The following is a 57,671-nucleotide window of genomic DNA, read 5'->3' on the forward strand; positions in this document are numbered from 1 at the left end:
CGGCGCGAACAGGCTGAGGATCACGGCCACCGCTTCCGCGGCTTCCCGGACTGCCGGGTCCGCGGCACCCGCACCGGAGTCAATCGCCTTGCGGGTGGCGTTGACCAGCTCCATGAGCTTGGCCACCACCACGTTAAACTTGTTGGCGTCCAGCAGTTCGGCGGCATCGGCAATGGTGCGGTGGGTGACCGACCGCAGCGCGCGGTCGCCGCCGGCCGTGTCCGCACCGGGGGCACTGTCCACGTCCTTCGCCAGGCGCCAGGCCCGGGCCAGGAACTTGGCTGAGCCCGACGGCGACACGTCGGCCCAGTCCACGTCGTCCTCGGGCGGGGAGGCGAACACCATGGTCAGGCGGACAGCGTCCACGCCGAACTTGTCCAGCTGTTCACCGAGGTCAACGCCGTTGCCCAGGGATTTGCTCATGGCCTTGCCTCCGTTGAGGACCTGGCCCTGGTTCAGCAGTGCACTGAAGGGTTCGTCGGCATCGATCATGCCGAGGTCGTGGATGACCTTGGTGAAGAAACGGGCGTACAGCAGGTGGAGGATGGCGTGCTCCACGCCGCCCACGTACTGGCCCACCGGCATCCAGTCATTGATCTTCTGCGGATCGAAGGGACCATCGGTGTAGTGCGGCGAAACGAAGCGCAGGAAGTACCACGACGAGTCAACGAACGTGTCCATGGTGTCGGTGTCCCGCTTGGCCGGCCCGTTGCAGGTGGGGCATTCCACGTTGACCCAGGACTCCGCTGCTGCCAGCGGGGAGGTGCCCTTGGGTGCCAGGTCCTCACCGCGGAGGTCCGCGGGCAGGGTAACCGGCAGCTGCTCATCCGGGACGGGAACTTCGCCGCAGGACGGGCAGTGGATGATGGGGATGGGTGTGCCCCAGAACCGCTGGCGGCTCAGCAGCCAGTCCCGGAGCCGGAAGTTCACGAACTTCTCGCCGGTCCCCTGCTGCTCGAGCATGGCAATGGCGGCGGGGATGGCCTCACCCTTGGGCAGGCCGTCCAACTCGCCGGAATTGATCAGCGTCCCCTCCCCCGCCGTGGCGGTGCCGGTTACGGCCGGGTCCTCCTCGCCGGTGTCCAGGACCGCGCGGACCGGCAGGTCGAAGGCCTTGGCAAAGTCCAGGTCGCGCTGGTCGTGGGCCGGCACGGCCATGATGGCGCCGGTTCCGTAATCCGCCAGGACATAGTCGGCTGCCCACACGGGCAGCTTCTCCCCGTTCAGCGGGTTGATGGCGTAGCGGCCGGTGAAGACACCGGTCTTCTCGCGCTCCGTGGACTGGCGCTCGATTTCCGAGAGCGCCTTGACCCGTTCGCGGTATTCGTCCAGGGCCGCGGCGTGTTCGTCCGTGACAAGTTCGACGGCGAGCGGCGCGTCCGCGGCGACCACAAAGAAAGTTGCCCCGTACAGGGTGTCCGGGCGGGTGGTGAAGACCGTGACGTCCTTGGCGGGCCTGCCGCCGTCGGCCTCGATCACGAAGTTCACGTGCGCACCCTCGGACCGGCCGATCCAGTTCTTCTGCATGGCCAGGACGCGTTCGGGCCAGTGGCCGCGGAGCTCGTCCATGTCATCCAGCAGGCGGTCCGCGTAGTCGGTGATCTTGAAGTACCACTGGTTCAGGGACTTCTTGGTGACGGTGGTGCCGCAGCGCTCGCAGGCGCCGTTGACCACCTGCTCGTTGGCCAGGACGGTCTGGTCCTTGGGGCACCAGTTGACCGGGGAGTTCTTCCGGTATGCCAGGCCACGCTCGTAGAAGCGCTTGAACAGCCACTGCGTCCAGCGGTAGTACTCGGGATCGGAAGTGTGCAGGCGGCGCGACCAGTCGGCGGAGATGGCGTAGCGCTTGAAGGACGCGGCCTGGGTGTCGATGTTGGTGTACGTCCACTCGCTGGGGTGGGCGTTGCGCTTGATGGCGGCGTTCTCCGCAGGCAGGCCAAAGGAGTCCCAGCCGATGGGATGCAGGACGTCGAAGCCCTTCTGCCGCAGGTAGCGGGCTACCACGTCACCCATGGCAAACGCCTCGGCGTGGCCCATGTGCAGGTCGCCGGACGGGTACGGGAACATGTCAAGCACGTAGCGGCGCTCCCGCGACCCGTCGTCCACCGGGGTGAAGACCTTGAGGTCTTCCCACACCTGGGGCCATTTGGCCTCCATGGCGGCGAAACTGTAGGTGCCCTCTTCAGGCTCCGCCGATACTGTTGTTGCTGTTCCGGTCTCTGTCTCCGGCTGAACGCCCACTGCTGCCCTCTTCTGTTCTGTTACGGCATCTGTGCTGCCATAACGGCCTGATCCTCCTGCTGCCGGCCCGGCGCCATGCCCCGGACACACAAAAGCCCCTCTCCATGGAGGGGCTGCCGCTCAGCTGTCCGATAATCGGAGCCGGCGGCTAACTAAGCAGAAGGATCGCACGCATGGATCTACTTTAGCGCACCGGCACGTCCCCCGCCTCAGCCAGGCCGAACGGCCCGTTGCTTTGGCCGGGGCAAGCGCGCATGATCATCCCACAACGTTGGGAGGCGGCACACCATGTCAGAGGCAACCACTGCCGGCCCTGCTGAAGGACAGCCCCTCTCCCTGTGGCTGGCAACCGCCGGCGCCACCGATTTCCCGCAACTTCACGGCACCGTCGAAGTGGACGTCGCAGTCATCGGCGGAGGCATCGCCGGGCTCACCGCAGCGCTGGCCCTGAAACGCTCGGGGCGCTCGGTGGCTGTCCTCGAAGCCGGCCGGATCGGAACCGGCGTCACTGGCCACACCACCGGCAAGGTGACATCCCTGCACCGCCTCGCCTACTCGGAATTGCAGCGCATCCATGGCACGTCCGCTGCCCGGGTTTACGGGCAGGCGAACCAGGCCGCCCTGGAACATATCGGCGGCGTAGTGGCGGCAGAAGACCTATCCTGCGGATTCCGGCGGGTTGCCAACTACACCTTCGCGTCAGGTCCTGATGCGCTGCCGGAAGTGCGGGCGGAAGCCGGACTTGCGGCCGCGCTCGGCCTTCCGTCGACCTTTACTGCCGACGTGCCCCTGCCGTTTCCGGTGGCCGGCGCCGTCCGGTTTGACGGCCAGGCCCAGATCCACGCGGTCCAGTATCTACAGGGGCTGGCAGGAAAGGTGGACGGCGGTGGCAGCTTTGTCTTCGAACGGACACGCGCGGTGGACCTTCGCGAGGGCACGCCCGTCACCGTTGCCGCCGGGACGGGAACGGTGCTGGCCCGGGACGCAATCGTGGCCACGAACGTTCCCTTCGGAGACCATGGCCGGTTTGAGGCCCTGTGCCGGCCGCACCGTTCGTACATCATCGCCGCGCCGGTTGATGCCCCTCCCCTGGACGCGACCTTCATCAGCGCCGATGAACCTATGCATTCGCTGCTGACCGTGCAGCTGGACGGAACAACGTACCTCTTGGTTGGCGGCGGTGGCCATCCCGCCGCTGAGCAGGTTGATCCGGCACCGCGCCACGCCGGGCTGGCCCGCTACGCGCGCAGCCATTTCGGGGACGGCAGCGTGTCCTACCGCTGGTCCACCCAGGATGCTTTGCCCCAGGACGGGCTGCCTTATGCCGGGCCGCTGAACCCTGACAGCCGGCACGCGTTCGTGATCACCGGCCTGCGCAAGTGGGGCCTGACCAACGGTACGGCCGCAGCACTGGCGCTTGCGGATCTCCTCAATGGCACTCCCAACGAGTGGGCCGCCCTGTTCGACAGCAACCGCGCGCCCCGGGGGCCCACGGCGCAGGCAGCCCCAGGGAGCGGCGACAGCCAATCCCGCACGCGCCCCGCAGCGCAGGCGGCGGACCTCGCGCCGGGCGATGGAACGGTGCTTGAGGCAGAAGGATCCAGCACGGCCTGCTACCGGGACGAGGCCGGCCACGTCCACGCAGTGTCGGCAGTCTGTACCCACCTGGGCTGCACGGTGGGCTTCAACCGGGCAGACCGGACGTGGGACTGCCCCTGCCATGGCTCCCGGTTCGATGTGGACGGCAAAGTCATCCAGGGTCCGGCCACTGAAGATCTGCCCCCGCGGCCCGTTCCCTGACGTCCCAGTGCGTCCGCCGGAAAAATTCCCGGACACGGCAAGGGGCCGTCCCGCCGGAAAGGCAGGACGACCCCTGGGTTGGAGAACCTACCTGACGTCCTCGTCCACCCACTCCATGGACTTGGTTACCGCCTTCTTCCAGAGCCGCATCTGGCGTTCCTGTTCGGCCTTGTCCATCTGCGGTTCCCAGCGCTTGTCCTCGGACCAGTTGGCCGAGCACTCGCCCAGGTCCTTCCAGAAACCAACGGCGAGGCCTGCCGCGTAGGCAGCACCCAGCGCCGTGGTCTCGATGACCTTCGGGCGGATCACCGGGACGCCCAGGATGTCCGCCTGGAACTGCATCAGGGCGTCATTGGCCACCATGCCGCCGTCGACCTTCAGCTCGCTCAGCGGCACGCCGGAGTCCGCGTTGACGGCGTCCAGCACCTCGCGGGTCTGGAATGCGGTGGCTTCCAGCGCCGCCCGGGCGATGTGGTTCTTGTTGACGAACCGGGTCAGGCCGACGATCGCGCCGCGGGCATCCGAACGCCAGTACGGGGCGAACAGGCCGGAGAATGCCGGAACGATGTAAACACCGCCGTTGTCCTTGACTGATGCGGCGAGGGTTTCCACCTCGGGCGCGCTGCTGATCATGCCCAGGTTGTCCCGCAGCCACTGGACCAGCGAACCGGTCACCGCGATGGATCCTTCCAGCGCGTAGTGGGGTTTGGCGTCGCCCAGCTTGTAGCCGACGGTGGTCAGCAAGCCGTTCTTCGAGTGGACGATTTCCTCGCCCGTGTTGAAGATCAGGAAACAGCCGGTGCCGTAGGTGTTCTTGGCTTCGCCGGTTTCAAAGGCTGCCTGGCCGAAGGTTGCTGCCTGCTGGTCGCCCAGGATGCCTGCAACCGGTGTTTCGCGGAGCAGCTGCGAGCTGTGGACGGTGCCGTATACCTCGGAGGAGGACTTGATCTCCGGCATCATGCTGCGCGGAACGCCAAAAATGCCCAGGATTTCGTCGTCCCACTGCAGCGTCTCCAGGTCCATGAACAGGGTGCGGGAGGCGTTGGTGACGTCGGTGACGTGGACGCCGCCGTCGACGCCGCCCGTCAGGTTCCACAGGACCCAGGCGTCCGTGTTGCCGAACACCAGGTCACCGGCCTCTGCCTTTTCCCTCGCGCCGTCAACGTTGTCCAGGATCCACTTGATCTTGGTACCGGAGAAGTAGGTGGCCAGCGGCAGGCCCACCTTCTGTTTGAAGCGGTCCGCTCCGCCGTCCTTGGCCAGCTGGTCCACGATGTCCTGCGTGCGGGTGTCCTGCCACACAATCGCGTTGTAAACCGGCTTGCCAGTGGTCTTGTCCCACACCACCGCGGTTTCGCGCTGGTTGGTGATGCCGACGGCGGCAATATCGTGCCGCGTCAGGTTCGCCTTCGAGAGGGCCGAGCCGATCACCTCGCGGGTGTTGTTCCAGATCTCCGAGGCGTCATGCTCCACCCAGCCTGCCTGCGGGAAGATCTGCTCGTGTTCCATCTGGCCCGAGGACACAATGGCGCCGCTGTGGTCAAAGATGATGGCGCGGGTGCTGGTGGTGCCCTGGTCGATGGCGATTACGTACTGGTTCATAATGACGTCCTTGTCTGGTTGTTCGAACTGTTTGCCGGAGGTTTAGGAGGCGGCGGTGATGATGATCGGAACGATCCTTGCAACGGTGCCGGCGAGGGCGCCGCCCACGAGCGGGCCAACCACCGGGATCCAGGCATAGCTCCAGTCACTGGAGCCCTTGCCCTTGATGGGAAGCACTGCGTGGGCAATGCGGGGTCCGAGGTCACGTGCCGGGTTGATGGCGTATCCGGTGGGGCCGCCGAGCGAAACACCGATGCCGACCACGAGCAGCGCCACGGCAAGCGGGCCAAGGCCCGAGGGGGTGCCGCCGAGGGTCAGGATCACGAAGACCAGGACGAACGTGCCGATGATCTCGGTGATCAGGTTCCATGTGGTGGAACGGATGGCCGGGCCGGTTGAAAACGTGCCCAGCTTGCCTGCGGGCTCGGGCTCGTCATCAAAATGCTGCTTGTAGGCCAGCCAGCAAACAACGGCACCGAGGAAGGCGCCCACCATCTCGCCGCCGAGGTAGGTAAGGGTTGTCCCGAAATCAACAGCGACTCCCGGGGCGTACTCGGCCTTGCCGTTGAGCAGCAGGCCCAAGGTCACGGCCGGATTCAGGTGGGCACCGGACTTGGCGGCGACGAAGACGCCACAGAAGACGGCGATACCCCATCCCCATGTGACCATCAGGAATCCGCCGTTGTTGCCCTTCGTCCCCCGCAAAGCCACGTTGGCAACGACGCCGCAACCCAACAGGGTCAGCATGCCCGTGCCAAAGACTTCGGAGAGGAAGACTATTCCTAGAGACATCTTTGACTCCTTCTTTGTTTAGTTGTCGGTCCTCCGCTGGTGAAGGACCGTTGGGCCGGGACGCTGGCGCGCCCCGGCCGGCCGCCCGGCCTCAGGAGACCAGGCTGTGCGTTTCCACGCGGTGGAATCGCTGCAGCACGTCCTGTGCGTGCTTGATCTCAGCGGCGCTGGCTGCAGCGTCCCACTTGAGCGGCACTGACAAAACCTCCGCCACTTCGTTGAGGAGTTCCCCGGTGACCAGCCCCCGGAAGGCCAGGGAAGTACGACGGATGAGGACATCCACCAGGTGCCCCACCTGCTCGTTGGCCGCCATGAACTCCAGCTCCCGGACGCTGAGCTCCCGGGTGGACCGCAGCGGCTGGTCAGGGGCAGCGTCGAGGTACTCGATCACGGCGTCCGCCCGGGTACCGTACCGGGTCAGCAGCCCTGCAGTGCGGTCCGCGTCGCGGCCGGCACCCATGTGCGCCTTGATCCATTTCTGCACGCCTGCCTCGTCGGCCGGGAAGCCGGCGCCACCGCCGATGGGGAGCTGCGCCGTCGACACCTTGCGCTGGACCCCGAGCTCGGTGAGGACGTCATTGGTCAGATGCTCGGCGAGGGCCCGGAAGGTGGTCCACTTGCCGCCCACCAGGCTCAGCACGACGGCGCCGGTTCCGTTTGTGCCCGACGCGCGCCGTTCAATGCGGTAGTCGCGGGACACGAAGCCGGGCTGGGTCGCGTCGTGGCTCGGCAGGGGGCGCACCCCCGAGAACGTGTAGACGATGTCGTCGGGGGTCACGTCGACGGACGGGAAGACGTGGCCGATCAGGTCGAAGAAGTACTGGATTTCCTCGTCGTTGCAGACGGCGTCTTCCGCCATGTCCGCATCGACGTCCGTGGTGCCCACCAGCACCCGATCGCCCATGGGGTAGATGAGGACAATCCGGCCGTCGGTGTGTTCGAAGAAGATTTCCCGGCCGCGGCAGGCGGCGAGCAGGCCCGGGTGGTCCAGCACGATGTGCGAACCCTTGGTGCCGCCCATGAAGGCGGAGGCTGCACCCATGGCCTCATTGGTCAGGTCCACCCACGCGCCGGTGGTGTTCACGATAATGTCCGCGGTGAAGTCGAATTCCTCCCCGCTGAGTTCGTCGCGCAGCCGGACGGTGCTGCCCCGGCCGGTCCCCGGGTTGGGCTCCGGGGACATGGATTGCAGCGAGAGGTAGTTGCTGGCCCGGGCGGTGTCACCCTGCGCGCCGGCGCCGTGGGAACGGCCGGCCTTTTCGCCGTCCTGGAGGACGTCAAGGGTCAGCCGCTCCGGGTTGTGCACCGAGGCGTCGAAGTAGGTGGCGGTGTATTTGACGTCCGACCGGAGCGCGGGCAGCTCCTGCAGGGCTGCCTTGTGGGTCCGGAACTGGTGCCGGGGCACAGTGCCGCCATCGCGGGAGAATGAATCATAAAGGCTAAGGCCCACCTTGATGAGGAATGCGCCGCGCTCCTTGGGCTTGCCCTGCTGTTTATGGGTAAGGAAGCGCAGGGGTGCAGAGAGGATCCCGGAGAAGGTGCTGAAGATGGGGATGGTGGTCTGCAGCGGCTTAACGTAGTGCGGGGCGATTTTCAGCAGGCGGTTCCGCTCCACCACTGATTCGCGGACCAGGCGGAACTCACCGTTTTCCAGGTACCGGATGCCGCCGTGGATCATGTGCGAGGATGCACCGCTTGCGCCCTGGCAGTAATCACCGCGTTCGACCAGCGCCACATCGACGCCCTGCAGGGCCAGGTCACGGAACGTTCCCACTCCGTTGATGCCGCCGCCAACCACCAGCACCTTCGCGTGCGGACGGCGCCGCAGGCTGTGGACGGATGCGCGTTCGCCTCCTGGCCGGGGCGTATCAACAGATGGTTGGACAGTTGAATCCTTGGGTCCCAAAACGACTCCCTTGGGGCTTTGTGTGGTGCGGTCGCCACTGTGCGGCACCGCCGTTCTGCTCTATTGTTTGGAGAAATGGAAAATGGAGTCAAGCACTATGCACAAACGTGCAGAACGGAAGTGAGATGGCACTTTCCCGCGACCAGGATGCCCTCCGAGCTGCACAAATGTATTACCTGCAGGACCTCACCATGGACGCGATCGCACGCGAGCTGCGAACGTCCCGGTCTACCGTTTCCCGGCTCTTGTCATCGGCGCGGGAGTCCGGCCTGGTGCAGATCCAGATCCGCAACCCCCTGGATACCGGACCGGAACTGGAGGGCATGATCCGGCGCCGGTACAACCTGGACGTCCATGTGGTTCCCATCCTCGGGACGCTCAATGAAGCCGAGACCCTGGACCGCGTGGCCATGCAGGCCGCCCGCACCATCGGGCCCCTGGTGGACTCGAACGCGATCATCGGCGTGGCCTGGGGATCCACGCTCAGCGCGGTCAGCAGGCACCTGACCAGGAAGATTACCCACGACAGCGTGATCGTCCAGCTCAACGGCGCCGGTAACATGCACACCACCGGCATCACCTACGCAAGTGACATCATGCGCCGGTTCGGCAGCGCCTACGGAGCACGGGTGGAACAGTTCCCCGTCCCGGCCTTCTTCGACCACGCCGCCACGAAGACGGCCATGTGGAACGAGCGCAGCGTGCAGCGCGTCCTGGAACTGCAGGCGAAGATGAGCATCGCCATCTTCGGTGTCGGTTCGGTCCACGCCGACTACCCAAGCCACGTCTACGCCGGCGGCTACCTCGACGAAGAGGACCTCAACGCCCTGGCCAACTCCGACGTCGTCGGAGACGTTGCCACCGTGTTCTTCCGGGACGACGGGTCCTCTGACGGGATCGTCCTCAACGAACGCTCCACAGGCCCGTCACTGGCACAGCTCCGGCAGGTTCGGCGCAGGATCTGCGTGGTATCCGGGGTCTCCAAGATCAATGGCCTGCGCGGGGCCCTGGCCGCCAGGCTCGCCACCGACCTGATCCTGGACGAAGCCACCGCACGCCGCCTCGTCGATTACGAGGGCCTGACCAGCTGAAGTAGGTAGAGTCGTTGCCATGAGAACCTCACCCCGGCTCAGCCTGAACAACGGCGTGCTGATAGACCAGCTCGGCTTTGGGCTGTACAAGGTGCCGGCAGCCGACGCCGAAGGCCTGGTCGCCACGGCGCTCGCCGCCGGGTACCGCCACTTCGACACCGCTGCCATGTACGGGAACGAGACCGGCGTGGCGCGCGGCATCAGTTCCCAGCTGGACGCGGGATCGGGCAGTGGCGGCTCGGGCGAACTGTTCCCGCCCCTGGCCCGTGAAGACGTGTTCGTCACCACGAAGGTGTGGAACGACCACCATGGCTTCGACGCCACGCTGCGCGCCTTTGACGATTCCATGGTCAACCTGGGCCTGGACTATGTGGACATGTACCTTATCCACTGGCCATGCCCCCGCCGCGGGCTCTTCACCGAGACCTACCGCGCCCTGGAAACCCTGTACCGGGAGGGCAGGGTGCGTGCCATCGGCGTCAGCAATTTCCAACCGGCCCACCTTGACCGCCTGCTCGCCGGCGCCGAGGTGGTCCCCGCAGTCAACCAGATCGAGCTCCACCCCTGGCTGCAACAGGAGGAACTGCGCAGCAAGCACGCCGACCTGGGCATCCGCACCGAAGCCTGGAGCCCGCTGGGCCGCGGCCAGGTGCTGGCCGACCCCGTCATCCAGGCCTGCGCTGCCGAGCACGGCCGGACGCCCGCCCAAGTGATCCTCCGCTGGCATATGCAACTGGGCAACATCGCCATTCCCAAGGCGAGTTCGGAGGCGCGCATCCGGGAGAACCTCGATGTCTTCAACTTCGAACTCTCAGCACGCGACATGGCGGCGATCAACGCGCTGGACCGCGGGCAGCGGACCGGGTCCCACCCGGACAACGTCAACTAGGGCAGGCCATGGATACCGTGAACCCAGGGCCCTCCCCTGCGCCCGCATACATCAGCGCCGGCCTTTCCGGACGCACCCGGGCCTCCGTCGTCACCCTCGACGGCGGCACCGTGGCTTACTGGACCTATGAGCCGCTGGAGGCCACCCCGGATACCCGAACCATCCTGGTGGTCCATGGATTCCGCGGCGACCACCACGGACTCCTGCGCGTGGCGGACCAGCTCCCGGACATGCGCATGATCATGCCGGACCTCCCCGGCTTCGGCAGCTCGGACGCCTTTACCCACGGCCCGCACTCAGTGGAACGCTATGGGCAGTTCATCACCGATTTCATGGCGGCACTGGGCCTGGGCCAAGACACAGTACTGCTGGGACACTCGTTCGGATCCATTGTGGCGGCCCACTTCGTGGCCAACAACCCGGACGCAGTGCGTCCCCTCATCCTCATCAACCCCATTGCAGCGCCGGCGCTGGAGGGACCCAAGGGAGTCATGACCCGGCTGGCGGTGCTGTACTACAAGCTTGCTGCGCGGCTTCCCCGCAGGCCCGGCCTGGCACTGCTGCGGAACCCCCTGATTGTCAGGGTGATGAGCGAGACCATGGCGAAAACCCGCGATCCCGGGCTGAGGGCCTACATCCACGGCCAGCACCATGCCTACTTCAGTTCCTTCGCCGACAGGGACAGCCTCCTGGAGTCCTTTACCGCCTCCGTCAGCCACCACGTGGCCGAGGTCGCCCGCCGGCTGCGGCTGCCCGTGCTGCTGGTCGCCGGCGAGAAGGATGAAATCGCCACCCTCCCCAGCCAGCACCGCCTCCTGGACATGCTCCCGGACGGTGAACTCAAGGTGATTCCCGGCGTCGGCCACCTGATCCACTACGAAACACCTGAACCGGCCGCCCGTTACATCCGCAGCTTCCTAAAGGACCATCCCGCGTGAAGATCGTCATCGATGCACGTTTCACCCGTACCGACCACCACGACGGCATCAGCCGCTACGGGGCCAGCCTGATCGCCGCAACGGCCAAGATCGCGGACGTGTCCATGCTGGTTTCCGACGAGCGGCAGTTGGCGCTGCTGCCTGACGTGCCCTACACGCTCATCAACAGCCCGCTCTCGCCCCTGGAACTGTTCGTTGCCCGGAAGGTCAACGCGCTTGGAGCGGATGTGGTGGTCTGCCCCATGCAGACCATGGGCACCTGGGGCCGGAAGTACGGACTGATCCTGACCCTGCACGACCTGATCTACTACGAACACCCCACTCCCCCGGGTTTCCTGCCGGCCCCCGTCCGCCTCCTGTGGCGGCTGTACCATAAGGCGTTCTGGCCGCAGCGCCTGCTCCTGGACCGGGCCGACATTGTTGCCACCATCAGCCGGACCACCGAGGCACTGATGGCCAAGTACCGGCTGACGCGCCGGCCCGTACGCATCATCGCCAACGCCCCGCAGCCGGCCCAGGAACCGCGGGATCCCGCCGCCGGGGCGGACAAGACGATCATCTACATGGGCTCCTTCATGCCGTACAAGAACGTGGAAACCATGGTGGCCGGCATGGCCGGGCTGCCCGGCTACACCCTGCACCTGCTCAGCCGGATCACGCCGCAGCGGCGGGCAGAGCTGGAGCGCATCGTCCCCCGGGGCGCCTCCGTCGTGTTCCATAACGGAGTGACGGATGCCGAGTACGACGGACTCCTGCGCCGCGCCACGGCCCTGGTGAGCCTGTCCCGCGCCGAAGGGTACGGGCTGCCCCTGGTGGAGGCGATGGCGGTGGGTACCCCGGTGATCGCCAGTGACATTCCGATCTTCCGGGAGGTGGGGTCGGATGCCGCAATCTATGTGGATCCCCAGTCACCCGGACAGTTCGCTGACGCGGTGGGTCAGCTGCGGGACGACGAACATTGGCAGGACCTGTCCCGCCGCTCCATGGCCCGCGCGGCCGAGTTCAGCTGGGACGAATCGGCGCGCCAGCTGGTGGACGCGGCCCATGAGGTAGTGGCGAAGAGGCGGCGGGCCTGACGCAGGTTCGGCTGCAGGACGAACCTAGAGCACGTCGACGCCGTCCAGCCGCAGCTGCACGGGGTCCATGGTCCGTTTGGCGGCCACGGCGGCGCGGGTGACCCGGAGCACGCGGACGACGGGGGCGGCCTGGCCGTATGGGAAGAACAGCAGGGTCCGGACGTCCTCGGCCGAGCGCCTGCCGGTGGGCGGAGCGGTGAGCAGGAGCGGCGCCGGGCCCGCCGTTCGCAGGACGATGCCCGCGCCGGCCAGGTCCGCTTCCACGGCACCCGTGTAGTGTTCGACGGCGGCGCGCGGCCCCGTCACGGAGGCGATGCGCACCGCCGGTGGAAGCTGGAGTTCCATCCGCAGCGACAGCTCGCGCCGGGCATAGCCGGCCGGGTCCCACCGCAGCAGCGCACCGGTGGCGGCGGTATCCGTGGCAGTGACCACCACCAGGCCTTCCGCCGCCGCGGGGCGGACCAGGGCGGCTGCGTTGAACCAGCGGCGCAGGGTGTCCTCGCCTGCGCGGAGGCTTTCCCGGCGCAGCAGCGAATCTCCGTCCAGCAGCAAGGCGGCGGCATAACCGCCCTCCGCGACGGGCTCGGCGCCTACCGTTGCCACCACCAGTGCCTTGCCCGCCCCCACTGTGGCCTTCACCTGGTCGCCGGAGGACGTGATGACGGTGGTGCCGGGAAAAGCGCGGCCCAGCTCTTCAGCGGTGCGCAGGACTCCCGTGGCCCCTTTCCGGAGCCGCCGCCCGCCGCAGTGGGAGCACTTCCAGTCCGGAGCCGGGGTGGAACACCAGCGGCATTGGGGCAAGACGGCTGTTCCGGCCAGGGCCAGGGGTCCCTGGCAGTGGCCGCACCGGGCGGGTTCGCGGCAGGTTTCGCACACGAGGGAGGGCGCGTAGCCGGCCCTGGCCACCTGGACCAGGACGGGGCCACGATCCAGCCCCTGCTTGGCTGCCTGCCAGGCGGCATGGGGCAGCCGCGCGATGGTGGCCAGGGGATCACGTTCCTGCTCGAAGCTGTCAGCCGTGTTGACCACGCGCGGGACGGTCCTGCGGACCGTGGAACGCTCGGCTTCAACGGGGACGGCCCAGCCGGCCTCCACCAGCCGCTGGACTTCGGTGCTGCGGGCGTGCCCCGCCAGGAGGCAGGCTGTGCCCTCCTGTTCTGCCCGCAGGAGGAGGACCTCCCGGGCGTGGGCGTAGGGTGCGCGCTGCTCGATGTGGAGGTCGTCGCCGTCGTCCCAGCAGGCAACCAGGCCCAGGTCCTGCACCGGCGCGAAGGCGGCGGACCTGGTGCCGATGGCGATCCTGGCCCGGCCCGCGAGGAGGCGCAGGAAGTTCCGGTACCGCGGCGTGGGGCCGTCGTCCGCTGTGAGCCTGGCCATGGCCTCCTCCGGCAGCAGCTCCATCAGCGCCTGCTCCAGCCGGTCCAGGTCGCGGTAGTCGGGCACCACCAGCAGCGCGCCCCTGCCTGAGGCGTAAGCAGCGGCAGCGGCCTGGGCAAGGAGCGCCGGCCACCCGGCGGCCCCGTAGCCCTGGAGAGGATTGATGACCGCACGCGGGGATCCGCCGGCTGCCAGGTGCCGCAGGAAGGCAGCTCCGGTGCGGTAGGCGGTCCACGCAGAAACGCCTGGAACAGCCGGAACGCCCTGCGTGTCTTCGGCTTCCGCAGTACGTGGTCCTGCTGTGCCATCCGGACCTGCGGGGTCACCCTGGTCTGCAGGGTCCAGGGATGCCGGGTAATCCTTTTCGAGCCGGGCGACACGGGGCGGTACGGCAAGGCGGAGGACGTCGCTGAGCGTGCCGGCGTAGCGTGCAGCGATGGCCCCGGCTAGGTCCCTGGCGGCGGGGGTTAGGACGGGAACCGGTGACACTACTTTCGACAGCGGCACCAGGGTGTGTCCGGCGTCGGACTCCGCCCGGCGCTCCAAAAGGAAACCGCTGAGATCCTGGCCATTGAACTTGACCTTGACCCTCACTCCGGGCTGGGCGTCCTGGTCCAGCGCAACCGGGACCGCGTAATCGAAGGGCCGGTCCAGGTGCGGCAGGGACGATTCCACGAGGATCCGAGCCACGGGAAGCTGCTTGGCCAGGTCCACGCCGACTGGCAGTGCGCGGGCTGGAAACCCCTGCAGCAGGGACGGCTGGACGGAACTGTCAGCGACCACTGGGGCTCCCTCCGTTCAGCTGCCAGGTTGGACATGAACAGCCAAGCATAGGCCACTGACAGTGCGCTTCCCGTCCCGGCCCGAAGATTCCGGGTCCGGGCAGGAAGTTACCTAAGCGTTGAAGAACGCCTTCAAATCATCTACCCGGTCCAGGCGTTCCCACGTGAAGTCGGGCTCGTCGCGGCCAAAGTGGCCGTGGGCAGCAGTCTTGGCGTAAATGGGGCGCTTCAAGTCGAGGGCATCGATGATGGCCCGGGGGCGGAGGTCGAAGATTTCCGCAATGGCGTCGCTGATCCGGGCGGGATCCACGGTTTCGGTGCCGAACGTCTCGACATACGTTCCTACGGGGCGGGCCTGGCCGATGGCGTACGCGATCTGGATCTCTGCACGCTTGGCAAGTCCTGCGGCCACCACGTTCTTGGCAACCCAGCGCATGGCGTAGGCGGCAGAACGGTCCACCTTGGATGGATCCTTGCCGGAGAAAGCACCGCCGCCGTGGCGCGCCATGCCGCCGTAGGTATCGACAATGATCTTGCGGCCGGTGAGGCCGGCGTCACCCACGGGGCCGCCAATGACGAATTCCCCGGCCGGATTGAGGATGTTCGCGGTCCGGGAAATGTCCAGGTTGGCCGCGGCTAGGACGGGTTCAATGACGACCGCGGCGAGGTCCGCGCGCAACTGCTCCAGGCTTGCACCCTCTGCGTGCTGGCTCGAAATCACCACGGTTTCAATCGATACGGGAACGTCCTTGTCGTACCCCACCGTGACCTGGGTCTTGCCGTCCGGGCGGAGGTAGGCCAGCTGGCCTGTCTTGCGGACGTCGGTGAGGCGTTCGGAGAGCCGGTGGGCCAGCCAGATGGGCGTGGGCATGTAGGAAGGAGTCTCGTCGCTGGCGTAGCCGAACATCAGGCCCTGGTCGCCAGCACCCTGGAGGTCGTAGTCGTCCTCCTGGCGGCCCTCGCGGGCTTCCAGCGAGTTGAACACACCACCGGCGATGTCGTTGGACTGCTGGCCAATGGAAACGGACACGCCGCAGCGGGCGCCGTCAAAACCGTTCGCTGAGGAGTCATAGCCGATGCCAAGGATGGTCTCGCGGACGATTTGCGGGATCTCGACGTAGGCGTCGGTGGTGACTTCGCCCGCCACGTGCACGAGCCCGGTGGTCGCCATCGTCTCCACGGCCACGCGGGACTCGGGGTCCGCGGACAGCAGCGCATCCAGGATGGCGTCGCTGATCTGGTCGCAGATCTTGTCCGGATGGCCTTCGGTGACCGACTCGGACGTGAAGAGCCGGAGCGCGGAGGGCGTGGCCCCATGGGTCTGGGGAAGGTGCAGCGGTAACGTCACTCAACTACCTTACTGGTTGGAAGGCGCCGGCCCCGCGGGAGATGTCCTCCCGAGAAGCAAACGTGGTGCGGAACACTCAGGTCCGGGGCGAAACCCGGTTAAGTTCAAAGCCGATGCGGGCAATGATGGCTTCCGAAACCTCAGTCTTGGTTCCGGCCGCTTCCTGTGGTTCGGAGCCGGCGCGCGAGAGGATGACCACCGAATTGGAGTCCTGCCCGAAGACTTTGTCCGTGCCCACATGGTTGACCACCAGCAGGTCGCAGCCTTTTCGCTGCAACTTCGCTTCGGCGTAGGCGAGGACGTCGCCCTGGCTGTCACCGGTTTCCGCCGCGAAGCCGACGATGAGCTGGCCGGCCCCGGAAGGTCCCTCGCTGCGTTGCTCCACGAGTTCCTGCAGGATGTCCGGGTTGCGGACCAGGGTGATGACGGGGTCTGCGGTGTCGTCGCGTTTCTTGATCTTGGTGTCGGAGACATCGGCCGGGCGGAAGTCGGCCACGGCGGCCGACATAATGATGACGTCGGACCCGGCAGCGGCATCCAGCGCGGCGGTCCGGAGCTCCAACGCAGTCTCCACGCGAACCACTTCCACCCCTGCAGGCGGCTGGACGTCCATGTGCGCCGCCAGCAGCCGGACGGTGGCACCGGCATTCCGGGCGGCGACGGCCAGCGCCACGCCCTGCTTGCCGGAGGACCGGTTGCCGAGGAAACGGACGGGGTCCAGCGGCTCACGGGTGCCGCCTGCGCTGATGGTTACGGTACGGCCGGCAAGGGGCAACTGGAAGTCGGACTGTCCCTGGACCAGCGCCATGGCGGCGTCAAAAATCGCCTGCGGTTCCGGGAGCCTTCCCGGTCCGGAGTCAGCGCCCGTCAACCTGCCGGAGGCGGGTTCGAGGACAGCGGCGCCCCGGCCGCGGAGCGTTTCAACGTTGGCGCGGGTGGCGGCGTGCTGCCACATTTCGGTGTGCATAGCGGGCGCGAACAGCACTGGGCCGTGCGCCATCAGGAGCGTGTTGGTCAGCAGGTCGCCGGCCTGGCCGGTGGCGGCTTTGGCCAGGAGGTCAGCGGTCGCGGGTGCAACAACAACGAGGTCGGCCTCGTGGCCAAGCCTTACGTGGTTCACCAGGTGGACGTCGTCAAAGACGCTGTTGCTGACGGGGTTTCCGGACAACGCCTCCCAGGTGGCGGTGCCGATGAAGCGGGTGGACGCCTCCGTGGGGATCACCGTGACGTCATGGCCGGCTTCAGTAAAAAGCCGGAGGAGCGATGCCACCTTATAGGCGGCAATCCCTCCCCCGACTCCGAGGACTATGCGCACGTGATCTCCGTCAGCATGTCAGTTGGCGGCAGGTTACTCTGCGGCTTCGATCGGCGTGGAGACCAGCTTGCCTTCGTTGATCTCGCGCAGGGCGATGGACAGCGACTTCTCGTTCAGCTTGGTGTCAACCAGGGGTCCGACGTATTCGAACAGACCCTCGTGCAGCTGGGCGTAGTAAGCATTGATCTGACGAGCGCGCTTGGCACCGAAGATCACCAATCCGTACTTGGAATCAGCTACCTTCAGCAGGTCGTCGATCGGCGGGTTGATGATGCCTTCAAGGTTCGTGGACACGAATTCTCCAAATTCCTAGCGGGCTGACGGTTCCGGAAGGTGTGGATGCGGTGTCAGCCCCATGAGTGAAACAAGCTCGTCCGCTGCCCGGCGGACGTCGTCGTTGATGACGGTGTGGTCGAACTCCGGTTCAGCAGCAAGTTCCAGTTTAGCGGTTTCCAGGCGCCGCTGCTGTTCCTCGGGCGTTTCGGTGCCGCGGCCCACCAGGCGCCGGACCATTTCGTCCCAGGTGGGCGGGGCCAGGAAGACGAACTGGGCGTCCGGAACGGCTGCCTTGACCTGGCGTGCACCCTGCAGATCGATCTCCAGCAGCACGGACCGGCCTTCCGCGATGGCCGCATTCACGGTGCTCTTCAGCGTGCCGTAAGTGTTCTGGCCGTGCACAACAGCCCACTCCAGGAGTTCACCCTCGGCGATGAGCTGATCGAACTCCTCCTTGCTCTTGAAGAAGTAGTGGACACCGTCCACCTCGCCCGGCCGGGGCGCCCGGGTGGTGGCTGAGACGGAAAGCCAAACCTCCGGGTAATTGTCCCGGATATAGGTGGACACGGTGCCTTTGCCAACAGCCGTCGGACCTGCGAGGACTGTCAGTCCAGGTTTCTTGCTCACGTATTCCTTTTGCCACGGTTGGGGAAGGGCAGGCGCCGCCTGCCTCAGTGCTCGTCTATAAAATCTACCAGCGCCCGGCGCTGGTGGACGCCCAGGCCCCGGACCCTGCGGGACGCTGCGATCCCCAGCTGCTGCATGATGGCTGCGGCACGCACCTTTCCGATGCCGGGCAGCGCTTCGAGCAGTTCAGAAACCCGCATGCGGGCCAGGGCGTCGTCCTCCAGCGCGGAGCTGATGATGTCCGCCGCCGACCTGTCGCCATTCCGGAGGCTTTCCTTGGCGGCGGCACGGGTTGCCCTGGCTGCTGCCGCCTTGCCCAGGGCGTCGGCCCGTTCAGACGCAGATAGAGGTCGCAGGACCATCACGGACACCCCCGGAGTCGGCGGAATTCATCCAAGGGCGGCCGCCCTTGGACCTGTCCTGAAACTACCCTCTGGTGCAGCCTGAATCAATGCATCCGGACAATTGCAGGCCTATTCGCCCCGCAGTCCGTCCAGCGTCCGCAGCGCGGCCTCGCGCAGGCCCCGGGTTTCCGGTCCCGCCGCCAGGATGTCGCGGCTGGACGTTCCCAGGACCAGCGGGTAGGCAGCGCCGAAGGTGGCCCGCAGGTCAGCCGGTGTTGCCCCCTGGGCCCCGAGGCCAGGCGCCAGGATGGGGCCGCGGACCGCAGCAAGGTCCAGTCCCAGGTCTTCCAGGGCGCCGCCGACCGTAGCGCCGACCACCAGGCCAACGGAACCGAAGCTTCCGGGATACCGGGAGTTCTCCGCGGCCGCGGACTCCGTGATCCTGCGCGCCACGGAATCCTTTCCGCCCACGTGCTGGACGGAAGCGCCCTCGGGGTTGGACGTCAGTGCCAGCACGAATACGCCCCGCCCGGTTTCCGCCGCGAGGTCCAGCGCGGGGCGAAGGGACTCGAAGCCGAGGTAGGGGCTCAGCGTGACGGAGTCCGCCGCGAGCGGTGAGCCGTCGCGCAGCCACGCGTCCGCATAGGCGGCCATGGTGGATCCGATGTCGCCGCGCTTGGCGTCGGCGATGGTGAGTACCGACTGGTTGCGGGCTTCAGCCAGGACCTCTTCCAGGACGGCAAGGCCGGCGGATCCGTGGCGTTCGTAGAGGGCCACCTGCGGCTTGACCGCGGCAGCGAGCGAAGCCACCGCCTCCAAAGCCGTCAGCGAGAACCGACGCAGTCCGGCGGCGTCGTCGTCCAGCCCCCAGGCCTTCAGCAGGGAGGGGTGTGGGTCGATGCCGACGCAGAGCGGGCCGCGGGCGGCCATGGCCGCGCCGAGCCGGGAGCCGAAGGACTCCCGGCCGGCGCCTGGCACCGGGTTGGTGCCCGATACCTGCTCAGGCATGCTGCAGGGCCGCCTTCTGCGATTCCGCGAGGGCTGCCGCGTGCTCCTGCAGGCTGGTAACGGACCACTGGTAGGTGCGCATGGCTTCGATGGCCTGTACCGCGGCGTTGAATTCGGCCACGGTGGTGATGCACGGGATGCCAATGGAGGTTGCCGCGGCACGGATCTCGTAGCCGTCGCTGCGCGCTTCGCCACCGGAGGGGGTGTTGAAGACCATGTCGATCTCCCCCGCCACGATCAGGTCGGCGATGGTCCCCTCCCCTTCGGCGCTGCTGCCCTCGGCGACCTTGCGGACCGGAGTGGCCTGGATGCCGTTGCGGCGGAGCACGTCGGCGGTGCCGCCGGTGGAGACGATCTCGAAGCCAAGGTCCGAGAGCCGCTTGACCGCCATGATCACCGAGCGCTTGTCCCGGTTGGCCACGGAGACAAAGACCTTGCCCTCGGTGGGCAGGGCGTTGTTGGCCCCCGCCTGGCTCTTGGCGAAGGCGGTGTCGAAGTGCTTGTCGATGCCCATGACCTCGCCGGTGGAGCGCATTTCGGGTCCGAGCAGGGAGTCCACCACCTTGCCTTCGAGGGTGCGGAACCGGCTGAACGGGAGCACCGCTTCCTTGACGGCCACGGGCGCGTCCAGGGGCAGGGTTGAACCGTCGCCGGACTCCGGCAGCATCTTGTAGGCGCTGCGGAGCTGGTTGATGGTGACGCCTGTGCCGATCAGGGCCGCGGCCTTGGCCATCTGGACGCCCGTGGCCTTGGACACGAACGGCACGGTGCGCGAGGCGCGGGGGTTGGCTTCCAGGACGTACAGCACGTCGGAGGCCAGCGCGAACTGGATGTTGATCAGGCCCCGGACGCCCACGCCTTCGGCGATGGCGCGGGTGGCTACGCGGACGCGCTCGATGACGTTGCCCCCCAAAGTGATCGGAGGCAGGACACAGGCGGAGTCGCCGGAGTGGATGCCGGCTTCCTCGATGTGCTCCATGATGCCGCCCAGGTACATGTCGGTGCCGTCGAAGAGGGCGTCGACGTCAATCTCGACGGCGTCTTCCAGGAACCGGTCGATCAGCACCGGGTGGTCCGGGGTGATCTCGGTGGCGTTGGCGATGTAACGGGAAAGGTTGGGCTCGTCGTAGACGATTTCCATGCCGCGGCCGCCCAGCACGTAGGACGGGCGGACCAGGACCGGGTAGCCGATCTCGTCCGCGATGGTCTTGGCGTCCTCGAAGGAGACGGCGGTGCCGTTCTTGGGCGACACCAGGCCGGCCTTGTCCAGCACGCGGGAGAAGGCGCCACGGTGCTCCGCGAGGTCGATGGCCTCCGGTGAAGTGCCCAGGATCGGCACGCCGGCGTCGGCCAGCTGCTGCGCCAGCTTCAGCGGGGTCTGGCCGCCGAGCTGGACGAAGACGCCCATGACGCCGCCGGTGCGTTCCTCTGCCGCGATGACCTCCAGCACGTCCTCGAGCGTGAGCGGCTCGAAGTACAGGCGGGTGGAGACGTCGTAGTCGGTTGAGACGGTTTCCGGGTTGCAGTTGACCATGACGGTCTCGTAGCCGGCCTTGCGCAGCGCCATGGAGGCGTGGACGCAGGAGTAGTCGAACTCGATGCCCTGGCCGATGCGGTTGGGGCCGGAACCGAGGATCAGGATGGACGGCTTGGAGTGCAGCGCAACCTCGTCCTCCTCGTCGTAGGCCGAATAGTGGTACGGGGTGTAGGCGGCGAACTCTGCGGCGCAGGTGTCAACGGTCTTGTAAACGGGGCGGATGCCCAGGGCCTGCCGGACGCCGCGGACCACTGCCTCGGAGTTGTGCGTCAGGGCACCGATCTGCTCATCGGAGAAGCCGTGGCGCTTGGCGCGCTGCAGCATCTCCTTGGTGAGGGCTCCGGCCTGGCGGATCTCGTGCGAGATCTCGTTGAGCAGCTGCAGCTGGTCCAGGAACCAGGGGTCGATCTTGGTGGCTTCGAAAAGCTGTTCGACGGTGGCGCCGCCCAGGAGGGCGCGCTGGACCTGGTGCAGGCGTTCGGTGGTGGGACGCTTGGCCTTCTCGATGAGCTCTGCCACTTCGTATTCGGGGACGGAGCTGAAGTCCAGCTGCGAGCCCTTCTGCTCGAGGGAGCGGAGGGCCTTCTGCAGGGCCTCGGTGAAGTTGCGGCCCATGGCCATGGCTTCGCCCACGGACTTCATGGTGGTGGTCAGTGTGTTGTCCGCGGCCGGGAACTTCTCGAAGGCGAACCGCGGAACCTTGACCACCACGTAGTCAAGGGTGGGTTCGAACGACGCGGGGGTCTTCTGGGTGATGTCGTTGGGGATCTCATCCAGGGTGTAGCCAAGGGAGAGCTTGGTGGCGATCTTGGCGATGGCGAAGCCGGTGGCCTTTGACGCCAGTGCCGACGAGCGGGAGACGCGGGGGTTCATTTCGATGACCACCACGCGGCCGGTGGCGGGGTCGATGGCGAACTGGATGTTGCAGCCGCCGGTGTCAACGCCCACTTCGCGGATGACGGCGATGGCTACGTCGCGCAGCTTCTGGTACTCACGGTCGGTGAGGGTCAGCGCAGGAGCCACGGTGATGGAGTCGCCGGTGTGCACGCCGACGGGATCGAAGTTCTCGATGGAGCAGACGACAACTACGTTGTCGTTCTTGTCCCGCATCATTTCGAGCTCGTATTCCTTCCAGCCCAGGATGCTCTCTTCGAGCAGGACCTCGCTGGTGGGGCTGTACTGCAGGCCCTGGCCGACGATGCGGCGCAGGTCATCCTCGTTGTAGGCCAGGCCGGAGCCCAGGCCGCCCATGGTGAAGGACGGGCGGACCACCATCGGGTAGCCCAGGTCCTGTGCTGCCGCGAACGCCTCATCCATGGTGTGGATGATGTGGCTGCGGGCGGATTCGGCGCCGCAGCGCTCAACGACGCCCTTGAACTTCTCGCGGTCCTCGCCGAGCTCGATCGCGGCGATGTTGGCACCGATCAGCTCCACGTTGTACTTCTCCAGCACACCGTTCTTGTCCAGGGCGATGGCGGTGTTCAGCGCGGTCTGTCCACCCAGCGTGGGCAGCACGGCGTCGGGACGTTCCTTGGCGATGATCTTCTCCACCACCTCGGGGGTGATGGGCTCAACGTAGGTGGCGTCGGCGAACTCGGGGTCGGTCATGATGGTGGCCGGGTTGGAGTTCACGAGGATGACGCGGAGGCCTTCCTCCTTGAGGACCCGCAGTGCCTGGGTGCCGGAGTAGTCGAACTCGGCGGCCTGGCCGATGACGATCGGGCCGGAACCAATGACGAGGACGCTTTTGAGATCTGTACGTTTCGGCATTACTTCTTGTCCTCAGTCTTGTTGTCGGTGGCGGTCTTGGTGTCAGCGTTTTTGGCGTCGCCCATGAGGTCGATGAACCGGTCGAAAAGATACGCGGCGTCGTGCGGGCCGGCAGCAGCCTCGGGGTGGTACTGGACGGAGAAAGCCGGGATGTCCAGGCAGGCGAGGCCTTCCACGACGTCGTCGTTCAGGCTGATGTGGCTGACTTCCACCCGGCCGTAGCGTGCCTCCGGAGCCTGGGTGGCTCCGTCGAGCGGTGCGTCCACGGCGAAACCGTGGTTCTGGGAGGTGATTTCCACCTTGCCGGTGCGGCGGTCCATCACGGGCTGGTTGATGCCGCGGTGGCCGTAGCGGAGCTTGTAGGTACCGAAGCCCAGGGCCCGGCCCAGGATCTGGTTGCCGAAGCAGATGCCAAAGTAGGGCAGCTTCTCATCCAGGACGGAGCGCAGGAGCTTGACCTGGGCGTCGGCGGTGGCGGGGTCGCCCGGGCCGTTGGACATGAAGAAGCCGTCCGGGTTGACGGCCTTGACGTCCTCGAGGGTGGCGGTGGCAGGCAGTACGTGGACGCGGACGCCGCGCTCGGCGAACCGGACCGGCGTCATGGCCTTGATGCCGAGGTCGATCGCCGCAATGCTGAAGCGGGGTTCGCCCTCCCACCCGTGGTCCTTGGGTTCCACCACGTAGGCTTCGTCGACGCTGACTTCCTCGGCCAGGCGCGAACCCTCCATGGGGGCGCTGGCCAGGACGGCGTCAAGCAGTTCCTTGTCGGTGCCCTGCGCCGACTCGCCGGAGAAGATGCCGGCCCGCATGGTCTTATGCTCACGCAGGTGCCGGGTGATGGCGCGGGTGTCCACACCCTGGATGCCGACGATGCCCTGGGCCACCAGCTCCTCATCCAGCGACCGCTCGGAACGCCAGTTGGAGGGGCGGCGCGCGGCATCGCGGACGATGTAGCCGGCCACCCAGATGCGCCGGGATTCGGCGTCGTCATCATTCACGCCGGTGTTGCCGATGTGCGGGGCCGTCTGCACCACCAGCTGGCGGGCGTACGACGGATCGGTGATGGTTTCCTGGTAACCGGTCATGCCGGTGGCGAAGACGGCCTCGCCCAGGGCAGTGCCGGTGGCACCGTAGCTGGTGCCGCGGAAAATGCGTCCGTCTTCGAGGACCAGGGCTGCCGGAGCGGAGGTGGTTGCTGTCAATGTATTCGCTTTCACTGTCTTACTTTCCACTGGTGGCACCAGCCGCTGGGGCTGACGAAATCAAATCCTGAAGGGCCTGGTACAGCGCGTCCTTGTCCGCGGCGCGGCGGGTTCGGAAGCCGGTATCCAGTTCATGCGTGCCGTGCGTCCATCCGAGCACCAGGAGGCCGTCCTTCTCCACGAACTTCCCTGCCATGCCGCTGTCCTGGCGGACTTCAGTGAGGGAGGCTGCGGGGATGTACAGCGCGGGTGCTCCGGACCGCCCGTACAGGACGCCGTGCGGGTACACCTCAAGGGTGGAGTTGGTGCGGATGCCCAGCCCGTGCACCGCGATCCGGTCAAGCCAGTCACCGGCCGTTGTGGTGGCCACGTACTGCCCGTCGGCGGCGGCGGTGGGCTCGCCCGGGGCGGCGGGCACCGGGGGCAGTTGTGCGACGTCGGACTGGCGCTTCAGGCGGTTGCGCCACCCCATTGCGAGGAGGACAAACACGACGGCGACCACCGCCAGCATGGCAAGGCCGGGAAGGATCTTGTCCATCAGGCAGCCCCTGCCGAGGTTGCGGCGGCGTCCGGGTGGGGCGTGTTGAGGGCACCGCCGAGGACCGTCGGGTGGCCCCTGAAGAAGGTTGCCACCACCTTGCCCGGGAGTTCCCTTCCCTTGAAGGGCGAGTTGCGGCCCATGGTGGCCATCTTGAAGGGGTCCACCGTCCAGCGCGCGGCCGGATCCACCAGGATGAGGTTGGCGGGTTCCCCGGCTTCGATGGGCCGGCCCTGGTCGGCCAGCCGCCCGATCTTCGCGGCCGCGGTGGAGGTGACCCGGGCGAAGTCCGCCCACGTCATCAGGCCGGTCTCGATCACGGCGTGCTGGACCACCGACAGGGCCGTTTCCAGTCCGGTCATGCCCATGGCGGCCTGCGCCCACTCGCATTCCTTGTGCTCGCTGGGGTGCGGTGCGTGGTCGGTACCCACAACGTCGATCGTGCCGTCTGCCAGGCCGGCGCGCAATGCCTGGACGTCGGCGTCGGTGCGCAGCGGCGGGTTGACCTTGAAGACGGGGTCGTAGCTGCGGACCAGGTCGTCGGTCAGCAGCAGGTGGTGCGGGGTGACCTCTGCCGTGACGTCGATGCCGCGTTCCTTGGCCCAGCGGATGATCTCCACCGAACCTGCCGTGGATACGTGGCAGACGTGCAGGCGCGAGCCGACGTGCTGGGCGAGGAGGACATCACGGGCAATGATGCTTTCCTCGGCCACGGCGGGCCAGCCGGTGAGGCCCAGGACGGCCGAGACGTCGCCCTCGTTCATCTGGGCACCGGCGGTAAGCCGCGGTTCCTGGGCATGCTGGGCCACCACGCCGTCGAACGCCTTGACGTACTCCAGCGCCCGGCGCATCAACACGGGGTCGTGGACGCAAATGCCGTCGTCGGAGAACATGCGCACCCGGGCTCGGGAATCGGCCATGGCGCCCAGCTCGGCGAGCTGCTCCCCCGCCAGGCCAACGGTGACGGCGCCCACCGGGCGGACGTCCACCCATCCGGCGGCGCGGCCCAGCGTGTAGACCTGTTCCACGACGCCCGCGGTGTCGGCGACGGGCGTGCTGTTGGCCATCGCGTGGACCGCGGTGTAACCGCCCAGCGCCGCGGCACGCGTTCCGGTTTCCACGGTTTCGGCATCTTCACGGCCGGGTTCGCGGAGGTGCGTGTGGACGTCCACCATGCCGGGGAGTGCCACCAGGCCGGCGGCGTCGATGACGGTGGCGCCGTCAGCGGACAGGCCGTGGCCGATCTCGGCGATGATGCCGTCGCGGACCAGCAGGTCGGTGGGGTCGCCGCCCAGGATGGCGGCGCCCTGGATGAGGTACGTTCCGGTGTTGCCTGCCATCAGTTGCTCTCCTTGGTGAACGGGGCCGCGGCGTAGGCCGGTGCCCGGGTTGCTGCTGGTTCCCGGGTGTCCCCGGAGAGCAGCAGGTACAGTGCGGCCATCCGCACGGACACGCCGTTGCGGACCTGGGCCAGGACCGTGGAGCGGGGTGAGTCCGCGGCGGCGGCGCTGATCTCCAGGCCGCGGTTCATGGGTCCCGGGTGCATGATGATGGTGTCCGTCATGCCCAGGTCATCGAGGGCCCGGAGCCGGTTGTCGTCGAAGCCCCAGCGGCGGGAGTATTCGCGGGTGCTTGGGAAGAATGACGCGTTCATGCGTTCGCCCTGGACGCGGAGCATCATGACGGCGTCCACGCCGTTTGCGAGGGTTTGGTCCAGGTCGTAGCTGACGCTGCAGGGCCACTTGTCGACGCCCACCGGCAGCAGGGTGGGCGGGGCCACCAGCGTGACTTCCGCGCCCAGGGTCTGGAGCAGCCAGACATTGGAGCGGGCCACCCGGGAGTGCAGGACGTCACCGGCGATGGCTACCCGCATGCCTTTGAGGTCCGTTCCTTCGGAGCCCGTGCCGGCCAGGCGGGCCCAGTGCCGGCGCATGGTGAACGCGTCCAGGAGGGCCTGGGTGGGGTGCTCATGGGTGCCGTCACCGGCGTTGATCACGGCTGCGTCGATCCAGTCCGTGGCGGCCAGGCGGTGGGGCGCCCCGGAGGCCCAGTGACGGATGACGACGGCGTCAGCCCCCATGGCGGACAGGGTCTGGGCCGTGTCCTTGAGCGACTCTCCCTTGGAGACAGAGGATCCCTTGGCGGCGAAGTTGATGACGTCGGCGGAGAGCCGCTTGGCCGCGGCTTCGAAGGAAATGCGGGTGCGGGTGGAATCCTCGAAGAAGAGGTTGACCACGGTGCGGCCGCGCAGCGCCGGAAGTTTCTTCACTTCCCGCTCCCCCACGGCCGACATTTCCTCGGCAGTGTCAAGGATGCGGATGGCGTTCGAGAGGCTGAGGTCCCCGGTGGACAGGAGGTGTTTCATGCGCCGCCCTCGATCACGACTTCGTTGACCGGCGCTCCGGCGTCGGAGGTGTCCGTCTCCTCCAGCCGGACCCGGACCTTTTCGGCGGAGGAGGTGGGCAGGTTCTTGCCAACATGGTCTGCTCGGATGGGGAGTTCGCGGTGGCCGCGGTCGATCAGGACGGCGAGCCGGACGATGCGGGGGCGGCCGAGGTCAACGAGGGCGTCCAGGGCGGCGCGGATGGTACGGCCTGAGTAAAGGACGTCGTCGATGAGCACCACGACTTTGTTGTCGATGCCGGTCCGGGGCAGCCTGGTGGGGTACGGCGGCCGGGTGCCCTGGTGGGAGAGGTCGTCCCGGAACATGGTGACGTCGAGCTGGCCCACGATGGCGGCGGCATCAACGGTGTTGTCCGCGGCAGCGATTTTCTCGGCCAGCCTGACGGCCAGCGGGTAACCGCGGCGGGGAATGCCCAACAGGACCAGGTCCCGGGATCCCTTGTTGGCTTCGAGGATCTCATGGGCGATACGAGTGAGGGCCCGGTCAATGTCCGCCTGGCTGAGGACAACCCTGGCTGGAACCGGTGCGCTGGTGACAGATGTCAACGCTCGTCTCCCCTTTCCCCGCCTCACAGGACGGAATTAAAAAAGGAATGTTTGCTGTTCAAAATTACCACACGGACTATCCCGGTCCGGTGCCGTGGGAACGCGGCGCTGGTCACATTCCCGGGGCCCGATGCCGGGGTCCTTTGTGGTGCGGAGGTACGCGCCTAGGCTTTCGGATATGGCGATGTACCCGCAGCAACCTCCTTCCGGGCTTCCCGACGACCCCTACCGCGGCGCTCCCGGCCCCCTCCCGCAGCAGGCCAATCCGAGCTGGATGGGCCACGTGCACCCGGAGCATTACCGGACGGCCCCGGGCCACCAGGGCCAGCCGCTGGCTGTGATGGCCCCTGCCCAGGCAACGGGGCTGCAGGCGTCCCGAACCCGCGGCGGCCTGGTGGGGCTCTCGGTGGCCGGCGGCATACTGGCTTTCCTCAGCCTGTTCCTGGTGGTGCCGTTTCTGCTGTCCAACACCGGCGCCGCAGGCTTCCTGATCGGCTTCCTGGCGTCCCTGGTCCCCCTGGCCGTGGTCCTGGCTGCCGTCCACATCATCGACAGGTGGGAGCCGGAGCCCAAGCGCCTGCTGTTCTTCGCTTTCACGTGGGGTGCGGCGGTGTCCGTTGCCGTGACGCTCCTGATCCAGCCGTTCTTCGTCTTCGCGTTCCAGTTCACGGGCGAACCGGACCTGCGGACCTACATGGCAACCGTGCAGGCGCCCATCGTTGAGGAATTCGCCAAATCGCTTGGGTTGCTGATCCTCCTCCTTGCGGCGCGCCGGCAATTCGACGGCCCCGTGGACGGCGTGGTGTTTGCCTTCACCATCGCCGGCGGATTCGCGTTCACCGAAAACATCCTCTACTTCGGCCGTGCCATTGCAGAGTCCGCATCCCCTGCCAGCGGCCTGGCCCAGGTCTTCTTCCTCCGCGGCGTCATGTCCCCGTTTGCCCATGCGATCTTCACCGGCACCACAGGACTTGTGATGGGTTTCGCCGCCCGACGGTGGCATACCGGCGCATCGATCGGTGCATTCTTCGTGGGACTGCTGCCGGCCATGTTCCTGCACAACAGATGGAACAGCATGGGCCAGGGGTTCCTGCTGGACTACATCGTGGTCCAGGTACCGATCTTCCTGCTCGCGGTGGGTGGCATCATCTTCCTGCGGGTGGCCGAGAAACGGCTGACCCGCCAGCGCCTGTTGGAGTACTCGGCCGCGGGCTGGTTCACCCCGACCGAAGTCCAGTTGCTGGCTACGCGGGGTGGCCGGCGCACAGCCCTGGCATGGGCTGCCAGGTCGGGACGGAAGCGACAGATGAAGCAGTTCCTGAAGGCAGCCACCCAGCTGGCCAACACCCGGCAGCGCATCCTCAGCGGACGCGACGTACCGCTGCACCAGGCCGAGGAGCGGCAGCAGCTCCAGCACATCCTTTCCCTGCGCGCGGCGGTGGCCGGCTGACGGTCACCGGGAAACGCAGAAGGCCCCGCCGGTGGCGGGGCCTTCTGCGTGAGGTGCGTTGTCCTGCGGGTCAGGCGAGCAGTGAGGGCTTCAACTGCTGCAGCCGGCCCAGCAGTCCGTTGATGAACTGCGGAGACTCGTCGGTGGACAACGTCTTGGCCAGCGCAACTGCCTCGCTGACCGCCACTCCGTCAGGGACGTCGTCGTTGTATAGGAGCTCCCAGGTGCCGATGCGCAGGATGATGCGGTCCACGGAAGGCATGCGCTCCAGGGTCCAGCCCTGCGAGTAAGTCTCCAGGAACTCGTCGATGGCCGCCTGCTGGGAGACTACGCCTTCAACGATTTCCAGGGTGTAGGGGTTGACCACCTGGTCGGTCTTTTCCCGGCGTGCGCGAAGCACGTCGAACGCTGAAACAGAGCGCTGCTCCGCTTCGAAAAGAACATCCAGTGCCCTGCTGCGGGCTTTACCGCGGGCGCTCACTACTCAGAAACCCGGCCCAGGTAGCTGCCGTCGCGGGTGTCCACCTTGACCTTGGTGTTGTTCTCGATGAACAGCGGGACCTGGATTTCGTAGCCGGTCTCCAGGGTGGCGGGCTTGGTGCCTGCGGAGGAACGGTCGCCCTGCAGGCCCGGCTCCGTGTAGGTGATTTCGAGGACGACGCTCGGCGGCAGTTCGATGTAGAGGGGGTTGCCGTCATGGATGGCAATGTTGACCATCTGGTTTTCGAGCATGAAGTTGGTGGCGTCGCCGACCGTGGCGCCGGAAACCGTGATCTGGTCGTAGTCGGAGGTGTCCATGAACACGAAATCCGCACCGTCCTGGTACAGGTACTGGTAGTCACGGCGGTCCACGGTGGCCGTCTCGATCTTGAGCCCGGCGTTGAACGTCTTGTCAACAACCTTGCCGGACATCACGTTGCGCATCTTGGTCCGCACAAAGGCGCCACCCTTGCCGGGCTTGACGTGCTGGAATTCGATGACGTTCCAGAGCTGGCCCTCGAGCTTCAGGACCGTTCCGTTCTTAATGTCGTTAGTGGTTGCCACTGGTTTCCTCTGGTTTCTTTGTCTGGCCGCGTGGTCAGATGCTGTATACCGGGCGGGCACGCCGCAACGGCCCGCCTGCACGTGTTTGTCAAAAATCGCGTGGATGCAAAAATTCCACAACCATTGTACCGGTAAATACCCGGCAGCCTTTCCGCGGCTCCAGGACGGGGCTCAGCAGGCCAGGTCCAGGACGTCCCGGGCCCGCTGCAAGGCAACGGTGGAGGAGTAAATCTGGGCCGCATCCGCCGACTGTGCCACCCGGAGGTCCAGGGCCTTGGAAAAGGACTCAACGGCTGCCGAGGTCTGTCCGGCCGCGTATTGCGTGCGTCCCAGGTATTGCAGTGCAGGCGCTTCGCGGGGTGTCCCGTGGACCTCGGCTACGAGTTGGCGGAACAGCTCGATGGCGCGGTCCATTCGGTGCGAGACGCTCAGCACTTCGGCCTCGAAAAGGCGCAGCCGGAATGATTCCGGATCCTTGAACCGTGCTTCGGCGAGCAGTTCGGCGGCGTCGGAGGCATGGCCCTCCACCAGCAGCACGAAGATCGGGTCGGCAGGGTCGGTGGAGGTGGCCAGGGCTTCCCTGACCGCGTCCTCGTTGATGATCTGCGGGCGGAGGGTATCCGGGTTGATCCTGATCCCCGGGAACCCGGCCTCGGGCCAGTCAGCGGTCCCACTCATGTCGCCCTGCATCAGGAAGCAATCTCCTGGTAGGCGGCGAAGAGCAGCGACGTGTCCGGGACGTCGAGGATTCCGGGCTTGGCGACGCCGTCCAGGACGACGAAGCGCAGCAGGTCCCCCCGGGATTTCTTGTCACGGCGCATGCCGTCGAGCAGGCCCTGCCACCGGTCCCGGCGGTAGGTGACCGGAAGCCCAAGCCCGTCAAGGATGCTGCGGTGCCGGTCGGCGTCGGCATCGCTGAGCCGCCCGACGCTGCGGGCGAGTTCCGCGGCGAACATCATGCCGACGGACACGGCGGCCCCGTGCCGCCAGGAATAGCGTTCCACCAGTTCGATGGCGTGGCCCAGCGTGTGGCCGTAGTTCAGGATCTCCCGCAGGCCGGACTCCTTGAGGTCCTCGGAGACCACCTTCGCCTTGACTGCGATGGCCCGTTCAATGAGTTCGCGGAGCGCTTCGGATCGGGGGTCCACCACGGCGGCCGGGTCCTTTTCGACCAGGTCGAGGATGGCGGGATCGGCGATGAAGCCGCACTTGATGACCTCGGCCAGGCCGGAAATGATTTCGTTCTTCGGCAGCGTGTCCAGGGTGTCCAGGTCCGCCAGGACGGCTGCGGGCGGGTGGAAGGCACCCACCAGGTTCTTGCCTTCGGCGGTGTTGATGCCGGTCTTTCCGCCTACGGACGCGTCCACCATGCCCAGCAGGCTGGTGGGCATGTGGATGACCTTGACCCCGCGCAGCCAGGTGGCGGCGACGAAACCGGCAAGGTCGGTCACCGCTCCCCCGCCCACGGCGACAATGGCGTCGGAACGGGTGAAATCGTTCTGGCCGAGGACCTGCCAGCAGAAAGCGGCCACCTGGATGTGCTTGCCTTCTTCCGCGTCCGGGATTTCGGCAGTGAGGGAGGTGAAGCCGGCAGCGGCGAGTTCGTCCCGGACGGTGTCTCCGGTGAGGCGAAGGGCGCGGGGGTGGATTACCAGGACCCGCCGGACGCGCTCCCCGAGCAGCCCGGGAAGGTCACCAAGCAGGCCGCGCCCGACGACGACGCCGTAGTTGTTGCCGGCACCTTCGCCGGTGACGTTGATCACTGTTGATTGCGTGTTCACTTTTCAACTTCCTGTTTGGCAGCTGCGTGGTTCCGCAGTGCTGCTTCCAGCCGTCCTCCGAGCTCAGGTATTGAGCCGTGGCGGACGTCCAGGGTGATGTCGGCCAGCCTCTCGTAGACCGGCCTGCGGGTGGCGAACATTGCCGTCCAGCGGCCCATGGCATCGCCGGCGAGGAGGGGACGGCCGGAGTTCCGGGCTATCCGGTCCGCCACGGTATCGGCGTCGCACTCCAGGTACACAACGGTGCAGCGGCTAATCAGTTGCTGCGTCCCCGAGTCAAGGACCGCCCCGCCGCCCAGCGAGATGATCGTGGGCGTGCCTTCGGCTTCCTCCACGGCGTCGGCAACGGTCCTGGCCTCGATCTCCCGGAACGCGTGTTCGCCGCGTCCTGCGAAGATGTCGGCGATGGACCCGTGGCCGGCAACGATCACCGCGTCCGTGTCGATGAACCGGGCGCCGACCTGCTGGGCGAGCTGCTGTCCGATGGCCGATTTGCCCACCGCCATCGGGCCGATGAGCACAATCGGCCGGTCGCCGAAAGGTCCGGGACTGCTGCGGTGGAGCACTACTGGCCGATCGAGTCCAGGGATGCCGGGATGCTGTCCAGGTAACCCTTGATGTTGCGCGCGGTTTCCGCCACGGAGTCACCGCCGAACTTTTCGATGACTGCTTCCGCGAGGACCAAGGCCACCATGGCCTCGGCCACCACGCCGGCGGCCGGAACTGCGCAGACGTCCGAGCGCTGGTGGTGTGCCTTGGCCGGCTCGCCGGTGCTGACGTCGATGGTCCGCAGGGCGCGAGGGACCGTGGCGATGGGCTTCATGGCAGCGCGGACGCGGAGGACATCGCCGATGCTCATGCCGCCTTCGATGCCGCCGGCGCGGTTGCTGGCGCGGACGATGCGGCCGTCGCCGTCCCTGACGATTTCGTCGTGGGCTGCGGAGCCACGGCGTGCAGCAGTCAGGAAGCCGTCGCCGACCTCAACCCCCTTAATGGCCTGGATGCCCATGAGGGCTGCGGCCAGCCTGGCGTCGAGGCGGCGGTCCCAGTGCACGTAGCTGCCCAGTCCGGGCGGGAGCCCGTATGCCAGCACCTCCACCACGCCACCCAGGGTTTCGCCTTCCTTGTGCGCGGCATCCACTTCGGCCACCATGGCGTCCGAAGTTTCGCGGTCGAAGCAGCGCAGGGGGTCTGTGTCGAGGGCGATGACGTCACCGGGCACGGGGAGCGGGCGGCCTTCAGGTACCGTCACGCTGGCGATGGACACGGTATGGCTGACAAGCTCAATGCCGAGGTGCTTGAGGAACTGGGCCGCCACGGTCCCCAGCGCCACACGGGTGGCGGTCTCCCGTGCGCTGGCGCGCTCCAGCACGGGGCGGGCTTCGTCGAAGCCGTACTTCTGCATCCCCGTGAAATCTGCGTGCCCCGGGCGAGGCCGCGTCAGGGGCGCGTTGCGCGCCTGGTCGGCGAGGAGTTCCGCGTCCACTGGGTCGGCGGACATGATCTGCTCCCACTTGGGCCATTCGGTGTTCCCCACCTGAATGGCAACAGGACCGCCCTGGGTCAAGCCGTGCCGGACACCGCCGAGGATAGTGACCGCGTCCTGCTCGAACTTCATCCGCGCGCCACGTCCATAGCCAAGCCGGCGGCGGGCCAGGGAGTCTGCAATGTGGCCGCTGGTGATTTCCACACCGGCGGGGACGCCTTCAATAATTCCCATCAGAGCCGGGCCATGGGATTCACCGGCAGTCAACCAACGCATAATTTCCATCCTGCCACGTAGGGCGGTCAGAACGCCCGCCGGGCAAGGCCGACTGCGTCACACATCACATCTATGACAGCTGCATTAACGTCTTCCCCGTGCCGGGTGAAGAGCCGCACCTGTTCCACGGCCTGGTAGAGCAGCATCTCCAGGCCGGGCACTACGGCGCCCCCGCCGGCCTGCCAGACGGAGGCGATCAGGCTGGGCCACGGATCGTAGGCAACGTCCAGCAGTACGCCGGGGGTCCTGGTCTTCAACGCCGCAATTTCCGCGGCGAGTCCGTCCGCCGCGCGGGGCGGCAGGGTCGAAATGACGACGTCGGCCTCCGCAGTGGGGCGGGCGGCCGCGGCCAGCGGAAGGACTTCGAGGGCCACGCCCAGGCTGTCAGCGGCGGAACGTACGTCCGCCGTCCGCGACGCATCACGGACAAAGACCTGCACGGCGCCGGTACCCAGGTCCTGCAGGGCAGCGATGGCGGATGCCGCTGTTCCGCCGCCGCCAAGGATGACGGCGGACGGCGCTGCCTTGGTGCCAGCGTGGCGCAGGGCATTGACGATGCCTGTGACGTCCGTATTCGAGCCTACGGTCCTGACGCTGCCCGCCGTTTCCTCGAACGTGACGGTGTTGACCACGCCGAGGGTCCGCGCCACTCCGCGTACTTCGTCCACCTCACCCAGCATGGCCGTCTTCAAAGGCATGGTCACCGAGAGGCCCCGCCAGCCCGGCTGGTTCCGGATCTGTCGCATGAACGAGGGCAGCAGCGCCTCAGTGACGTCGATGGCTGTGTAGCTGATGCCCGCCCCGAGCTGCCCGTAGGCAGAGAGGTGCAGCGCCGGGGACTTCGAGTGGCTGATCGGGTGGCCAAGGACGGCAGCCCGCAGGCTCATGTGCAGCGGCCCGCGTTGGCCTGGCACCACGCGTTGTACTGCTCAACGTAGGTGTTATGTTCGGCCAGCGTCTTGGCGAACTTGGTCTCCTTGGTGTCCAGGTTCACGGTCACCCAGTACAGGTAATCGTTGGCCTTGGGCCGGGCGGCAGCGTCGATGGCGGTCTTGCCCGGTGAGCCGATGGGCCCGGGCGGCAGTCCAGGGTTGGCGTAGGTGTTGTACGGGTTGGACTTGTCCTTCCGTTGCTCATCGGTGAAGTTGAAGCTCCGGGTGCCCAGGCCGTACGTGACGGCCGAGTCAACCTGGAGGAATCCGCCGGTCTGGTCGTTGGGCTTGAGCCGGTTGTAGATGGCGCCGGCAACGTCACCGTAGTCGGCCTGGCCGCCTTCGGCCTGGACGATGCTTGCCACAATGACGGCCTCGTACTGCTTGGCCGGATCGGTGATGCCCTGCGATACCAGTTCGTCGGTGGTGGCCTTCACCAAGGCCTGCAGGATGTCCTTGGCAGGGGTGCCCAGCGGGAAGCGGTACTCACCGGGAGCCAGGTAGCCTTCAAGGTTCTTGGCGTTGGCGGGCAGGCCGAACTGGGCGGGTTGGTCGCTGAGCGCCTGCAGTTGCTGCATGGAAGTTCCGGAGCCCTCGGAGATCGCCTGCAGGGACTCGCTGATCCGCAGGCCCGCACTCAGGGCAAAGTAGATGACTTTGGTCTTGTCCTTGCCGGCCAGGACGTTAACGGCATCCGCGTTCTTCATTTCGTTCTTGAACACGTAGTCGCCCGGCGACAAGGTGGCCCCTGAGGCATGGAAGGCCTGCATAAAGGTGTCCGCGTTGGCTACGACGCGCTGGTTTTCCAGCTCGGCGGCGACAGAGCGCGTCCCCTCGCCGCTGGCCACCGTCACGTGCACCTCGCCGGTTCCGGGACCGGGAAAGTCCGAGGGCTTGCCGTCGCCCAGCAGGGGTTTGAGGAACTGGGCGCCCACGGCGACCGCAGTCACGAAGACAGCAAGGGTCAGGAACAGGGCAAGCAGCCTGCGGCGGCGCCGGACCTTCTTGGACGGCCGCTTCACCACTTCAGCGGATCCTGCCGGGAGGATTCCGGCTACCGGGTCCACGTGCGTGGGCTCCGGGTGGGTGTCATGGTGGTAATCCGCCGACTCATACCCGTAGTGGCCGTGCACGTCCTCCTCGTGGTGGAGGTGGGCGTCCTGGTGGGGGACGCCATCGTGGTGCGCGTCGGCGTAGTGGACCTCGTCCTGGTGGTGCGGGACGTCAGCGTGGTGCGTCGATTCCCCATGATGGGCGGCGTCGTCGGGGTGCCCGACGGGCGACGGCGTGCCGGCGGCACCTTCGTCGGAAGTGGCGTGCACGGTCTGGTCGTCCTGGATGGACGGTGGCGCTTGCGGTGCTGCCGGGACATCTCCCGTACCGGGATGCGGGGCAAAGGTGGGCGCGGCCGCCGCGGCTGCCGGAGGCGCTGCGGGCGGCGGCGGGACGTCACCGGTTTCGTAGGCCTGCTCGGGCACGGCGTCGTGGCCTCCGGTGTTGAGGCTTTTCTCCCGGGCCCGCAGTTCCTTGCGGGTCAGTGGCCTCCCGGCCCCGGGGTCCAGCGGACCGGAGGTGTCGTCAATGTTGGCAGGGCTCACTGTTGCCTTCCATTATCTGAAGATTGGTTCGTGTCCTCGGGGATGGCGCGGACGGGCTGGTCCGCCCCACCGGCCCCCAGGTCCACGGACGGGGATGGCGCTGTCACGCGTGAGCCGACATCCGCTCCCCTGGCTTTCTGCATGTCGATGGCGTGCTGAAGAATTCCCGCCGCCGCGACCTGATCAACTACTTTACGGTGGTCCCTGCTGCTCATGCCAGCTTCGTGCAGGTTCCGGTGGGCCGAGACACTGCTGAGGCGTTCGTCCACGAGGTTCACCGGCACCGCCAGGCCGCGCGTGGCAAGTTCTCCCGCAAGGAGCAGCGCGTAGTCCATGGCCATCCGGGCGGACGCGTGTTCCTCGCCCTTCATGGTCCTGGGCAGGCCGACGATGACCTGCACGGCTTCCAGCTCCTCCGCGAGCTTGGCGATGACGCGTACGTCCGAATTCTTCCTGGCGTTCCGGTCGAGGGTCTTGTAGGGCGTGGCCAGGATCGAATCGCGGTCGCAGATGGCCACGCCTACGCGGACGGTGCCGACGTCCACCCCCAGCTTTACGCCCTGGGGGTAGCCGCCGGCGGCAACAGCACTGGTCATGGTTGGGTTATCGCCTTGAGATGGCGTCGACGACGGCTGCCAGGGCAGCGCCGACCTTTCCGGCGTCGGTTCCGCCGCCCTGGGCGACGTCGTCCTTGCCACCGCCGCCACCGCCGAGGACGCCCGCGGCGACCCGGACCAGGGCGCCGGCCTTCACGCCTGCCTCCCTGGCTGCCTCGTTGGTGGCCACCAGGATCAGGGGACGGTCATTGGCGACGCCGGCGACGGCCACGGCTGCCGCACCGGACCCCAGGCGGTTGCGGAGGTCGAGGGCCAGGCCGCGGAGGTCGTCAGCGCCGCTGACCGAGCCTGCGTCGTGCGCCAGTACCTGCACTCCACCGGCGTCACGGGCGGTGTTGACCAGCTGCGCGGCCGACGCTGCAAGCTGTTCCTTGCGGAGCCGGTCCAATTCCTTCTCCGTGGCCTTGAGCTTGGCCAGGGTTGCGGAAATCCGGTCGGCGAGCTGGCCGGACGGCACCTTGAGGAGGTCCGTCAGCTCGGTCACCAGTGCGCGTTCGGCCGCAAGGTGGCGGAACGCCTCCATGCCAACAAAGGCTTCCACGCGCCGGTTGCCTGAACCTACGGACTGTTCGCCCAGGAGGGACAGGCTGCCGATCAGCGAGGTGTTGGCGACGTGGGTGCCGCCGCACAGCTCGCGGGACCAGGCGCCGTCGATCTCCACGACACGCACTTCGCTGCCGTAGTTCTCGCCGAAGAGCGCCATGGCGCCCATGGCCTTGGCCTCGGCCAGCCCCATGATCTTGGTTTCCACCGCGTAGTTGTTGCGGATGGCAAGGTTGGAAACCTCTTCGATCTCGGACCGCGTGGCAGTGCTCAGCCCCTCGCCCCAGGCAAAGTCGAAGCGCAGGTATCCGGCCTTGTTGAAGGATCCGCGCTGGGTAGCTTCCGGGCCAAGGATCTGGTGCAGGGCGGCGTGGACGATGTGCGTGCCGGTGTGCGCCTGCTCGGCGGCATGGCGGCGTTCACGGTCGACGGCGGCGCGCACCAGGGAGTCGGCACCGATTTCACCTTCGCGGACAATCGCCTTGTGTACGCTCAGTCCCTTCACGGGGCGCTGGACGTCCAGGACCTCGACGACGAACCCGTCACCGGTGATCAGGCCCGTGTCCGCGGCCTGGCCGCCGGCCTCGGCGTAGAACGGCGTCTCGGCAAGGACGAGTTCGATCTCGTCACCGGTGGATGCCTGCTGGACCTGGCGGCCCGCGCTGAGCAGCCCCCGGACGCGGGATTCGCCGTCGAGTTCGGTGTACCCGGTGAAGACGGTCTCGCCCTGGCCCAGGATTTCCTGGAAGACGCTGACGTCGGCGTGGCCGCCCTTCTTGCCCTTGGCGTCGGCCTGGGCGCGCTGGCGCTGCTCCTGCATGAGGCTGCGGAATGCCGCCTCATCAACCTTCAGGCCGGCTTCTTCGGCCATCTCAAGGGTGAGGTCGATCGGGAAACCGTAGGTGTCGTGGAGGGTGAAGGCATCCTCGCCGGACAGGGGCTTGTTGGCGGCCTTCGACTCCTTGACGGCGTCCTCGAGCCGGGCGGTGCCGGAGGCGATGGTCCGCAGGAACGCCTTCTCCTCGGCGTAGGCGATACGGCTGATCCGGTCGAAATCGGTTTCCACCACGGGGTAGACACCCTTCATGGCGTCGCGTGAAGCGGGCAGCAGGTCCGGCAGGCAGGCCTGTTCGACGCCGAGGAGGCGCATGGAACGCACGGCGCGGCGGATAAGGCGGCGCAGGACGTAGCCACGTCCCTCGTTGGACGGTGTGACGCCGTCGGAGATCAGCATGAGGGCCGACCGGATGTGGTCCGCCACCACGCGCATGCGGACGTCGTCGATGTGGTGCGGGTCCTCCTCGGTTTCCGCGGAGGTGTACTCCTTGCCGGAGAGTTCGGCGGCCTTGTCGATCACGGGGCGGACCTGGTCGGTCTCGTACATGTTCTCGACGCCCTGCAGGATCATCGCGAGGCGTTCCATGCCCAGGCCGGTATCGATGTTCTTCTTCGGCAGCTCACCGACGATGTCGAAGTCGACCTTGGAGCGGACGTTCTCGATCTGGTACTGCATGAACACAAGGTTCCAGATTTCGATGTAGCGGGTCTCGTCAGCCAGCGGTCCGCCTTCGATGCCGTAGGCCGGTCCGCGGTCGTAATAGATCTCGGAGCAGGGTCCTGCCGGGCCGGGCTGGCCCGTTGACCAGTAGTTGTCCGACTTGCCCATGCGCTGGATGCGTTCGGCGGGGACGCCGGTGTTCTTCAGCCACAGTTCCTCGGCTTCGTCGTCCTCCTCGTAGACCGTCACCCACAGCTTCTCGGGCGGAAGTCCGTAGCCGCCGTCGTCAACGCTGGTGGTGAGCAGCTCCCAGGCGAACTTGATGGCGTCTTCCTTGAAGTAGTCGCCGAAGGAGAAGTTGCCACACATCTGGAAGAAGGTGCCGTGCCGTGCAGTCTTGCCCACTTCCTCGATGTCGCCGGTGCGGATGCACTTCTGGACGCTGGTGGCGCGGGAGTAGGGCGCTTCCTCGCGGGCGGTGAGGTAGGGAATGAACGGGACCATGCCGGCCACCGTGAACAGCAGCGAGGGGTCGCTGGAGACCAGCGATGCGGAGGGAACCGCGGTGTGGCCCTTGCTGACAAAAAAGTCCACCCAGCGCTTTGTGATCTCCTGCGACTTCATGAGCTGTTTTCTTACCCTTCTTGGTCCGCACCGAGGGGTGGCACGGGTATTTCGTTCAGGTGGCCTGACCCCGGATACGGGATCCTGCCGGTTGTTGGCTGGCTGCCGGTGGTATGCCCTCCCGGGCTTAGCGGCGGACCACTTCAGCGGACTCGATGCCCAGGGCGGACTTCAGGTCGGTTTCCCGTTCCCGCATTCCTGCGCGGACGGCGTCGGCAAAGTCGTAGACCCCGTCGGCCAGCCGGCCCACCGAGCGGTTGAGGCCTTCCGGCCCCAGGCTGGCCTGGGCCTGGCTCACTTTTCGGAAGGCAATGACGCCGATGGCCACGCCGATTCCCATCCAGACAATTCTTTTCATGATTATTCTCTTCGGATCTAGCGGCTGCGGCGCCCGGCGGCGGGCTTCCGGCGGTTGGCGAAGGCGCTGCGGACGCCGTAGCTGAAGGCGGCAACCTTGATCAGCGGGGAGCCGACCGTTGCGGCGACCAGCGAGGACAGCGCGGAGATGTTGGCCGTGGCATCCGAGACGTTCGACGAGATGCCGTCCACCTTCTTCAGCTGCTGGTTGGTGGTGGAGACGGTGGCCGTGACCTCGTCCATGAGGGGCGTGGCGCCGTCGCTCAGGGACCTGATGGTGGTCCGCACCTCATCGAAGACTTTTCCCAGCTTCAGGATGGGGACCGCAAGCAGCAGGACCAGGAGCGCGAACACCCCGGCAGCGATCAGGCCGGCAATATCGCCACCAGACATAGACGTTCATCTCCTCGAAATTCCGTGGTTGGGTTCCATCCTGCCGGCGCCCGTAAGCGGCGCCGCGCAGATGTCCCCCAAGTACCTTACATACAAAGAAGCCCGCGGCGCTTGCCACGGGCTTCTTTGGGTACGCTGCTGGGATTTAGCGTGCGTAGAATTCGACGACGAGCTGCTCTTCGCAGGTCACCGGGATCTCGGAACGCTTGGGGCGGCGGACCAGGCGGGCCTGCAGGGCTTCCAGCTTGACGTCCAGGTAGGCCGGAACGGCAGGCAGGACGTCGCGGTGGGCGCCGGCTGCGGCAACCTGGAGCGGAACCATGGTTTCGCTGCGGCTGTGGACGTGGACCAGCTGGCCCTCGCCGACGCGGAACGACGGACGGTCAACGCGGACGCCGTCAACCATGATGTGGCGGTGCACAACCAGCTGGCGGGCCTGGGCGATGGTGCGGGCGAAGCCGGCACGCAGGACCAGGGCGTCGAGGCGCATTTCGAGCAGTTCGATGAGGTTTTCACCGGTCAGGCCCTTGGTGCGGCGGGCTTCTTCGAAGGCACGGGTCATCTGTGCTTCGCGGATGCCGTACTGGGCGCGCAGGCGCTGCTTTTCGCGCAGGCGTACGGCGTAGTCGGAGTCCTGCTTCTTGCGGGCACGGCCATGCTCACCGGGGCCGTACGGGCGGCGCTCCATGTACTTGGCGGCCTTGGGGGTCAGAGCAATGCCGAGGGACCGCGAGAGGCGGGCCTGACGGCGAGCACGAGTGTTGTTAGCCACTTGTGTCCTTCCAATATCTGCGGTGTGTCAGTGTTACTGGCCTCCACGATGGAGAGCATCGGCCAACCGCTGCCTTTTGCTACTGGGCACAGGGCATAACCTTGCCAACCTGAATTGGGGAGATTGTGCGTCCGTGCCTTGCCAGACAAAGATTCAGCTTACCACGGCGTTACGTGCCCCGGACAATCCTCCGCAGGCGCTCCAGCCGTTGGGCGATGTCCCGTTCGGCACCATTGCCGGTGGGCTGGTAGTAGTCGCGGCCCACCAGGTCATCGGGCGGGTACTGCTGGGTGGCCACTGCGTGCGGCGCGTCGTGGGCGTACTTGTAGCCGACACCGTGGCCCAGCTGCTTGGAGCCGGGGTAATGGGCATCGCGCAGGTGGGCGGGGATTCCGACGCCGAGGCCGGCCCGGACATCCGCGATTGCTTTGTTGATGCCCATGTAGGCGGCGTTCGACTTGGGGGCGGTGGCGAGGTGGACCACAGCCTCGGCAAGGATGATCCGGCCCTCGGGCATGCCGATCAGCTGGACCGCCTGTGCTGCTGCGACGGCGGTCTGCAGCGCGGTGGGGTCCGCCATGCCCACGTCCTCGGCCGCGGAGATGACGATCCGCCGGGCCACGAACCGGGGGTCCTCCCCCGCCTCGAGCATCCGGGCGAGGTAGTGCAGGGCCGCGTCTACGTCGGATCCCCTGATGGATTTGATGAAGGCGCTGGCCACGTCGTAGTGCTGGTCGCCGGCGCGGTCGTAGCGGACGGCGGCCGCATCCAGGGCGCGCTCGGTGTGGCGCAGCTCCACGGTGACCGGCTCTTCGGCGGCAGGCGCGGAAGGTGCGCCTTCCTCCGCCACGGAACGTTCGACGTCGTCCGCGTCACCGAAAGCGACGCCCGCCGCGGCTTCCAGGGCAGTCAGCGCCCGCCGCGCGTCACCGCCGGAAAGCCGGACCAGGTGGTCCAGGGCTTCGTCACTGAGCCGGACCTTGCCGCCCAGCCCGCGCGGGTCCTCCACGGCCCGCACCAGGAGGCCCTCGATGTCCGCATCGGTCAGGGGCTTAAGCGTCAGGAGCAGGGAGCGGGAGAGCAGCGGTGAGACCACCGAGAAGGAGGGGTTTTCCGTGGTGGCAGCCACCAGGACCACCCACCGGTTTTCGACACCGGGCAGCAGGGCGTCCTGCTGGGCCTTGTTGAAGCGGTGGATCTCGTCCAGGAACAGCACCGTGGTGGTCTTGTACAGGTCGCGGGCGGTGAGGGCGTCGTCCATGACGCGCCGGACATCCTTGACGCCGGCAGTGATGGCGGACAGCTCAACGAACTTCCGACCCGGTCCGCGCGCAATGACGTGCGCCAGCGTGGTCTTGCCGGTACCCGGAGGGCCCCACAGGATCAGGGAGCTGGGTCCGGCCGGACCGGCGGCGTCCGCGCCTGCCCCGGCCGCCAGCTGGCGCAGCGGCGACCCTTGGCCGAGCAAGTGCTGCTGGCCTACTACCTCGTCCAGGGTGCGGGGCCGCATGCGGACGGCCAGCGGACTGCGCGGCGAACCCTTGCCCCGGGAACCGGCGCTCTCCCCCGCGGCGGGACGGTCGTCGTCGTCGTTTTCTGGCCCGTTCCCGAAGAGATCATCCACATAGATAGGCTACTTCCAGTCCAGCACCTGCTTTTCCCCCTCCCCCAAACCCAAAGGAACCGCCATGCCCGCCGCCGGCCACTCAGGCGCCCAGTCTTCCGTGCGGACAGCATTCGTGTCCGGTCCCCGGCTGGCGGGCTGGGCGGAGCGCTTCGGCACCTCCCACGGGGGTTACCGGCTCCAGGATGGCGACGACGGCCTGCTCCTTGTGGCGGCCGACGGCGCCGAGGCGCTCCTGCAGGCTCCGTGGCCGGCTGATGGGCGGCCGGGCCGCGGCGCCGGGCCGCTGGAGCGGCTGGCTGCATTGGCCTCGCAACCACGCCGGCTGGGACTGCTGCTGGTAAGGCGGGGTGGTTATGGCGTTGGGGTGGCAAGCGAAGGCACCCTGCTCGCGTCCAAGGCCGGCACCAGGTACGTCCAGTCCCGCACCGCGGCGGGCGGCCAGTCCCAGCAGCGGTTTGCCCGTCGCCGTTCCAACCAGGCGGACGCCCTGGTGGGGGCCGTGGCACAGCAGGCCGCGGAGGTGTTCCGCTCAACCGCCTTCGAGTATGTGGTGCCTGGGGGCGACAGGACCCTCGCGGACCTCGTCCTGGCCGAGCCCCTGCTGCGCGAATACGCACGCCTGCCCCGCCTTGCCTACCTGGACGTTGCCGAACCCCGGGCCGCGGTGTTGAAGAAGGCCGCGGCTGATGCCTGCTCCGTGCGGGTCACAGTGGCGGATCCGGCGGGTTAGCCGGCCGTCCCGGATTGTCAGCAACCGGTGGGTGCGCGCCGGGGGCGCTCCTGCCGGTAGAGGTATCGGCCGGCTTCACGGAACCCGGCTTTCGCGTACAGCTCCTGCGCGCCGTGGTTCGCTGCCGTGACCAGCAGCCAGAAGCCGTCCACGCCGCGCTCCGTGCCGGCCTGAAGCAGGGCCTGCAGGATGGCGGCCGCGAAGCCCTTGCGGCGGGCTTCCGGAAGGGTGGCCATGCAGTACAGGCCGCCCTGGCCACTGCCGTCCGGGAGGGCAAGGCGCCCGACGGCGGCGGGCCGGCCACCGTGGTCCCGCACCAGCGCATACACGGCGGGACAGCCCTCCAGGATTTTCCTTGCAGTCTCCAGTGCATCGTTGCCGCCACGGCCGTCCACGTCCCACCAGACCCGCAGCCACTCCCCCGACGGTTCCGTGGAAAACTCCACCGCCGGCGCTTCGCCTGCGGGACGCCGGACGTCCATGGCGCCGCGGGCCATGACCAGCGTCTCGGACTGGCGGGTGAAGCCTTCCGTGTCCAGCAGCCTGTGAAGAGCGGACGCTGCCGGGGTGTCGAAGAGCTGGAAGATCACCGGGAGGCGGCGGCTGCGGTACCAGGCCCTGGCCTCCCTGAGCATGCCCGGGAGACCATCAATGCCCTCTTCGCCACTGCCCGCTGCCCTGTGCGGCCAGATGGAGTTGGCCCGCTGGGTGACGCCTGCGGCCGCCCGAAGGGTCCAGCCGCCGGCATCATGGCGTTCCAGGGCGGGCCACGCCGCGTCCATGGCTTCTTCGAGGCCCGGGGGTAGGGGCTGGACCGGGCTCGCTGTGGTCACAGGGCTGTTCCTTCCTTAACGGCAGGAGGTCCCCCGGGCGGACCGGGGAACCTCCACTGACGTGCGGCCGTTGACTACTTCTGGTCTTCGGGCTTCTTCACTTCGGGCTTTTTGGCCTCGGGCTTGAAGTCCACGCCTGCTTCCTTGCGCTGCTGCGGCGTGATGGGGGCCGGGGCCTCGGTGAGCGGGTCGTGTCCACCGCCGGACTTCGGGAAGGCGATGACGTCGCGAATGGACTCGACTCCTGCCAGCAGCGAGACCACGCGGTCCCAGCCGAAGGCGATGCCGCCGTGCGGAGGCGCGCCGTACTTGAAGCCCTCCAGCAGGAACCCGAACTTGGTCTGGGCGTCCTCCTTGTCCAGGCCCATCAGTTCGAAGACGCGCTCCTGCACTTCGCGCTGGTGGATACGGATGGAGCCGCCACCAATTTCGTTGCCGTTGCAGACGATGTCGTACGCGTAGGAGAGCGCAGACTCGGGATCCTTGTCGAATGTGTCAAGGAATTCCGGCTTGGGCGAGGTGAACGCGTGGTGCACCGCAGTCCACTGGCCTCCGCCGACGGCAACGTCACCGGACGCCACGGCAGCGGCGGCGGGTTCGAACATGGGCGCGTCCACAACCCAGCAGAAGGCCCAGTCAGTGGGATCGATCAGGCCGGTGCGGTGCCCGATCTCCACGCGGGCCGCACCCAGCAGGGCACGCGACGGGGTCTTCTCGCCTGCGGCGAAGAAGATGCAGTCGCCGGGCTTCGCGCCCACGGCGTCGGCCAGGCCCGCACGCTCGAACTCGGTGAGGTTCTTCGCCACCGGTCCCGCCAGCTCGCCGTCCTCCTTGTACAGGACGTAGGCAAGGCCCTTGGCGCCGCGCTGCTTGGCCCATTCCTGCCACGCGTCCAGGGCGCGGCGGGCCTGGGAAGCACCGCCGGGCATGACGACGGCGCCCACGTAGGGTGCCTTGAACACGCCGAAGTTGGTGTCCTTGAAGAATGCGGTGAGCTCGGTCAGCTCCAGCCCGAAGCGGAGGTCCGGCTTGTCGGAGCCATACCGTGCCATGGCGTCGGCATAGGTAATGCGCTGGATCGGCGTGGGAATCTCCACGCCGATGAGCTGCCACACTGCCTTGACGATGTTTTCGCCCAGCCGGATGATGTCGTCCTGGTCAACGAAGCTGGCCTCGATGTCCAGCTGGGTGAATTCCGGCTGCCGGTCTGCGCGGAAGTCCTCGTCGCGGTAGCAGCGGGCGATCTGGTAGTACTTTTCGAACCCGCCCACCTGCAGCAGCTGCTTGAAAAGCTGCGGGGACTGCGGGAGGGCGTACCAGGAACCCGGGGCCAGGCGTGCCGGAACCAGGAAGTCACGGGCGCCTTCCGGCGTCGAACGCGTCAGCGTGGGCGTCTCGATCTCCACGAAGCCCTCCTGGTGGAGCAGGTCGCGCGCCACCCGGTTGGCCTCTGAGCGGAGGCGCAGGTTGCGGCTGGGGCCGGGGCGGCGCAGGTCCAGGTAGCGGTGCTTGAGGCGGGCTTCCTCGCCGACTTCCACGTGCTCGTCAATCTGGAACGGCAGGGGGTCGGAGGTGTTGAGGATGGTGACGTCCTCGGCGATGACCTCGATTTCACCGGTGGCAAGCGCCGGGTTCTCGTTGCCTTCCGGGCGCTTGGAAACGGTGCCCTTGACCTGCAGGACGTACTCGTTGCGCAGCCCGTGGAACACTTCCTCCTCACGGACCACCACCTGGGTCACGCCGGAAGCGTCGCGCAGGTCAACGAATGCCACACCACCGTGATCACGACGGCGGCCCACCCAGCCGGCCAGGGTTACGGTTTGTCCAATGTGCTCGGAACGAAGGGATCCGAGGTCATGTGTGCGCAGCACAGCACGCCTTTCTGCGGGAAAACAGTGGGAATTCAATATGATCGTTGCGGAACGATCCCGTCCGAGTTTACCCGCTGGAAAGGCAATGCCACCGCATGAGCGAACCGCAGCAGCTGCAGCGCAGGCTCGGGACCTTTGACGCCACCGCGATCGGGCTGGGGTCCATGCTGGGCGCCGGGGTGTTCGTGGTCTTCGCTCCGGCCGCCGCGCTGGCCGGAAACCTGCTGGTCCTCTCCGTGCTCATCGCGGGGGTGGTGGCCTACTGCAATGCCGTCGCGTCTGCCGCCCTGGCCGCCAGGTACCCCACCAGCGGCGGAACCTACGTGTACGGCCGGAACCAGCTGGGCGAATGGCCGGGTTTCCTGGCCGGCTGGGGTTTCGTCACCGGCAAGACAGCCTCCTGCGCAGCCATGGCATTGACGTTCGGCAGCTACGCGGCGCGGGATTATGCGGTCCCGGTTGCTGTGGCTGCCGTCGTGGCCCTCACCGGAGTCAACCTGCTTGGCATCACCCGGACCGCCCTGCTGACACGCATCCTGCTGTGCATGGTCCTCGCGACGCTCGTGTTCGTCGCCGTTGCTGCGTGGCTGGGCCCGCACGCCGGGGCGGAGCTTGCCGGGCCGCCGTCGGACAACCCGGCGGGGGTGCTGCCGGCGGCAGGCCTGATGTTTTTTGCTTTTGCCGGCTACGCCCGGATCGCCACGCTGGGTGAAGAAGTCAAGGACCCCACGCGGGCCATCCCCCGGGCCATCCTGGCAGCCCTGGCGGCCGCATTCGCCATTTACCTGTTGCTGGCCCTGCTCCTGCTGGCCCACCTCGGACAGCGTCTCGGAGCATCCGGGACGCCGCTGCTGGACGCAGTACTCGATTCCCGTCTTGCCCCTGCCGCGCCGCTGGTGCAGGCCGGCGCTGCCGCCGCGTGCCTGGGCGCCCTCCTCGCGCTTATTACCGGCGTGGGGCGGACCACCCTGGCCATGGCGCGGGAACGCGATCTTCCGGGCGCGCTGGCAAAGGTGGGCGGCACCCATACCGTTCCGTACGTGGCCGAACTCGCCGTGGCCGGCGTCGTGATCCTGCTCCTGGTGACCACCAACGTGATGACGGTGGTGGGCTTTTCAAGCTTCGGCGTCCTGGTTTATTACGCCGTGGCCAACGCCTCCGCCTTCACACTGGCGGCGCACCCCGGGTACGCCCCCCGCTGGATGAACATCGTCGGCTTCCTCGGCTGCGTCGTCCTGGCCTTCACCCTGCCCCCGGCTGCGGTCCTGACCATGGCCGCGGTCCTCGCCGCAGGCGTAGCCGGACGCTGGCTGGTGCTGCGTTTCCGGCAGCACCAGCCCAAGCCTTAGCGTCCGGGGGCTGGAGTTCCCGGGCTAGGCGGAAGCAGCAGCCGGCGCCGTTGTTTCAACCTGCACGGTGAGGTCCTCGACGGGCGGCATCCAGGTTTCGGGGGCGGCCAGCACCTGCTCGCCGGTGCGGATGTCCTTGACCTGGTGGGTGCCGTCGTCGTCAGTGAACCAGACGAAGGGGATCCCCCGGCGGTCCGCGAACTTGATCTGTTTGCCGAACTTCTCGGCTTTGGCCGCCACTTCGGTGGGAATTCCGCGGCTGCGCAGCAGGGCGGCGACATCCTGGGCCGCGCCCCAGCTGTCGTCGTGGTTCAGGGCCACCAGCACGGCAGTGGGAACCGAACGGGAAGCTTTGGCCAGGTCCTGGCTCAGGATGCGGGACACCAGGCGGGTCACCCCGATGGACAAGCCCACGCCGGGGAACTTGCGGTTGCCCTTGGACGCCAGGGCGTCGTACCGGCCGCCGGAGCAGATGGATCCCAGCTGTTCGTGGCCCACCAGCACGGTTTCCACCACGGTACCGGTGTAGTAGTCCAGGCCGCGGGCGATGCTGAGGTCTGCCAGCACCTTGCCGGGAGCCCGCTGCACGGCGGCATCGATGACCTGTTCCAGTTCGTCCAGGCCCTCGTCCAGGAGTTCGTTGCTGACGCCGAGGGCCCGGACCTGCGCCACGAAGGACGTATCTTCGGTGCGGATGGCAGCGAGCTGGAGCGCCTTGGCGGCCTGGTCATCGGAAGCACCCAGTTCGGCCTTCAGCAGTTCGGCCACCTTGGCAGGACCGATCTTTTCAAGCTTGTCGATGCTGCGCAGCACGCCTGCGGTGTCATCGAGGCCGATGCCGCGGTAGAAGCCTTCGGCGAGCTTGCGGTTGTTGATGCGGAGGCGGAAGTCCGGGATGGGCAGGGCGCTCAGGGCCTCGGCGATGACGAGAGCAATTTCGACGTCGTAACGGAACGGAAGGTCGCCGTCGCCCACCACGTCGATGTCCGCCTGCGTGAACTCGCGGGCCCGGCCTTCCTGGGGCCGCTCGCCGCGCCACACTTTCTGGATCTGGTACCGGCGGAACGGGAAGGCGAGGTAGCCCGCGTTTTCGACGACGTAGCGGGCAAACGGCACCGTGAGGTCAAAGTGCAGGGCAAGCGCGTTGGGGTCGGCCTTGCCGGCTTTGACCGGGTTGTCGCCTTCATCCTCCTGGAGCCTGCTCAGCCCATAGACTTCCTTGTCGATCTCCCCCTTGCGGAGCAGCTGGCCCACGGTTTCCACGGCGCGGGTTTCGATGGAGGCGAAACCATGGAGTTCAAAGACCCTGCGCAGGGTATCGAGCACATGCAGCTCCACCAGCCGCTCCTCGGGAAGCCACTCGGGGAATCCGGACAGGGAGGCGGTGCGTGCCATGGGGAAGGTTCTCCTTAGGGATGGAAGGCGCGGCGGCACTCGCGACCACACCGCTCAGGCGGCGTACGGCGGCAGCACAGCCAGCCATGCATAAACTATGTGCGGCAGCCAGTTTATGCGTCATCCGTGTGCATCTCTAATGCAGCGGGCGCGCACAGCCTGGCCTTTTACTTCCTGCGCCCCGCGGCTGCCCACGGCGCGCAGGAGCCCGACGATGAGGAGGACCCTTGGCGGCCAGTTCACGCAGTGCCCGCGAAACGAAACGGCGCATCCAGCAAATGGAAGCCAAGCGTGACCTCCGGCGCGACCAGGAGAAGCGGCGGAGGCGCGACAACCTCGTGGCCGCCGGCGCCGGAACCGCCGCCGTGGTGCTCGCCGTCGTCCTTCAACTCACCGCGTTCGCGGGAAACCCCACCGAGGACGAATATGCCGCGGCGAAAGCGGGGCTGACCGAGCCGTCCGCCTCCGCCAGTGCGTCCGCCACTCCATCGGCCCCGGCAACCAACGGTCCGAACATTCCGGCGGCAGACACGGCGGCCGGCAAGACTTTCACCGGGCAATTGCTGCTGAACGGCAGTCCCCTGGGCGTGGAGGTTGACGGAACCAAGGCTCCGCAGGCCGCCGCCGTCTTCAAGTCCCTCAGCGACGAAGGCTATTTCAACGGCAAGACGTGCCACCGGCTCACCACCGCAGACCAGTTCGGCGTGCTGCAGTGCGGGTCGCCCAACGGCGACGGCCAGGGAGACCCCAATTACACGTGGGGCCCGCTGGAAAACACCCCGGCGGACAACATGTATCCCGCAGGGACCATTGCCGTTGCCCGTACCGGCAACAACGCTTACGGCAACGGGACACAGTTCTTCATCGTCTACAAGGACACCGCCATTCCGGCCGATGCCGCGGGCGGCTACACCGTGGTGGGCAAGGTGACGTCGGGGCTCGATGTGGTGACTGGCATCGCTGCCGCCGGCATCACGCCGGGTGCGAGCGACACGGACGGAGCGCCAAAACAACCAGTCACGATAGACTCGTTTTCTCTGAAGTAGGCCGGGCCCGCATGGCTACGGTGCAGTACGTGAGTATTTCCCTCCAAGCGAAAGACTTTTAGCGGTGACAGACAGTCAGAAATCCGACGAAACAGCAACAGGCGCAAGCGACACCACGGCACCGGCCGCCGACGACGCAAACCTTCCTGCTGCAGCTGCCGAGCAGGCACCCGTAACACCTGAAGCCACGGCTTCGGAGGAAGGCACCGCGGACGTGGACGCCGCTGCGGACGGCGCTGCGCAGCCCGACGACCAGGCCGGCACGGCCCCCGCTGCTGAAACGGCCGCACCCGCTCCCGGGCCCCGGCCGTCCGCACCCTCGCCCGCTGCCTTTGCTTCGCGCCCCAAGCCCGCTGCCGCCGCCCCTGCTGCCGCACCGGCTCCCGCCGCGCCCAGCACCTCCGTCGCCGAGGCCTCCAAGTGGGGCCGCGTGGAAGGCGACGGCCACGTCTACCTGACCATCGACGGCGGAGAACACCCCGTGGGCCAGTACCCCGGCGTGAGCGGCGATGAAGCGCTGATCTACTTCGCCCGGAAATACGACGACGTCGTGGCCCAGATTGTGCTCCTGGAACAGCGCGTCAGCTCCAAGGCGCCCAGCACCGACATGCAGAAGACGGTGACGCACCTGCGTGAGCAGCTCGCCGAACGCAACATGGTGGGCGACCTGCGGGCCGCCGAGGCGCGCCTGGACCAGCTGGCCGGGCAGATCACCGAGCTGGAGCAGGCTGAGAAGGCCGAGCACGATGCCGTCCGCGCCTCCGAGCTTGCAGCCCGCGAAGCCATTGTTTCCGAGGCAGAGCAGATTTCCGGCCAGGATCCCGCGCAGACCCAGTGGAAGACCTCCAGCGCCCGCATGAACGAGCTCTTCGAGAACTGGAAGGCTGCCCAGAAGAGCGGCGTGCGGCTTGGACGCAGCAACGAGGACGCACTCTGGAAGCGCTTCCGGGCGGCACGTACGGTCTTCGACCGCCACCGCCGCGCCTACTTCTCCCAGCTGGACAGCAACAATTCCGCCGCCAAGGCTGCCAAGGAGAAGCTCATCGCCGAGGCTGAAGCCCTCTCCACGTCAACCGACTGGGGCTATGCCGCGGGCGAATACCGTCGGCTGATGGACCAGTGGAAAGCATCACCGCGCGCCAGCCGGAAGGATGACGACGCCCTGTGGGCACGGTTCCGCGCCGCCCAGGACGTCTTCTTCACCTCCCGCCAGGCTGCCAACGACGAAATCGACCAGGAGTACGCGGCAAACCTTACGGTGAAGGAGGCGCTGCTGGCCGAGGCCAACGGCATCCTGCCGGTCAAGGACCTGGCAGCCGCCAAGAAGGCGCTCCAGTCCGTCCGCGACCGCTGGGAAGAGGCCGGCAAGGTGCCCCGCGCTGACATGGGCCGGATCGAGGCCGGCCTCCGCAAGGTGGAGGACGCCGTCCGCCACGCCGAGGAAGAGCAGTGGCAGCGGTCCAACCCGGAGCGGAAGGCACGCACCAACAGCGCGCTCTCGCAGCTCGAATCGGCCATCGCCGGGCTCCAGGAAGACCTCGCCGATGCCGAGAAGACCGGCGACCAGCGCAAGATCAAGGCTGCCCAGGAGGCTCTCGAAGCCCGCCAGGCTTGGCTTGACCAGATCCAGCGGTCGGCAAGCGAGCTGTCCTGACCTTCCAGCCCTGAGCTGTCGGAACAGGCCCGGTCCCGGTTATCCACATAACCCGGAGCGGGCCTGTTCCCGTTTATCGCGGTCCGGGCAGGATGGAGCCATGGGCACACCTCCAGGTTCATCCACCGCCGGCCAGGGCCGGGAACTCTCCGCAGCGGCGCCGCGGCAGGGATGCCCGGCCGGCGGGACGGAAACTGCCGCCCCGCCACGGTTTCCCGAACTCTATGCGCCGGGGAAGCCCTTCGCCGGCCCTGAACTCCAATCTTTGGCGGCCGACGGACTGCTGGCGCGCTTCCACCAAAATGGCTACACCCTGCCCGGCCTCCCCGCCTCGCCGCAGCTAAGGGCACGGGCGGCCGCCGGAGCCGTACCGGCGGCCATCCGGCAACGTGTGGTGGCCGGCCGGATGACGGCCGCCTGGATCTACGGCTGCGCGGCAGAACCGGACAGGCTGGCACTGCTGGTGGACGCCAAGCGGCGCGTCTCCAGCCTGCGGAATACCCGCGGCTGCACACTGCACGAAGTAAAGCTCGGACCATTCGATGTGCTCAGCCTGGGCGGACTCATGGTCTCCAGCCCCCTGCGGACCGCCCTCGACATCGCGCTGCATGTGGAACCGGAACGCGCCGTGCCCGCCCTCGCCGGTTTGCTGGGCCGGCCCCAGCAGGATGTGCGGCTGCGGCTCTTGGTGCTTGCCATCGAGGCAACACCGCGGGTCCCACACAAGCGCGCTGCCCTGGAGAAGCTCGCCCAGCTAGCTCCGGCGCTTGTTTCCGGTAGTGCGGTAGACGTCGAACACCCCGTCGATCCTGCGGACGGCGCTGAGGACGTGGCTGAGGTACTTGGGGTCCCCCATCTCGAAAGCGAACTTTGAGATGGCAACCCTGTCCGTGGAGGTGTGGACGCTGGCGGCCAGGATATTGACGTGGTTGTCCGACAGGACCCGTGTGACATCCGAGAGCAAGGACTTGCGGTCCAGCGCCTCCACCTGGATTTCCACCAGGAAGACGCTCGACTGGGTGGGCGCCCAGTCCACATCCACGATCCGGTCAGGCTGGTCCTTCAGGTCCGAGATGTTGGTGCAGTCGGTGCGGTGCACGGAGACGCCCGAACCCCTGGTCACGAAGCCCAGGATCGGATCGGGCGGAACGGGCGTGCAGCAGCGGGCCAGTTTCACCCACACGTCGCCAACGCCGCGGACCACCACACCGGAGTCGGAGAAGCGGGCTTTGCTGACCTGGCTGGGGATGCTGACCTCTTCGACGTCATCATCGGCACTCTCGTTGCCGCCGAGGCTTTCGATCAGCTTTTCCATGACGGACTGGGCGGATGTGTGCCCGTCGCCGACGCCGGCGTACAGGCCGGAGATGTCCGCGTATTTGAATTCCTCGGCCACCACGGCCAGGGCCTCGTGCGTCATCAACCGCTGCAGCGGCAGGTTCTGTTTCCGCATGGCGCGGGTCAACAGTTCCTTGCCGCGGTCGATCGCTTCTTCGCGGCGTTCCTTGCTGAACCACTGGCGGATTTTGTTGCGGGCGCGGGCGCTCTTGACGAAGTGCTGCCAGTCCTGGCTGGGTCCGGCCCCTTCGGCCTTGGAGGTGAAGATTTCCACCCAGTCGCCGTGGTTCAGTTCGCTGTTGAGCGGGACCAGTTTGCCGTTGACCCGTGCTCCGATGGTGCGGTGGCCCACCTCGGTGTGCACGGCGTAGGCGAAGTCCACCGGGGTTGAGCCGGCGGGCAGCGCCATGACCTCCCCCTTGGGCGTGAAGACGAATACTTCACGGGCGTTGATCTCAAAGCGCAGCGAGTCCAGGAACTCCCCGGGATCGGACGTCTCCTGCTGCCAGTCCACCAGGGAGCGCAGCCACCCCATGTCGCCGTCGCGAGGGCTTCCGGGACCCACCGCGGTGCGGTTGGGCTGGTCCTTGTACTTCCAGTGGGCGGCCACGCCATACTCCGCGCGGCGGTGCATTTCGTGCGTGCGGATCTGGATCTCCACGGGCTTGCCGCCCGGGCCGATCACGGTGGTGTGCAGGGACTGGTACATGTTGAACTTCGGCATCGCGATGTAGTCCTTGAACCTGCCCGGCAGGGGGTTCCAGCGCGAATGCATGGTGCCCAGGGCGGCGTAGCAGTCCCGGACGGAATCGACCAGGACGCGTACCCCCATGAGGTCGTTGATGTCGTCGAAATCTTTGTCGCGGACAATCATCTTTTGGTAGATCGAGTAGTAGTGCTTGGGCCGGCCCGTGATGGTGGCTTTGATCTTGGCGGCGCGCAGGTCCTCGGTGATCTGGTCGCGGATGACGCCCAGGCTCTTTTCCCGCTCGGGGGTCCGGTCCCCCACCATCCTGACGATTTCTTCGTACACCTTGGGATAGAGCGCGGCGAAGGACAGGTCCTCCAGCTCCCATTTGATGGTGTTCATGCCCAGGCGGTGCGCCAGTGGAGCGAAGATTTCCAGGGTTTCGCGGGCCTTGCGGGCAGATGATTCTGCGGACACAAAGCGCCAGGTGCGGGCGTTGTGCAACCGGTCCGCAAGCTTGATCATCAGGACGCGGATGTCCTTGGCCATAGCCACGACCATCTTGCGGACAGTCTCCGACTGGGCAGCCTCGCCAAAGCTGACCTTGTCCAGCTTGGTCACGCCGTCCACCAGCATGGCCACTTCCGGGCCGAAGTCCCGCTTCAGGTCAGCGAGGGTATAAGGGGTGTCCTCGACAGTGTCATGCAGCAGTGCCGCAGCCAGGGTGGTGCCGCTGAGGCCGAGCTCGGCCAGAATGGTGGCCACCGCCACCGGGTGGGTGATGTACGGGTCGCCACTCTTGCGCTTCTGCCCGCGGTGGCTGCGCTCGGCAACGTCGAAGGCGCGCTGGATGAGGTCGAAGTCCTCTTTGGGATTATTGGCCCGGACCGTCCGCAGGAGCGGTTCAAGGATGGGCGAATAGGTGGCTGTTCCGCGGCCGGTCAGGCGGGCCAGCCGGGACCGGGTGCGCTCCCTGCGGCCCGGAAACGTGGCGCGTGAACCTGAGTTGTCAACAGGAACCAGGGAACCCTGGCGCGCGGCGGATGGTGCACCGGCCTGCACGCCGGCAGCACTCTTTTCTTCCTCTGCCGTTGGCACCGACGCCGAACGCTCTTCCAATGAAGCACCCCTCACCACCGTTTAATTACCTCAGTCTATTCCTCCGGGCAGCGACTTTTATAACCGGGTGCTGACGCGCAAAAGCCGGGCAAGCGCGGAGTACGCGCTGCCCGGCTTTTGAAGGAACGACGGTTGTCGTCGTCCGCTGATCAGGCCTTGGCCGGCGAGGCCGGAACTGACCGTTCCGTACGCCGTTGCTGGACACGCCGTGCCTGCTTGACCAGGTCCGGTTCGCCCTGGCGGAGCCACGCGTACAACGGGGCGGCGACGAAGATCGTCGCCGCGGTTCCGATCAGGATCCCGACGAACAAGGCAAGGGACAGGTCGCGGAGGGTTCCGGCGCCGAGGAGCCCGGCCCCGATGAACAGGATGGCGCCCACGGGTAGGATTGCCACCATCATGGTGTTGATGGAGCGCACCAGGGTCTGGTTGACGGCGAGGTTGACCTCCTCACCGAATGTCCGGCGCGTGGAGGCGTCGATTCCGGTGGTGTTCTCGCGGATCTTGTCGAAGACCACCACCGTGTCGTACAGCGAGTAGCTGAGGACGGTCAGGAACCCGATGATGGCTGACGGCGTGACCTCAAAGTCGCTGAGGGCATAAACGCCCGCCGTGATGAACATGGTCACGGCCATGCCGGCAAGCGCCGAGAGGGACATCTTCCACGTGCGGAAGTACAAGGCCATGAGCAGCGCCGCGAGGAGGACGAACACCACCAGGCCGATGAGCGCCTGCTTGGTCACGTCGGCACCCCAGGTGGGGCCAACGAACGTTGAGGTCACCTCGTTGTCAGTCACCCCGTAGGCCCCGGTGAGGCCCTGCTTGATCCGCAGGGTTTCATCGTCGGTCAGCTTGTCCGTCTGGATGCGCATGGTGTTGCCGGCCACGTTGGCCACGCGCGGAACACTGCCGGCCACGACGTCGGTCACGGCCTTCTCGCCGATGGTGGCGTCCGTTGTCTTGACGTTCGAGACCGTGAACTCGGAGCCTCCGCGGAACTCGATGCCGAGGTTGAAGCCGCCCTTGGCCACCGGGATGATGATGGACAGCGCCACTCCCACCAGGGCGATGATGAACCAGATCTTCTTGGCCCCTACAAAGTCGTAGGAACGCTTTCCGGTGTAGAGCTCGTTGCCGAATGTGGCGAAGCCTGACATTACTTGTCCTCCTTCGCGGACGTCTTGGAGGAGCCGGCAAGCTGTTCCTGCTTCTCCGCAAGGCGCCGTTCGGCGATGGTCATGCGGCGCTCGGCTTCTGCCGCTGCACCGGTGTTCTTGGTGCGGACCACCACGGGCTTGTCCTCGGGAGTGCGGACACGGCCGGCGCCGCGGTACAGCGGCACGGCGCCCAGCCGCTCCGGGTCCAGGCCGGAGAACTTGTGGCCTTCACCGAAGAACCGGGTACGGGCCAGCAGCTGCAGCGTGGGGTGGGTGAACATGAATACCACGATGAGGTCGGCGATGGCCGTCAGGCCCAGCGTGAACGCAAAGCCACGGACGTTGCCTACCGCCACGAAGTACAGGACGAGGGCGGCCAGGAGGTTGACGGCCTTGGAGGCAAGAACCGTGCGCTTGGCACGCTTCCAGCCGTTTTCGACGGCGGACACCAGTCCGCGCCCTTCGCGCAGTTCGTCTCGGATCCGCTCGAAGTAGACGATGAAGGAGTCGGCCGTCTGGCCGATGGCCACGATGATGCCGGCAACGCCTGCCAGGGACAGCCGGTAATTCTCCGTCCAGCCCAGGATCGCGATGGCCAGGTACGTCAGGGCACCGGCGACTACCAGCGAGGCAATGGTGACGAAGCCCAGGGCCCGGTACTGGAACAGCGAATAGACCACCACGAGCAGGAGCCCGATGAGCCCGGCCAGCAGGCCCATGCGCAGCTGTTCACCACCGAGCGTCGCGGAGATTTGCTGCTCGCTCTGGATGTCGAAGCTGATGGGAAGGGCGCCGAACTTTAACTGGTCGGACAGCGCCTTAGCCGTCTGCTCGGTGAAGCCGCCGGTGATCTGCGGGCGCCCGTCAGTGATGACGGCCAGCGAACGCGGGGCGGAAATGACCTGGTCGTCCAGCACAATGGCGAACTGGGATTTGGGGTCGGTGCCGGACTCGCCGCCGGCAGCCACGTAGAACTGGTTCAGGCGCTGGGTAACGTCCTTGAACTTGGCCGTGCCGTCGGCGTCGAACTGGATGTTGACAGCCCAGTCGTTGGTAACGGCGCCCTGAGCACCCTGCTGCAGCTGAAAGGACGAGGTAACAATGTTCGTCCCTTTTACCTCTACCGGGCCAAGGATGTATTTGATGGCCGGGGACTTGTCAGTGGCCGGCTCGCAGGTCACCAGGGGCTTGGTGGGATCGGAGCGCTGGGACTTCTCTGGAGCGCTGTTGCAGTCCAGTGCTTCGAACTGCTTGTAGATCTCCGGAGTGATCCAGTTGGTGTCACTGCTGTTGGCCGGCTCGGCCGTGGGCTTGGGCAGCTGGTCTTCGGGGGTTTGCTTCTCCGGCGGCACCGCTGCGCCGTCGCCGTTGAGAAGGACCGGACGGAAGTTCATGTCCGCGGAAGCCTGGATCAGGTTCCGGGTTTCCGCTGAGGGCGTGCCGGGAAGGCTGACCACCACGTTGCGCCCTGACTGGGTGCTGATTTCGGCTTCGGACACGCCGGAGCCGTCAACACGCTGCCGGATGATCGCCACGGCCTGGTTGAGTTGCTGTTCGTTGATGTCCGAACCGCCCTCCACCTTGGGCGCCAGGATCATCTGGGTGCCGCCCTCGAGGTCCAGGGCCAGTTTGGGTGCCCAGCTGGCCTGCCCTGCGACGGTGCCGCCGGCCAGGACTGCGGTCAGCGCTGCGAGAAGTACACCAAGCCAGACCAGGACGCGGAGCCCTGGTTTCTTGCGGCCAGTTCGTGCCATTGTCGATCTTTCTCTTATTCGCGGAAGAACCGCCGTCGCGGGTTGTTACCTGCGCCGGCGGTGGTCCGCAGCGGTAGAGGGGTGAAGGGGCCGGCAGGCCTAGCTGTCCTTCTTGCCCTCATCGTTGAGGCGCTTCAGGGTTTCTTCCGGGGTCTCGGTACCCGTGGCGGTGCTCCCGGCTTCCGGGGCGGTCAGTGAGGATGCGTCATCCGGCACTACCGGCGCAGCCTCGGCAGGTTCGACGGTGGCCTCCGCGGCAGGCTCGACGACCTTGGTGACTGCCTGGCGGTGGACGGTGGCCAGGTTGCCGGGGGAAAGTTCAAGGGTGACC

At 66.9% G+C, this 57,671-nt stretch carries 49 protein-coding genes (2 of these 49 cut by a window edge); 11 read left to right on the forward strand and 38 right to left on the reverse strand.

The window, feature by feature from the left end:
* On the reverse strand, positions 1 to 2,241 hold the 5' portion of the coding sequence (gene leuS, locus AC1DIP_RS07955; protein WP_477733421.1) for a leucine--tRNA ligase. The gene continues 285 nt to the left of window position 1, outside the view; the window shows 2,241 of its 2,526 coding nt (coding positions 1-2,241); its start codon is at positions 2,239 to 2,241; its stop codon lies off the left edge, out of view.
* Between the two features lie 288 nt (positions 2,242 to 2,529).
* Here leuS and AC1DIP_RS07960 point away from each other — a divergent pair, with 288 nt between their 5' ends.
* Complete coding sequence (locus AC1DIP_RS07960) at positions 2,530 to 4,041, forward strand: FAD-dependent oxidoreductase (RefSeq protein ID WP_477733422.1); 1,512 nt, start codon at positions 2,530 to 2,532, stop codon at positions 4,039 to 4,041.
* Positions 4,042 to 4,128: 87 nt separating this feature from the next.
* Here the strand turns inward: AC1DIP_RS07960 and glpK are convergent, their stop codons facing one another.
* The 3 genes from glpK to AC1DIP_RS07975 form a co-directional block, all read right to left on the reverse strand.
* Positions 4,129 to 5,643: a glycerol kinase GlpK gene (glpK, locus tag AC1DIP_RS07965; protein ID WP_476211205.1), complete on the reverse strand. Its 1,515-nt coding sequence runs from the start codon at positions 5,641 to 5,643 to the stop codon at positions 4,129 to 4,131.
* A gap of 42 nt (positions 5,644 to 5,685) precedes the next feature.
* On the reverse strand, positions 5,686 to 6,435 hold the full coding sequence (locus tag AC1DIP_RS07970) for an MIP/aquaporin family protein (protein ID WP_477733423.1): 750 nt from the start codon (positions 6,433 to 6,435) through the stop codon (positions 5,686 to 5,688).
* A 91-nt stretch (positions 6,436 to 6,526) separates the two neighbouring features.
* Positions 6,527 to 8,341 carry a glycerol-3-phosphate dehydrogenase/oxidase gene (locus tag AC1DIP_RS07975; protein WP_477733424.1) on the reverse strand — a complete coding sequence of 605 codons (1,815 nt, stop codon included), beginning with the start codon at positions 8,339 to 8,341 and terminating at the stop codon, positions 6,527 to 6,529.
* Between the two features lie 125 nt (positions 8,342 to 8,466).
* On the opposite strand from AC1DIP_RS07975, the gene AC1DIP_RS07980 reads away from it, so the two are divergent.
* The 4 genes from AC1DIP_RS07980 to AC1DIP_RS07995 are packed head-to-tail and all read left to right on the forward strand — an operon-like array spanning position 8,467 to position 12,335.
* The gene (locus AC1DIP_RS07980; RefSeq protein ID WP_141160366.1) at positions 8,467 to 9,432 is read left to right on the forward strand and encodes a sugar-binding transcriptional regulator; all 966 of its coding nucleotides are present in this window, start codon (positions 8,467 to 8,469) and stop codon (positions 9,430 to 9,432) included.
* 19 nt (positions 9,433 to 9,451) lie between these two features.
* A complete protein-coding gene (locus tag AC1DIP_RS07985; protein ID WP_477733425.1) occupies positions 9,452 to 10,321 on the forward strand; it encodes an aldo/keto reductase in 870 nt (289 codons plus the stop codon).
* An 8-nt stretch (positions 10,322 to 10,329) separates the two neighbouring features.
* Positions 10,330 to 11,259 (forward strand): alpha/beta fold hydrolase, encoded by a 930-nt coding sequence (locus tag AC1DIP_RS07990; RefSeq protein ID WP_477733426.1) that lies wholly within the window; start codon positions 10,330 to 10,332, stop codon positions 11,257 to 11,259.
* Positions 11,256 to 12,335: a glycosyltransferase family 4 protein gene (locus tag AC1DIP_RS07995; RefSeq protein ID WP_477733427.1), complete on the forward strand. Its 1,080-nt coding sequence runs from the start codon at positions 11,256 to 11,258 to the stop codon at positions 12,333 to 12,335. The genes AC1DIP_RS07990 and AC1DIP_RS07995 overlap by 4 nt, the downstream gene beginning before the upstream one ends.
* 24 nt (positions 12,336 to 12,359) lie before the next feature.
* Here the strand turns inward: AC1DIP_RS07995 and AC1DIP_RS08000 are convergent, their stop codons facing one another.
* The 13 genes from AC1DIP_RS08000 to pyrR form a co-directional block, all read right to left on the reverse strand.
* Complete coding sequence (locus AC1DIP_RS08000; protein ID WP_477733428.1) at positions 12,360 to 14,495, reverse strand: primosomal protein N'; 2,136 nt, start codon at positions 14,493 to 14,495, stop codon at positions 12,360 to 12,362.
* A 111-nt stretch (positions 14,496 to 14,606) separates the two neighbouring features.
* Positions 14,607 to 15,842: a methionine adenosyltransferase gene (metK, locus tag AC1DIP_RS08005; protein WP_477733429.1), complete on the reverse strand. Its 1,236-nt coding sequence runs from the start codon at positions 15,840 to 15,842 to the stop codon at positions 14,607 to 14,609.
* A gap of 76 nt (positions 15,843 to 15,918) precedes the next feature.
* On the reverse strand, positions 15,919 to 17,157 hold the full coding sequence (gene coaBC / locus AC1DIP_RS08010; RefSeq protein ID WP_477733430.1) for a bifunctional phosphopantothenoylcysteine decarboxylase/phosphopantothenate--cysteine ligase CoaBC: 1,239 nt from the start codon (positions 17,155 to 17,157) through the stop codon (positions 15,919 to 15,921).
* A 33-nt stretch (positions 17,158 to 17,190) separates the two neighbouring features.
* Positions 17,191 to 17,451, reverse strand: coding sequence for a DNA-directed RNA polymerase subunit omega (gene rpoZ / locus AC1DIP_RS08015; RefSeq protein WP_026264487.1), 261 nt, complete (start codon positions 17,449 to 17,451; stop codon positions 17,191 to 17,193).
* Positions 17,452 to 17,466: 15 nt separating this feature from the next.
* Entirely contained in the window at positions 17,467 to 18,060 is a 594-nt protein-coding gene (gene gmk, locus AC1DIP_RS08020; RefSeq protein ID WP_477733431.1) for a guanylate kinase, read from the reverse strand.
* Positions 18,061 to 18,104: 44 nt separating this feature from the next.
* On the reverse strand, positions 18,105 to 18,422 hold the full coding sequence (mihF, locus tag AC1DIP_RS08025; RefSeq protein ID WP_201302514.1) for an integration host factor, actinobacterial type: 318 nt from the start codon (positions 18,420 to 18,422) through the stop codon (positions 18,105 to 18,107).
* 111 nt (positions 18,423 to 18,533) lie between these two features.
* Positions 18,534 to 19,412 carry an orotidine-5'-phosphate decarboxylase gene (pyrF, locus tag AC1DIP_RS08030; RefSeq protein WP_477733432.1) on the reverse strand — a complete coding sequence of 293 codons (879 nt, stop codon included), beginning with the start codon at positions 19,410 to 19,412 and terminating at the stop codon, positions 18,534 to 18,536.
* Positions 19,405 to 22,719, reverse strand: coding sequence for a carbamoyl-phosphate synthase large subunit (gene carB, locus AC1DIP_RS08035; RefSeq protein ID WP_476211228.1), 3,315 nt, complete (start codon positions 22,717 to 22,719; stop codon positions 19,405 to 19,407). Before carB ends, pyrF begins: the two co-directional genes overlap by 8 nt.
* Complete coding sequence (gene carA / locus AC1DIP_RS08040) at positions 22,719 to 23,960, reverse strand: glutamine-hydrolyzing carbamoyl-phosphate synthase small subunit (protein WP_476211230.1); 1,242 nt, start codon at positions 23,958 to 23,960, stop codon at positions 22,719 to 22,721. The genes carB and carA overlap by 1 nt, the downstream gene beginning before the upstream one ends.
* Entirely contained in the window at positions 23,941 to 24,459 is a 519-nt protein-coding gene (locus AC1DIP_RS08045) for a PH-like domain-containing protein (RefSeq protein ID WP_476211232.1), read from the reverse strand. The genes carA and AC1DIP_RS08045 overlap by 20 nt, the downstream gene beginning before the upstream one ends.
* Positions 24,459 to 25,799, reverse strand: a complete 1,341-nt coding sequence (locus AC1DIP_RS08050) for a dihydroorotase (protein ID WP_477733433.1) — start codon at positions 25,797 to 25,799, stop codon at positions 24,459 to 24,461. The genes AC1DIP_RS08045 and AC1DIP_RS08050 overlap by 1 nt, the downstream gene beginning before the upstream one ends.
* Positions 25,799 to 26,824, reverse strand: a complete 1,026-nt coding sequence (locus AC1DIP_RS08055; RefSeq protein WP_476211235.1) for an aspartate carbamoyltransferase catalytic subunit — start codon at positions 26,822 to 26,824, stop codon at positions 25,799 to 25,801. Before AC1DIP_RS08055 ends, AC1DIP_RS08050 begins: the two co-directional genes overlap by 1 nt.
* Positions 26,821 to 27,408, reverse strand: coding sequence for a bifunctional pyr operon transcriptional regulator/uracil phosphoribosyltransferase PyrR (gene pyrR / locus AC1DIP_RS08060; RefSeq protein WP_141160350.1), 588 nt, complete (start codon positions 27,406 to 27,408; stop codon positions 26,821 to 26,823). Before pyrR ends, AC1DIP_RS08055 begins: the two co-directional genes overlap by 4 nt.
* A 178-nt stretch (positions 27,409 to 27,586) precedes the next feature.
* On the opposite strand from pyrR, the gene AC1DIP_RS08065 reads away from it, so the two are divergent.
* Entirely contained in the window at positions 27,587 to 28,858 is a 1,272-nt protein-coding gene (locus tag AC1DIP_RS08065) for a PrsW family glutamic-type intramembrane protease (RefSeq protein WP_476211237.1), read from the forward strand.
* A 70-nt stretch (positions 28,859 to 28,928) separates the two neighbouring features.
* On the opposite strand, the gene nusB is transcribed toward AC1DIP_RS08065, so the two are convergent.
* The 14 genes from nusB to AC1DIP_RS08135 form a co-directional block, all read right to left on the reverse strand.
* Positions 28,929 to 29,339, reverse strand: a complete 411-nt coding sequence (gene nusB / locus AC1DIP_RS08070) for a transcription antitermination factor NusB (RefSeq protein ID WP_141160348.1) — start codon at positions 29,337 to 29,339, stop codon at positions 28,929 to 28,931.
* On the reverse strand, positions 29,339 to 29,902 hold the full coding sequence (gene efp / locus AC1DIP_RS08075; RefSeq protein ID WP_141160347.1) for an elongation factor P: 564 nt from the start codon (positions 29,900 to 29,902) through the stop codon (positions 29,339 to 29,341). The genes nusB and efp overlap by 1 nt, the downstream gene beginning before the upstream one ends.
* A gap of 171 nt (positions 29,903 to 30,073) precedes the next feature.
* Positions 30,074 to 30,592, reverse strand: a complete 519-nt coding sequence (locus tag AC1DIP_RS08080) for a tetratricopeptide repeat protein (protein ID WP_477733434.1) — start codon at positions 30,590 to 30,592, stop codon at positions 30,074 to 30,076.
* A complete protein-coding gene (gene aroB, locus AC1DIP_RS08085) occupies positions 30,592 to 31,683 on the reverse strand; it encodes a 3-dehydroquinate synthase (RefSeq protein ID WP_477733435.1) in 1,092 nt (363 codons plus the stop codon). Before aroB ends, AC1DIP_RS08080 begins: the two co-directional genes overlap by 1 nt.
* The gene (locus AC1DIP_RS08090) at positions 31,680 to 32,249 is read right to left on the reverse strand and encodes a shikimate kinase (protein ID WP_476211243.1); all 570 of its coding nucleotides are present in this window, start codon (positions 32,247 to 32,249) and stop codon (positions 31,680 to 31,682) included. Before AC1DIP_RS08090 ends, aroB begins: the two co-directional genes overlap by 4 nt.
* A complete protein-coding gene (gene aroC / locus AC1DIP_RS08095; protein ID WP_476211891.1) occupies positions 32,249 to 33,448 on the reverse strand; it encodes a chorismate synthase in 1,200 nt (399 codons plus the stop codon). The genes AC1DIP_RS08090 and aroC overlap by 1 nt, the downstream gene beginning before the upstream one ends.
* A gap of 23 nt (positions 33,449 to 33,471) precedes the next feature.
* Positions 33,472 to 34,332 (reverse strand): shikimate dehydrogenase, encoded by an 861-nt coding sequence (locus AC1DIP_RS08100; RefSeq protein WP_476211244.1) that lies wholly within the window; start codon positions 34,330 to 34,332, stop codon positions 33,472 to 33,474.
* Positions 34,329 to 35,975 carry an endolytic transglycosylase MltG gene (gene mltG / locus AC1DIP_RS08105; RefSeq protein ID WP_477733436.1) on the reverse strand — a complete coding sequence of 549 codons (1,647 nt, stop codon included), beginning with the start codon at positions 35,973 to 35,975 and terminating at the stop codon, positions 34,329 to 34,331. The genes AC1DIP_RS08100 and mltG overlap by 4 nt, the downstream gene beginning before the upstream one ends.
* A complete protein-coding gene (gene ruvX / locus AC1DIP_RS08110; RefSeq protein ID WP_477733437.1) occupies positions 35,972 to 36,571 on the reverse strand; it encodes a Holliday junction resolvase RuvX in 600 nt (199 codons plus the stop codon). The genes mltG and ruvX overlap by 4 nt, the downstream gene beginning before the upstream one ends.
* 7 nt (positions 36,572 to 36,578) lie before the next feature.
* Entirely contained in the window at positions 36,579 to 39,257 is a 2,679-nt protein-coding gene (alaS, locus tag AC1DIP_RS08115; RefSeq protein WP_476211250.1) for an alanine--tRNA ligase, read from the reverse strand.
* Between the two features lie 127 nt (positions 39,258 to 39,384).
* On the reverse strand, positions 39,385 to 39,615 hold the full coding sequence (locus AC1DIP_RS08120; RefSeq protein ID WP_476211252.1) for a DUF6167 family protein: 231 nt from the start codon (positions 39,613 to 39,615) through the stop codon (positions 39,385 to 39,387).
* A gap of 17 nt (positions 39,616 to 39,632) precedes the next feature.
* Positions 39,633 to 40,007: a DUF948 domain-containing protein gene (locus tag AC1DIP_RS08125; protein WP_476211254.1), complete on the reverse strand. Its 375-nt coding sequence runs from the start codon at positions 40,005 to 40,007 to the stop codon at positions 39,633 to 39,635.
* A 145-nt stretch (positions 40,008 to 40,152) separates the two neighbouring features.
* The gene (gene rpsD / locus AC1DIP_RS08130) at positions 40,153 to 40,779 is read right to left on the reverse strand and encodes a 30S ribosomal protein S4 (RefSeq protein WP_009357431.1); all 627 of its coding nucleotides are present in this window, start codon (positions 40,777 to 40,779) and stop codon (positions 40,153 to 40,155) included.
* 169 nt (positions 40,780 to 40,948) lie between these two features.
* A complete protein-coding gene (locus tag AC1DIP_RS08135) occupies positions 40,949 to 42,403 on the reverse strand; it encodes an AAA family ATPase (RefSeq protein ID WP_476211256.1) in 1,455 nt (484 codons plus the stop codon).
* A 64-nt stretch (positions 42,404 to 42,467) separates the two neighbouring features.
* Between AC1DIP_RS08135 and AC1DIP_RS08140 the strand changes: the two genes are divergently transcribed.
* Positions 42,468 to 43,136, forward strand: a complete 669-nt coding sequence (locus AC1DIP_RS08140) for an acVLRF1 family peptidyl-tRNA hydrolase (RefSeq protein WP_476211258.1) — start codon at positions 42,468 to 42,470, stop codon at positions 43,134 to 43,136.
* Positions 43,137 to 43,153: 17 nt separating this feature from the next.
* On the opposite strand, the gene AC1DIP_RS08145 is transcribed toward AC1DIP_RS08140, so the two are convergent.
* Both AC1DIP_RS08145 and aspS read right to left on the reverse strand, forming a co-directional pair.
* Positions 43,154 to 43,918 (reverse strand): GNAT family N-acetyltransferase, encoded by a 765-nt coding sequence (locus AC1DIP_RS08145; RefSeq protein WP_477733530.1) that lies wholly within the window; start codon positions 43,916 to 43,918, stop codon positions 43,154 to 43,156.
* A gap of 125 nt (positions 43,919 to 44,043) precedes the next feature.
* On the reverse strand, positions 44,044 to 45,840 hold the full coding sequence (gene aspS, locus AC1DIP_RS08150; protein WP_477733438.1) for an aspartate--tRNA ligase: 1,797 nt from the start codon (positions 45,838 to 45,840) through the stop codon (positions 44,044 to 44,046).
* Between the two features lie 95 nt (positions 45,841 to 45,935).
* Between aspS and AC1DIP_RS08155 the strand changes: the two genes are divergently transcribed.
* A complete protein-coding gene (locus AC1DIP_RS08155; protein WP_477733439.1) occupies positions 45,936 to 47,189 on the forward strand; it encodes an APC family permease in 1,254 nt (417 codons plus the stop codon).
* Between the two features lie 24 nt (positions 47,190 to 47,213).
* Here AC1DIP_RS08155 and hisS read toward each other — a convergent pair whose 3' ends face one another.
* A complete protein-coding gene (gene hisS, locus AC1DIP_RS08160; RefSeq protein ID WP_477733440.1) occupies positions 47,214 to 48,584 on the reverse strand; it encodes a histidine--tRNA ligase in 1,371 nt (456 codons plus the stop codon).
* A 227-nt stretch (positions 48,585 to 48,811) separates the two neighbouring features.
* On the opposite strand from hisS, the gene AC1DIP_RS08165 reads away from it, so the two are divergent.
* The 3 genes from AC1DIP_RS08165 to AC1DIP_RS08175 all read left to right on the forward strand — a co-directional run bounded on the left by AC1DIP_RS08165 (position 48,812) and on the right by AC1DIP_RS08175 (position 52,158).
* Positions 48,812 to 49,630: a peptidylprolyl isomerase gene (locus AC1DIP_RS08165; protein ID WP_476211265.1), complete on the forward strand. Its 819-nt coding sequence runs from the start codon at positions 48,812 to 48,814 to the stop codon at positions 49,628 to 49,630.
* A gap of 64 nt (positions 49,631 to 49,694) precedes the next feature.
* Positions 49,695 to 51,284 (forward strand): DUF349 domain-containing protein, encoded by a 1,590-nt coding sequence (locus AC1DIP_RS08170; protein WP_477733441.1) that lies wholly within the window; start codon positions 49,695 to 49,697, stop codon positions 51,282 to 51,284.
* A 100-nt stretch (positions 51,285 to 51,384) separates the two neighbouring features.
* On the forward strand, positions 51,385 to 52,158 hold the full coding sequence (locus AC1DIP_RS08175; RefSeq protein WP_477733442.1) for a hypothetical protein: 774 nt from the start codon (positions 51,385 to 51,387) through the stop codon (positions 52,156 to 52,158).
* Here the strand turns inward: AC1DIP_RS08175 and AC1DIP_RS08180 are convergent.
* The 4 genes from AC1DIP_RS08180 to yajC form a co-directional block, all read right to left on the reverse strand.
* Complete coding sequence (locus tag AC1DIP_RS08180) at positions 52,039 to 54,429, reverse strand: RelA/SpoT family protein (RefSeq protein ID WP_476211269.1); 2,391 nt, start codon at positions 54,427 to 54,429, stop codon at positions 52,039 to 52,041. The genes AC1DIP_RS08175 and AC1DIP_RS08180 overlap by 120 nt on opposite strands.
* Positions 54,430 to 54,578: 149 nt before the next feature.
* Positions 54,579 to 55,586, reverse strand: a complete 1,008-nt coding sequence (gene secF, locus AC1DIP_RS08185) for a protein translocase subunit SecF (RefSeq protein WP_477733443.1) — start codon at positions 55,584 to 55,586, stop codon at positions 54,579 to 54,581.
* Positions 55,586 to 57,340: a protein translocase subunit SecD gene (gene secD / locus AC1DIP_RS08190; protein ID WP_477733444.1), complete on the reverse strand. Its 1,755-nt coding sequence runs from the start codon at positions 57,338 to 57,340 to the stop codon at positions 55,586 to 55,588. The genes secF and secD overlap by 1 nt, the downstream gene beginning before the upstream one ends.
* Before the next feature lie 99 nt (positions 57,341 to 57,439).
* A protein-coding gene (yajC, locus tag AC1DIP_RS08195; protein WP_477733445.1) for a preprotein translocase subunit YajC crosses the window boundary here: on the reverse strand, positions 57,440 to 57,671 show its 3' portion. 176 nt of this gene lie beyond the right edge of the window; 232 of the gene's 408 nt are visible here — the last part of the coding sequence; its start codon lies off the right edge, out of view; its stop codon occupies positions 57,440 to 57,442.

The sequence above is a fragment of the Pseudarthrobacter sp. 05T312 genome (assembly GCF_056396685.1).

Excerpts from the sequence above, each read along its gene's own strand:
- AC1DIP_RS08055 (WP_476211235.1), bottom strand. The coding sequence starts at position 26,824 with ATGAAACACCTCCTGTCCACCGGGGACCTCAGCCTCTCGAACGCCATC.
- AC1DIP_RS08045 (WP_476211232.1), bottom strand. The coding sequence starts at position 24,459 with ATGGACAAGATCCTTCCCGGCCTTGCCATGCTGGCGGTGGTCGCCGTC.
- AC1DIP_RS07970 (WP_477733423.1), bottom strand. The coding sequence starts at position 6,435 with ATGTCTCTAGGAATAGTCTTCCTCTCCGAAGTCTTTGGCACGGGCATG.
- AC1DIP_RS07960 (WP_477733422.1), top strand. The coding sequence starts at position 2,530 with ATGTCAGAGGCAACCACTGCCGGCCCTGCTGAAGGACAGCCCCTCTCC.
- glpK (WP_476211205.1), bottom strand. The coding sequence starts at position 5,643 with ATGAACCAGTACGTAATCGCCATCGACCAGGGCACCACCAGCACCCGC.
- mihF (WP_201302514.1), bottom strand. The coding sequence starts at position 18,422 with ATGGTCCTGCGACCTCTATCTGCGTCTGAACGGGCCGACGCCCTGGGC.
- AC1DIP_RS08125 (WP_476211254.1), bottom strand. The coding sequence starts at position 40,007 with ATGTCTGGTGGCGATATTGCCGGCCTGATCGCTGCCGGGGTGTTCGCG.
- alaS (WP_476211250.1), bottom strand. The coding sequence starts at position 39,257 with ATGAAGTCGCAGGAGATCACAAAGCGCTGGGTGGACTTTTTTGTCAGC.
- AC1DIP_RS07980 (WP_141160366.1), top strand. The coding sequence starts at position 8,467 with ATGGCACTTTCCCGCGACCAGGATGCCCTCCGAGCTGCACAAATGTAT.
- secF (WP_477733443.1), bottom strand. The coding sequence starts at position 55,586 with ATGTCAGGCTTCGCCACATTCGGCAACGAGCTCTACACCGGAAAGCGT.
- carB (WP_476211228.1), bottom strand. The coding sequence starts at position 22,719 with ATGCCGAAACGTACAGATCTCAAAAGCGTCCTCGTCATTGGTTCCGGC.
- pyrF (WP_477733432.1), bottom strand. The coding sequence starts at position 19,412 with ATGCCTGAGCAGGTATCGGGCACCAACCCGGTGCCAGGCGCCGGCCGG.
- hisS (WP_477733440.1), bottom strand. The coding sequence starts at position 48,584 with ATGGCACGCACCGCCTCCCTGTCCGGATTCCCCGAGTGGCTTCCCGAG.
- AC1DIP_RS08175 (WP_477733442.1), top strand. The coding sequence starts at position 51,385 with ATGGGCACACCTCCAGGTTCATCCACCGCCGGCCAGGGCCGGGAACTC.
- AC1DIP_RS08140 (WP_476211258.1), top strand. The coding sequence starts at position 42,468 with ATGCCCGCCGCCGGCCACTCAGGCGCCCAGTCTTCCGTGCGGACAGCA.
- ruvX (WP_477733437.1), bottom strand. The coding sequence starts at position 36,571 with ATGACCAGTGCTGTTGCCGCCGGCGGCTACCCCCAGGGCGTAAAGCTG.
- AC1DIP_RS08120 (WP_476211252.1), bottom strand. The coding sequence starts at position 39,615 with ATGAAAAGAATTGTCTGGATGGGAATCGGCGTGGCCATCGGCGTCATT.
- AC1DIP_RS08145 (WP_477733530.1), bottom strand. The coding sequence starts at position 43,918 with ATGGACGCGGCGTGGCCCGCCCTGGAACGCCATGATGCCGGCGGCTGG.
- AC1DIP_RS08100 (WP_476211244.1), bottom strand. The coding sequence starts at position 34,332 with ATGAGCCTGCGGGCTGCCGTCCTTGGCCACCCGATCAGCCACTCGAAG.
- AC1DIP_RS08065 (WP_476211237.1), top strand. The coding sequence starts at position 27,587 with ATGGCGATGTACCCGCAGCAACCTCCTTCCGGGCTTCCCGACGACCCC.
- AC1DIP_RS08050 (WP_477733433.1), bottom strand. The coding sequence starts at position 25,799 with ATGGCAGGCAACACCGGAACGTACCTCATCCAGGGCGCCGCCATCCTG.
- secD (WP_477733444.1), bottom strand. The coding sequence starts at position 57,340 with ATGGCACGAACTGGCCGCAAGAAACCAGGGCTCCGCGTCCTGGTCTGG.
- AC1DIP_RS07990 (WP_477733426.1), top strand. The coding sequence starts at position 10,330 with ATGGATACCGTGAACCCAGGGCCCTCCCCTGCGCCCGCATACATCAGC.
- AC1DIP_RS08155 (WP_477733439.1), top strand. The coding sequence starts at position 45,936 with ATGAGCGAACCGCAGCAGCTGCAGCGCAGGCTCGGGACCTTTGACGCC.
- AC1DIP_RS08080 (WP_477733434.1), bottom strand. The coding sequence starts at position 30,592 with ATGCAGGGCGACATGAGTGGGACCGCTGACTGGCCCGAGGCCGGGTTC.
- AC1DIP_RS07985 (WP_477733425.1), top strand. The coding sequence starts at position 9,452 with ATGAGAACCTCACCCCGGCTCAGCCTGAACAACGGCGTGCTGATAGAC.